This is a genomic window from Anaerostipes sp. Marseille-Q3525, from assembly GCF_018223505.1.
GTDB lineage: Bacteria > Bacillota > Clostridia > Lachnospirales > Lachnospiraceae > Anaerostipes > Anaerostipes amylophilus.
This window is the reverse complement of the sequence record NZ_JAGTTT010000018.1, coordinates 1-51849: the sequence shown is the minus strand read 5'-3', so window position 1 is coordinate 51849 and position 51849 is coordinate 1. Positions and strand designations below refer to the sequence as shown.

The 51849-nt window shown below is 37.8% G+C and carries 57 protein-coding genes and 3 pseudogenes; 47 read left to right on the top strand and 13 right to left on the bottom strand.

The genetic code is table 11. The features are described from left to right. Positions 1-154: 154 nt before the first annotated feature. The 21 genes and pseudogenes from ppdK to KE503_RS15070 all read left to right on the top strand — a co-directional run. Entirely contained in the window at positions 155-2779 is a 2625-nt protein-coding gene (ppdK, locus tag KE503_RS09580) for a pyruvate, phosphate dikinase (RefSeq protein ID WP_022375504.1), read from the top strand. A 448-nt stretch (positions 2780-3227) separates the two neighbouring features. After that, entirely contained in the window at positions 3228-3911 is a 684-nt protein-coding gene (locus KE503_RS09575) for a YjjG family noncanonical pyrimidine nucleotidase (protein ID WP_212385087.1), read from the top strand. Positions 3912-3947: 36 nt separating this feature from the next. Next, positions 3948-4295, top strand: a complete 348-nt coding sequence (locus KE503_RS09570; protein WP_212385086.1) for a molecular chaperone Hsp90 — start codon at positions 3948-3950, stop codon at positions 4293-4295. Positions 4296-4307: 12 nt separating this feature from the next. Next, complete coding sequence (locus KE503_RS09565) at positions 4308-5705, top strand: phospholipase D-like domain-containing protein (RefSeq protein WP_022375501.1); 1398 nt, start codon at positions 4308-4310, stop codon at positions 5703-5705. A gap of 62 nt (positions 5706-5767) precedes the next feature. After that, positions 5768-6544, top strand: coding sequence for a Cof-type HAD-IIB family hydrolase (locus KE503_RS09560; protein ID WP_022375500.1), 777 nt, complete (start codon positions 5768-5770; stop codon positions 6542-6544). 169 nt (positions 6545-6713) lie between these two features. After that, on the top strand, positions 6714-7013 hold the full coding sequence (locus tag KE503_RS09555; RefSeq protein WP_330621971.1) for a pyridoxamine 5'-phosphate oxidase family protein: 300 nt from the start codon (positions 6714-6716) through the stop codon (positions 7011-7013). Further along, the gene (locus KE503_RS14985) at positions 6976-7056 is read left to right on the top strand and encodes a 4Fe-4S binding protein (protein ID WP_334300457.1); all 81 of its coding nucleotides are present in this window, start codon (positions 6976-6978) and stop codon (positions 7054-7056) included. The genes KE503_RS09555 and KE503_RS14985 overlap by 38 nt, the downstream gene beginning before the upstream one ends. A gap of 2 nt (positions 7057-7058) precedes the next feature. Continuing rightward, positions 7059-7835 carry a glycine betaine ABC transporter substrate-binding protein gene (locus KE503_RS09550; RefSeq protein ID WP_212385085.1) on the top strand — a complete coding sequence of 259 codons (777 nt, stop codon included), beginning with the start codon at positions 7059-7061 and terminating at the stop codon, positions 7833-7835. Further along, positions 7832-8032: an ATP-binding cassette domain-containing protein gene (locus KE503_RS15080; protein ID WP_330621970.1), complete on the top strand. Its 201-nt coding sequence runs from the start codon at positions 7832-7834 to the stop codon at positions 8030-8032. The genes KE503_RS09550 and KE503_RS15080 overlap by 4 nt, the downstream gene beginning before the upstream one ends. A 328-nt stretch (positions 8033-8360) precedes the next feature. After that, positions 8361-8903 (top strand): hypothetical protein, encoded by a 543-nt coding sequence (locus tag KE503_RS09540; protein ID WP_249183024.1) that lies wholly within the window; start codon positions 8361-8363, stop codon positions 8901-8903. A 28-nt stretch (positions 8904-8931) separates the two neighbouring features. After that, positions 8932-9810, top strand: coding sequence for a LysR family transcriptional regulator (locus KE503_RS09535; protein ID WP_055196661.1), 879 nt, complete (start codon positions 8932-8934; stop codon positions 9808-9810). Positions 9811-9940: 130 nt separating this feature from the next. Continuing rightward, on the top strand, positions 9941-10411 hold the full coding sequence (locus KE503_RS09530) for a flavodoxin (RefSeq protein WP_212385084.1): 471 nt from the start codon (positions 9941-9943) through the stop codon (positions 10409-10411). 14 nt (positions 10412-10425) lie between these two features. Continuing rightward, positions 10426-11193, top strand: a complete 768-nt coding sequence (locus KE503_RS09525; protein ID WP_212385083.1) for a carboxymuconolactone decarboxylase family protein — start codon at positions 10426-10428, stop codon at positions 11191-11193. Positions 11194-11413: 220 nt separating this feature from the next. Beyond that, a complete protein-coding gene (locus KE503_RS09520) occupies positions 11414-12367 on the top strand; it encodes an L-lactate dehydrogenase (RefSeq protein WP_172674544.1) in 954 nt (317 codons plus the stop codon). 124 nt (positions 12368-12491) lie between these two features. Then, positions 12492-13745, top strand: coding sequence for an ATP-binding protein (locus tag KE503_RS09515; protein WP_212385082.1), 1254 nt, complete (start codon positions 12492-12494; stop codon positions 13743-13745). Positions 13746-13804: 59 nt separating this feature from the next. Then, the gene (locus tag KE503_RS09510) at positions 13805-14314 is read left to right on the top strand and encodes a pyruvate kinase alpha/beta domain-containing protein (RefSeq protein WP_022374375.1); all 510 of its coding nucleotides are present in this window, start codon (positions 13805-13807) and stop codon (positions 14312-14314) included. A gap of 29 nt (positions 14315-14343) precedes the next feature. After that, the gene (locus KE503_RS09505; protein ID WP_022374374.1) at positions 14344-14613 is read left to right on the top strand and encodes a hypothetical protein; all 270 of its coding nucleotides are present in this window, start codon (positions 14344-14346) and stop codon (positions 14611-14613) included. 27 nt (positions 14614-14640) lie between these two features. Next, positions 14641-15981, top strand: coding sequence for an MATE family efflux transporter (locus KE503_RS09500; RefSeq protein ID WP_212385081.1), 1341 nt, complete (start codon positions 14641-14643; stop codon positions 15979-15981). Then, positions 15941-16510 carry a fibronectin type III domain-containing protein gene (locus KE503_RS15075; protein ID WP_330621968.1) on the top strand — a complete coding sequence of 190 codons (570 nt, stop codon included), beginning with the start codon at positions 15941-15943 and terminating at the stop codon, positions 16508-16510. The genes KE503_RS09500 and KE503_RS15075 overlap by 41 nt, the downstream gene beginning before the upstream one ends. A gap of 31 nt (positions 16511-16541) precedes the next feature. Further along, positions 16542-17162, top strand: a complete 621-nt coding sequence (locus KE503_RS09490; protein WP_022374371.1) for a 5' nucleotidase, NT5C type — start codon at positions 16542-16544, stop codon at positions 17160-17162. Positions 17163-17186: 24 nt separating this feature from the next. Beyond that, positions 17187-17243, top strand: a pseudogene (locus KE503_RS15070) (DUF6219 family protein); the annotation flags it as partial. A 143-nt stretch (positions 17244-17386) separates the two neighbouring features. Here the strand turns inward: KE503_RS15070 and KE503_RS09485 are convergent. Together KE503_RS09485 and KE503_RS09480 are read right to left on the bottom strand one after the other, a co-directional pair. Continuing rightward, complete coding sequence (locus KE503_RS09485; protein ID WP_081019945.1) at positions 17387-17554, bottom strand: helix-turn-helix domain-containing protein; 168 nt, start codon at positions 17552-17554, stop codon at positions 17387-17389. Positions 17555-17627: 73 nt separating this feature from the next. Next, positions 17628-18386 carry a hypothetical protein gene (locus KE503_RS09480; RefSeq protein WP_212385080.1) on the bottom strand — a complete coding sequence of 253 codons (759 nt, stop codon included), beginning with the start codon at positions 18384-18386 and terminating at the stop codon, positions 17628-17630. A 570-nt stretch (positions 18387-18956) separates the two neighbouring features. Between KE503_RS09480 and KE503_RS14555 the strand changes: the two are divergent. From KE503_RS14555 to KE503_RS09425, 11 genes and pseudogenes are all read left to right on the top strand, one after another. Then, positions 18957-19250 (top strand): annotated as a pseudogene (locus tag KE503_RS14555) (transposase); the annotation flags it as partial. Between the two features lie 314 nt (positions 19251-19564). Then, positions 19565-20014, top strand: a complete 450-nt coding sequence (locus KE503_RS09470) for a PBECR4 domain-containing protein (protein WP_212385079.1) — start codon at positions 19565-19567, stop codon at positions 20012-20014. A gap of 120 nt (positions 20015-20134) precedes the next feature. Continuing rightward, positions 20135-20494 (top strand): ArsR/SmtB family transcription factor, encoded by a 360-nt coding sequence (locus KE503_RS09465; protein WP_015512809.1) that lies wholly within the window; start codon positions 20135-20137, stop codon positions 20492-20494. A 59-nt stretch (positions 20495-20553) separates the two neighbouring features. After that, on the top strand, positions 20554-22677 hold the full coding sequence (locus KE503_RS09460; protein ID WP_212385078.1) for a heavy metal translocating P-type ATPase: 2124 nt from the start codon (positions 20554-20556) through the stop codon (positions 22675-22677). A gap of 16 nt (positions 22678-22693) precedes the next feature. Further along, positions 22694-23212 (top strand): DUF6921 family protein, encoded by a 519-nt coding sequence (locus tag KE503_RS09455; RefSeq protein WP_117768359.1) that lies wholly within the window; start codon positions 22694-22696, stop codon positions 23210-23212. A 10-nt stretch (positions 23213-23222) separates the two neighbouring features. Continuing rightward, positions 23223-23762, top strand: a complete 540-nt coding sequence (locus KE503_RS09450) for a pilus assembly protein PilX (RefSeq protein WP_212385077.1) — start codon at positions 23223-23225, stop codon at positions 23760-23762. Further along, the gene (locus KE503_RS09445) at positions 23759-25303 is read left to right on the top strand and encodes an FAD-binding protein (RefSeq protein WP_055196671.1); all 1545 of its coding nucleotides are present in this window, start codon (positions 23759-23761) and stop codon (positions 25301-25303) included. Before KE503_RS09450 ends, KE503_RS09445 begins: the two co-directional genes overlap by 4 nt. Beyond that, positions 25300-26010 carry a succinate dehydrogenase/fumarate reductase iron-sulfur subunit gene (locus KE503_RS09440; protein WP_009203877.1) on the top strand — a complete coding sequence of 237 codons (711 nt, stop codon included), beginning with the start codon at positions 25300-25302 and terminating at the stop codon, positions 26008-26010. Before KE503_RS09445 ends, KE503_RS09440 begins: the two co-directional genes overlap by 4 nt. Positions 26011-26134: 124 nt before the next feature. Continuing rightward, a complete protein-coding gene (locus KE503_RS09435) occupies positions 26135-26434 on the top strand; it encodes an ArsR/SmtB family transcription factor (RefSeq protein ID WP_055196672.1) in 300 nt (99 codons plus the stop codon). A gap of 19 nt (positions 26435-26453) precedes the next feature. After that, entirely contained in the window at positions 26454-26867 is a 414-nt protein-coding gene (locus KE503_RS09430) for an arsenate reductase ArsC (protein ID WP_005330974.1), read from the top strand. Positions 26868-27174: 307 nt separating this feature from the next. Continuing rightward, on the top strand, positions 27175-27411 hold the full coding sequence (locus KE503_RS09425) for a DUF6061 family protein (protein ID WP_012744332.1): 237 nt from the start codon (positions 27175-27177) through the stop codon (positions 27409-27411). 118 nt (positions 27412-27529) lie between these two features. Here KE503_RS09425 and KE503_RS09420 read toward each other — a convergent pair whose 3' ends face one another. From KE503_RS09420 to KE503_RS09395, 6 genes are all read right to left on the bottom strand, one after another. Next, positions 27530-28165, bottom strand: a complete 636-nt coding sequence (locus tag KE503_RS09420) for an HAD family hydrolase (protein WP_016304801.1) — start codon at positions 28163-28165, stop codon at positions 27530-27532. Beyond that, positions 28155-28757: a sugar O-acetyltransferase gene (locus tag KE503_RS09415; RefSeq protein ID WP_055196674.1), complete on the bottom strand. Its 603-nt coding sequence runs from the start codon at positions 28755-28757 to the stop codon at positions 28155-28157. The genes KE503_RS09420 and KE503_RS09415 overlap by 11 nt, the downstream gene beginning before the upstream one ends. A 12-nt stretch (positions 28758-28769) precedes the next feature. After that, entirely contained in the window at positions 28770-29369 is a 600-nt protein-coding gene (locus KE503_RS09410) for an HDOD domain-containing protein (RefSeq protein WP_019162948.1), read from the bottom strand. 76 nt (positions 29370-29445) lie between these two features. Beyond that, the gene (locus KE503_RS09405; RefSeq protein WP_016304805.1) at positions 29446-29685 is read right to left on the bottom strand and encodes a hypothetical protein; all 240 of its coding nucleotides are present in this window, start codon (positions 29683-29685) and stop codon (positions 29446-29448) included. 87 nt (positions 29686-29772) lie between these two features. After that, positions 29773-30684 carry an AraC family transcriptional regulator gene (locus tag KE503_RS09400; protein ID WP_016304806.1) on the bottom strand — a complete coding sequence of 304 codons (912 nt, stop codon included), beginning with the start codon at positions 30682-30684 and terminating at the stop codon, positions 29773-29775. A gap of 223 nt (positions 30685-30907) precedes the next feature. Further along, positions 30908-31618, bottom strand: coding sequence for a DUF6040 family protein (locus KE503_RS09395; protein ID WP_249183023.1), 711 nt, complete (start codon positions 31616-31618; stop codon positions 30908-30910). 130 nt (positions 31619-31748) lie between these two features. On the opposite strand from KE503_RS09395, the gene tnpA reads away from it, so the two are divergent. The 3 genes and pseudogenes from tnpA to KE503_RS09380 all read left to right on the top strand — a co-directional run bounded on the left by tnpA (position 31749) and on the right by KE503_RS09380 (position 34048). Next, complete coding sequence (gene tnpA / locus KE503_RS09390) at positions 31749-32156, top strand: IS200/IS605 family transposase (protein ID WP_055196676.1); 408 nt, start codon at positions 31749-31751, stop codon at positions 32154-32156. Beyond that, positions 32153-33259 (top strand): annotated as a pseudogene (locus KE503_RS09385) (RNA-guided endonuclease TnpB family protein). Before tnpA ends, KE503_RS09385 begins: the two are co-directional and overlap by 4 nt. Positions 33260-33586: 327 nt before the next feature. Further along, positions 33587-34048 (top strand): low molecular weight protein-tyrosine-phosphatase, encoded by a 462-nt coding sequence (locus tag KE503_RS09380; protein ID WP_212385076.1) that lies wholly within the window; start codon positions 33587-33589, stop codon positions 34046-34048. A gap of 70 nt (positions 34049-34118) precedes the next feature. On the opposite strand, the gene KE503_RS09375 is transcribed toward KE503_RS09380, so the two are convergent. Next, positions 34119-34904 (bottom strand): DeoR/GlpR family DNA-binding transcription regulator, encoded by a 786-nt coding sequence (locus KE503_RS09375; protein WP_173782860.1) that lies wholly within the window; start codon positions 34902-34904, stop codon positions 34119-34121. Between the two features lie 288 nt (positions 34905-35192). Between KE503_RS09375 and KE503_RS09370 the strand changes: the two genes are divergently transcribed. The 8 genes from KE503_RS09370 to KE503_RS09335 all read left to right on the top strand — a co-directional run bounded on the left by KE503_RS09370 (position 35193) and on the right by KE503_RS09335 (position 43395). Next, the gene (locus KE503_RS09370; protein ID WP_212385075.1) at positions 35193-35867 is read left to right on the top strand and encodes a hypothetical protein; all 675 of its coding nucleotides are present in this window, start codon (positions 35193-35195) and stop codon (positions 35865-35867) included. A gap of 42 nt (positions 35868-35909) precedes the next feature. Next, the gene (locus KE503_RS09365) at positions 35910-36827 is read left to right on the top strand and encodes a dihydrodipicolinate synthase family protein (protein WP_212385074.1); all 918 of its coding nucleotides are present in this window, start codon (positions 35910-35912) and stop codon (positions 36825-36827) included. 57 nt (positions 36828-36884) lie between these two features. Then, the gene (locus KE503_RS09360; protein ID WP_212385072.1) at positions 36885-37970 is read left to right on the top strand and encodes an NAD(P)/FAD-dependent oxidoreductase; all 1086 of its coding nucleotides are present in this window, start codon (positions 36885-36887) and stop codon (positions 37968-37970) included. 20 nt (positions 37971-37990) lie between these two features. Continuing rightward, entirely contained in the window at positions 37991-38308 is a 318-nt protein-coding gene (locus KE503_RS09355) for a (2Fe-2S)-binding protein (RefSeq protein WP_173782864.1), read from the top strand. Beyond that, positions 38309-39439, top strand: a complete 1131-nt coding sequence (locus KE503_RS09350; RefSeq protein ID WP_212385071.1) for an NAD(P)/FAD-dependent oxidoreductase — start codon at positions 38309-38311, stop codon at positions 39437-39439. It abuts the gene before it with no gap. Beyond that, positions 39429-40280 (top strand): (2Fe-2S)-binding protein, encoded by an 852-nt coding sequence (locus tag KE503_RS09345; protein WP_212385069.1) that lies wholly within the window; start codon positions 39429-39431, stop codon positions 40278-40280. The genes KE503_RS09350 and KE503_RS09345 overlap by 11 nt, the downstream gene beginning before the upstream one ends. A gap of 117 nt (positions 40281-40397) precedes the next feature. Continuing rightward, positions 40398-41909 carry an alanine/glycine:cation symporter family protein gene (locus tag KE503_RS09340; protein ID WP_212385068.1) on the top strand — a complete coding sequence of 504 codons (1512 nt, stop codon included), beginning with the start codon at positions 40398-40400 and terminating at the stop codon, positions 41907-41909. Beyond that, positions 41887-43395: a xylulokinase gene (locus KE503_RS09335; protein ID WP_212385066.1), complete on the top strand. Its 1509-nt coding sequence runs from the start codon at positions 41887-41889 to the stop codon at positions 43393-43395. The genes KE503_RS09340 and KE503_RS09335 overlap by 23 nt, the downstream gene beginning before the upstream one ends. Positions 43396-43465: 70 nt before the next feature. On the opposite strand, the gene KE503_RS09330 is transcribed toward KE503_RS09335, so the two are convergent. The 3 genes from KE503_RS09330 to KE503_RS09320 all read right to left on the bottom strand — a co-directional run bounded on the left by KE503_RS09330 (position 43466) and on the right by KE503_RS09320 (position 46681). Then, complete coding sequence (locus KE503_RS09330; RefSeq protein WP_212385089.1) at positions 43466-44218, bottom strand: TIGR03915 family putative DNA repair protein; 753 nt, start codon at positions 44216-44218, stop codon at positions 43466-43468. Between the two features lie 32 nt (positions 44219-44250). Beyond that, positions 44251-45738, bottom strand: a complete 1488-nt coding sequence (locus KE503_RS09325; RefSeq protein ID WP_212385065.1) for a putative DNA modification/repair radical SAM protein — start codon at positions 45736-45738, stop codon at positions 44251-44253. Positions 45739-45835: 97 nt separating this feature from the next. Further along, positions 45836-46681: an AraC family transcriptional regulator gene (locus tag KE503_RS09320; protein ID WP_212385064.1), complete on the bottom strand. Its 846-nt coding sequence runs from the start codon at positions 46679-46681 to the stop codon at positions 45836-45838. 172 nt (positions 46682-46853) lie between these two features. Here KE503_RS09320 and KE503_RS09315 point away from each other — a divergent pair, with 172 nt between their 5' ends. Genes KE503_RS09315 through KE503_RS09300 form a run of 4 tightly spaced genes read left to right on the top strand, consistent with a single transcriptional unit; the run spans position 46854 to position 50637 of the window. Next, positions 46854-47540, top strand: a complete 687-nt coding sequence (locus KE503_RS09315) for an MFS transporter (protein WP_212385063.1) — start codon at positions 46854-46856, stop codon at positions 47538-47540. Between the two features lie 26 nt (positions 47541-47566). Continuing rightward, positions 47567-49795: an alpha-galactosidase gene (locus tag KE503_RS09310; RefSeq protein ID WP_212385062.1), complete on the top strand. Its 2229-nt coding sequence runs from the start codon at positions 47567-47569 to the stop codon at positions 49793-49795. Between the two features lie 14 nt (positions 49796-49809). Continuing rightward, positions 49810-50424, top strand: a complete 615-nt coding sequence (locus tag KE503_RS09305; RefSeq protein ID WP_249183022.1) for a YczE/YyaS/YitT family protein — start codon at positions 49810-49812, stop codon at positions 50422-50424. A 39-nt stretch (positions 50425-50463) separates the two neighbouring features. Continuing rightward, on the top strand, positions 50464-50637 hold the full coding sequence (locus tag KE503_RS09300; RefSeq protein WP_330621964.1) for a PTS glucose transporter subunit IIA: 174 nt from the start codon (positions 50464-50466) through the stop codon (positions 50635-50637). Between the two features lie 159 nt (positions 50638-50796). Here KE503_RS09300 and KE503_RS09295 read toward each other — a convergent pair whose 3' ends face one another. Further along, the gene (locus KE503_RS09295) at positions 50797-51807 is read right to left on the bottom strand and encodes a LacI family DNA-binding transcriptional regulator (protein ID WP_249183021.1); all 1011 of its coding nucleotides are present in this window, start codon (positions 51805-51807) and stop codon (positions 50797-50799) included. Positions 51808-51849: the final 42 nt, after the last annotated feature.

The following is a 51849-nucleotide window of genomic DNA, read 5'->3' as shown; positions in this document are numbered from 1 at the left end:
TCATGTAAATGTGCAGTTTTTATAATGAAAAAACGAGAAAAATGAAAAAAATTATGTAAAATACACAAAAAAGTTTTGCAAAATCTGAAATATGTGGTACAATAAGTTCAATGACATATGAATGTGACATAACTTAATTTTAGGAGGTATTGACATGGCAACAAAATGGGTCTACAAATTTAGTGAAGGAAATGCCGAAATGCGTAACCTTCTTGGAGGAAAAGGTGCAAACTTAGCAGAGATGACAGGACTTAATCTACCAATTCCTCAGGGATTCACAGTTACAACAGAAGCGTGCACAAACTATTATGACTGCGGTGGAAAGATCAGTGATGAAGTAGCATCACAGGTGATCGAAGCAATGAAAGACTTAGAAGAGATTCAGGGAAAGAAGTTCGGAGACCTTGAAGATCCTCTATTAGTATCAGTAAGATCCGGAGCAAGAGTATCCATGCCGGGTATGATGGATACAATTCTTAACTTAGGACTGAATGATGAAGCTGTCGAAGGATTTGCCAAGAAGACAGGAAATCCTCGTTTTGCATATGATTCTTATCGTCGTTTTATCCAGATGTTCTCAGACGTTGTAAAAGAAGTGGATAAAGCAAAATTCGAAGATGTCTTAGATGACATCAAAGCAGAAAAAGGTGTGAAGTTTGATACAGACTTAGATGCTGATGATCTGAAGGAAGTGATCAAGAGATACAAAGGTATCTATCGTAAAGCACTGAATGAAGAATTCCCTCAGGATCCAAAAGACCAGTTATTTGAAGCGATCAAAGCGGTATTCCGCTCTTGGGACAACCCACGTGCCATTTACTATCGCCGAATGAACGACATTCCAGGAGACTGGGGAACAGCCGTTAACGTTCAGACAATGGTATTCGGTAATATGGGAGATACATCAGGAACAGGTGTAGCATTTACAAGAAACCCATCTACAGGTGAGAAACAGATCTATGGTGAATACCTGATCAATGCACAGGGTGAAGACGTAGTAGCTGGTGTTCGTACACCACAGCCAATCACAAAACTGGCAGAAGACTTACCAGAATGCTATGAACAGTTTATGAGCATTGCTCATACATTGGAAGAACATTATCGTGATATGCAGGATATGGAATTTACGATCCAGGAAGGAAAACTGTACTTCTTACAGACAAGAAATGGTAAGAGAACAGCGCCAGCCGCACTTCGTATCGCCTGCGAATTAGTAGATGAAGGAAAGATCACAAAAGAAGAAGCAGTTTCAAGAATCGATGCGAAAGCATTAGATCAGTTATTGCATCCAAACTTTGATGAAGCAGCACTGAAGGCAGCTCTTCCAATCGGAGAAGCACTTCCAGCATCTCCTGGAGCAGCAGCTGGTAAAGTATATTTTGATGCTGAGATGGCAAAACTGCATCATGAAGCAGGATTAAAAGTTATCTTAGTTCGTTTAGAGACATCACCAGAAGATATCGAAGGAATGCATGCAGCAGAAGGTATCTTAACAGCTCGTGGTGGTATGACATCTCATGCAGCCGTTGTAGCACGTGGTATGGGAACAGCGTGTGTTGCAGGATGTGGAGATATCAAATTTGCTGAAGATGGTAAATCTTTCACATTAGGTGGAAAGACAGTTAAAGAAGGAGATTACATTTCCTTAGACGGATCTACAGGTAAGATTTATCTTGGAGAGATCCGTACAGTACCTGCAAGTATCAGTGGTAACTTCGATCGTATCATGACATGGGCCGATGAGATCCGTACATTACAGGTAAGAACAAATGCAGATACACCTGCCGATGCATTGAATGCAGTCAAATTCGGAGCACAGGGTATTGGACTTTGCCGTACAGAGCATATGTTCTTTGATGCAGAGAGAATTCCAAAGATTCGTCGTATGATCCTCTCTACAACAAAAGAAGCAAGAGAAATCGCATTAAATCAGTTAATTCCTTATCAGAAGAAAGACTTTAAAGACTTATACGAGGTTATGGAAGGAAGACCGGTCACAATCCGTTTCTTAGATCCACCTCTTCATGAGTTCCTTCCAAACACAATGGAAGAGATTACAGCTCTTGCCAAAGATATGGGAGTTACAGTAGAAGAGATCAATATGAGACGTGCTGCTCTTCATGAATTCAACCCTATGATGGGACATCGTGGATGCCGTCTGGCAGTTACTTATCCAGAGATTGCCAAGATGCAGACAAGAGCTGTAATGGAAGCAGCGATCGAAGTAAAACAGGAAAAGGGATATGACATCGTTCCTGAGATCATGATTCCATTAGTAGGAGAGAAGAAAGAGTTAGCATTTGTAAAACAGGTTGTTGTACAGACAGCTGAGAAAGTAAAAGCTTACTATGAATCTGATATTCAGTACAAAGTAGGTACTATGATCGAGATTCCTCGTGCAGCATTATTAGCAGATGAGATTGCAGAAGAAGCAGAATTCTTCTCCTTCGGAACAAATGATTTAACTCAGATGACATTTGGATTCTCTCGTGATGATGCAGGTAAGTTCTTAGATTCTTACTATGATAATAAGATTTACGAATCTGATCCATTCGCTAAATTAGACCAGAAAGGTGTTGGACAGCTGATCGAGATGGCAGCGAAGAAAGGTAAAGCAACTCGTCCAGATATCCACTTAGGAATCTGTGGAGAACATGGTGGAGATCCATCATCTGTAGAATTCTGCTACAGAGCTGGACTAGATTATGTATCTTGCTCACCATTCCGTGTACCAATTGCACGTTTAGCAGCAGCTCAGGCAGTTTTAAAAGATAAATAAAATCCATTGTAATTCATATTACAGGGCGAACACTTCTATCCACTTTTAGGGCAAAAAAACTATCCAGTTGATGCTCAACAGAATAGAAAGTTTTCAGCCAGTAAGTAATATCAAACTCACGTAAAAATATCATAAATTTTACGTGAACTGTCCAAGCATAAATTAAGACTCTTGGAACTTTGGAGAAACGACCATAAGAGATGTAAAAGTCTCTTTAGGGAATACCTCTAAAGTTTCAGGAGTCTTTTTTGTTACATCAAATTATCAGAGGAGAGTATCAGAGGGATACTGATGTAATTCATCAGAGGAGTAGGTTGTCAGAGATGTAACTTATCAGAGGTAAGAATATAGAGAATTATCTCCAAATATCTGCCGAGTGATCATTTATAGGAGAATTGGTCAAAAAATGATATAATCTCAGTATAAACGAAAAACAGGAGATAACGTTATGATCGATACATTACTATTTGATTTAGATAACACATTACTGGACTTTGACAAAGCAGAAGCCCATGCACTTACGAAAGCATTAGATGATGCAAGAATTTCAGTGACAGATGAGATGCTTAGACGTTATAATAAGATCAATCTTACTCAATGGAAATTGTTAGAACAAGGGAAAATGACGAGGGACGAAGTAAAAATTCGCAGATTTAAGCTCTTATTTCAAGAATTTCATATCAAAGTATCACCAGAAAAAGTTGCAAGTAACTATCAGATATATCTAGGACAAGGGCATTACTTTATCGAAGGAGCCCAAGAGGTCTTAGAACAATTATCAAAGAAATACAGAATATATGTGGTAACAAATGGAACGTTATCTGTACAGATCGGAAGATTAAAAAGTTCAGGAATCAAAAAATATCTGCAAGGTGTTTTTATCTCAGAAGGAATTGGCTATAATAAACCAAGTGTTGAATATTTTGAAAAATGTTTTGCACAGATTCCACATTTAAAAAAAGAAAATACAGTGATCATTGGAGACAGCTTAAGTTCTGATATTCAAGGAGGTAAAAATGCAGGAATCAAGACAATCTGGTTTCATAGACCACAGGATCAGACAGATGATCCTAAACCAAGACCAGACTATGAAATCCAAAGTTTAAAATCTTTACTGGATATGTTAGAATAAAAATACAGAAATACAACAAAAAAGGAGTTATGTAAAATGGAAAAACAGATATTAAATGAAGTTATTGAAGAAACAAAGAAATTAATTGCAGCACCATCTTGCAGCCAGGAAGCAAAAGATGCAGCTAACGCATGGCTTGATGCTGTTGGGACAGATAACGAAGAAGCAGAGACAAAGAAATATATCGCAGAGTTAGAAGAAGATATCATGCCAATCGACGGATTGATCGGATTTGCAGGATCTGAAGCGGGAGCAGCTGTATTCGGAGCAGAGAAAGCAAAAGAAGTAGAAGCACATGCAAAAGAAGTCAAAGCAGCTGGAGGAAAATATTGTGATTGTCCTGCATGCGCTGCATGTGAAGTGATCTTATCCAAGCTAAAATAGGATTTTATAGCAATGAAGAAATTGAAAATTGCAGGAATTGTTCTGATTTTGTTTATTTTGTATGTGATCATTGGAATGCTTGTGCCATTTGTACATATGAAATCGGTAAGCCAAACTAACAAATCCAAGATTCACACCGAATCATTTTATTCAAGAGCAGATAAGAACGGATCAGACCGAGCAAAGATCGTAAGTGATAATCAGGAAGCACTGGATCTGCGTCTTGATATGATACGAAAAGCAAAGAAAGAGATTATTTTATCAACCTTTGATATTCGAGAAGGAAACAGCAGTGACGATATCTTTTCAGAATTACTCAAAGCTTCCAGGCGAGGTGTTAAAGTAAAGATTCTGGTTGATGGACTTTATGGAATGATTCATATGTCTGGAAAGGATATTTTTGCAGCAGTTGGCAGCGAGCCGAATGTAGAAATCCGCTTTTACAACACACCAAATCTTTTAAAACCATGGACGATCAATGGATGCCTGCATGATAAATATATTGTGGCAGATCACAAATATTTATTGATGGGCGGCAGAAATATGTTTGATTATTTTCTTGGAACACACAAAGGTAAAAGCAAGGGTGTGGACCGAGAAATTTTGATCGTAAATCAAGGATCAAAAGACCAGGGGGCGGTTGGACAGATTAGAAGATATTTTCAAAAAGTCTGGAATTTAGAAGTCTGTAAAACAAAATTTAACACATGTTCAAAGAATAAAAAAGAGAAGGCAGTCAAACGACTCTTATCACATGCAGAGAAAGTAAAGATTCCAGAGTATGATTACCAAAAGATCACAGTTCCAACAAAGAAGACGACACTCGTGACCAATCCGACAACGATCTATGGAAAAGAGCCAGTGGTATTTGAAACGCTGAAGCAGTTGATGTTACAGGCAAAGAATCAAGTTATCATTCACACGCCGTATGCTGTATTTTCCAAAGAAATGTACGAAGGAATCACGCAGGTAAAACAGCAGGTGCCAGATACGACTATGATCTTAAATTCGATCGCATCTGGAGACAATATCTGTGCATCTGCAGATTATCGGAAGAATCGTTCAAAGATCTTAGACACAGGAATTTCATTATATGAATATATGGGCAAACATTCTACTCATGGGAAATCACTGGTGATCGATGATGATATTGCGGTGGTAGGATCTTATAATTTTGACTGCAGAAGTACTTATGTTGACACAGAAACCATGTTAGTTGTACAAGGAAAAGAAATCACAAAACAACTGGAAGAGGATTTTGATGGATTAAAGAATGAATCTTTGAAAGTAAACAAAGATGGAAGTTATCAAAGTGGTAAAAATGTAACAGAAAGTACAATGGATGGCAAAAAGCAGTGTATGATCAGAATTTTATCTTATATCATACAGGCATTTCGATATTTAGCTTAAATTGTGCAGAAATGGAACAATTTAGCTGTATCATAAGAAAACATAAAAGGAAAAAGAAAGACATGAAAGATATTAAAATCATATTTTTTGACATTGATGGCACATTGATCGCTATGGATAAAGATACGATTTCAGACAAAACATTAGAGGCATTAAAACGACTACAGGCAAATGGAATCAAACTTTGTCTGGCAACCGGAAGGGGACCAATGCTTGTTCCACACTTTGATGGAGTTGAATTTGATGCATTTCTTACATACAATGGTTCGTATTGCTATGATCATGAAGGAACTCTCTATCGCAATTGCATTCCATCAAAAGATATTGAAACGATCGTAAATAATGCAGTCAAAATAGGAAGACCAGTTGCACTAGCAACGAAAGACCGTATGGCTGCCAATGGAAAAGATCAGGATCTGATTGATTATTATGCATTTGGGAATGCAGAAGTTGAGGTAGCTAAAGATTTTGAAGAAGTAAAAAAAGAAACAGTCTATCAAGTACTAATGGGTGCAAGGAAAGAAGAATATCAAGATATTCTAAAAGGTGTCCAAGCAGCAGAGATCACAGCATGGTGGAATCGAGCCGTTGATATTATACCGATCAATGCAGGAAAAGGGATTGGGATTGAGAAGGTATTAAAATATTATGGCATAGAAAAGTCCCAGTCTATGGCGTTCGGAGATGGAAATAACGATATTGAAATGTTAAAAGCCGTTGGCAATGGAATTGCGATGGGAAATGCATCTGATGATCTGAAAGCAGTAGCAGATGAAATTTGTGGAGATGTTTCAGAGGATGGGATTTACCAGTATTGTTTGGAAAATGAATTGATCTAAAAAAAACAGCAGATTTAAAACTGATCGAAGTTTGAATCTGCTGTTTTTATTTCATAGGAAATTTTGATGTAACTATTGACATTACATTAAAATGTTGATATATTCTTGAATGTAATGATGATGATTACAACAAAAGGAGATAACTATGAATGCATAGAAATGTCTAGAAATATTAAGAAAGATCAAAGATGTATCGTTTGCTACAGTTGATGAGAAAGGGTTTCCACAGGTTCGGATTATCGATGTCATGATCGTAGAAGACGAAAAATTATATTTTTGTACTGCCAGAGGGAAAGATTTTTATAAACAATTGCTCAATGATCATCATGTAGCGATCAGTGCGATGAATGAGAAATATCAGATGGTAAGACTTAGTGGAATCGCAGAAAAGCTAGAAGATCTGCCCACAGCAGTGCATCAGAGGATACGAGATCAACCAGACACATTGTCTTCATTGCGGATTATGTAAGGAAGAATGTCCGGCAGGAGCGATCAAAAAGAGAGGAGAATGATCATGTTACAAAATATGTGGACGACATTTATCACAGAAAAATCTTTGTTTATCAAGTTATTTGTAGAACATATTGAGATTTCACTGATTGCGATCTTGATCGCGATCGTCCTTGGAGGAGTCGTTGGAATCTTGATCAGTGAATTTGAGAGATCTGCGAAATTAACTTTAGGAGTGATCAATTTTCTTTATACGATTCCATCCATTTCCATGCTTGGTTTTTTGATTCCATTTTCAGGAGTTGGAAATGCAACAGCAGTGATTGCGTTGTTAGCACTTGTGATGGATCTGATCCTGGGATTTGTTGAAAAGCGTATGGAATATGGTGTAAAAAAAGATGGTCTGTATACCGAAGATATGTTTTCCAAAATGCAAGATCAGTATAAGAAGTCACTGAAATTGCAATGGATCGGTATGTATGGATTTAACAATACATATGGTTTAAACTTTAAGAAAACCATGGATATGGATATCGGATTAAAATATAAAGCGATCAATCAGAAGAAGATCGATGTAATGGTGATATTCACAACGGATGGACAGCTGACAGCGTCTGATGTTACAGTCTTAAAAGACGATAAACAATTCTATCCATCCTATCTTTGTGGAAATGTCATTCGAAATGAAGTGTTAAAGAAACACCCAGAATTAAAGAAGGTATTTAAAAAATTAGAGGGAACGATCACAGATCAAGACATGGCACGCATGAATTATGAAGTCGACAGTAAAGATAAGAAACCAAAAGAAGTAGCACGCACATTTTTGAGTTTGTTACAATGATCGGATCTTCCGGATGCGGAAAGACAACAACATTGAAAATGGTCAATGGATTGATCACGCCAGATCAGGGAGATATTCTGGTCCATGGAGAGAATATCAAGACAAAAGAAGCCGTATCAAAATGGATGGATATCGTGGGATTAGATGAAGATATGAAAGAACGTTATCCATCTGAACTATCCGGAGGACAGCAGTAAAGAGTCGGAATAGCAAGAGCTTTAGCAGCCTCTCCAGACATTCTTTTAATGGATGAACCATTTGGAGCTGTCGATGAGATCACAAGGCAGCAACAGATTTTGTGAAACGACTGGTAGATAAAGAACGAAGGATCTGTCATCTTCCAGAAGAAAAATTAAAGGATTGTGAGTATAGTGAAGCAGCGCTATGTGAGATATGATCCTTTTCCTTGACTTGTTTTCTTTCCTGTCATACACTAAAAATAAGAAAAATTTGAATAAAAATGGAGAAAGCAAATGAAAATCAAACGAATCAAAGAAGATTTCAGTGTGTGTAAAGGATATGAAATTGGATAAACAGATAACGATGCCAAAAGTAATGAAAATGATAACAGCTATAGGTATTTTAGTTACATTAGTTACAATGATCATTTATCAAAATAACAACAGTAGCATTTTCCTTACGCTGGCGATCACATTTGGAACGATCACATATCATTTTGGGATGCGTCTGCTGATCGGATGGCTTGTTATGATCCTTATGAAAAATAAAGCCGATTACACCAAGCAATGGTATCAATTGCATTCATGGGAAAAGGCATTCTATAAAAAGATTAAAATAAAAAGATGGAAAAATAAAATGCCAACGTATCGTCCACAAGATTTCTCACCTAAAGAACATAGCTGGCATGAGATTGCCCAGACAATGTGTCAGTCAGAAGTCGGGCATGAGTTGATCATAGGATTTAGCTTTCTGCCGATCATTGCCTCAAAATGGTTTGGAGCATTTGGGGTATTTGTGATCACATCCGTTATTTCTGCTGGATTTGATCTGATCTTTGTGATGATGCAGAGATATAACAGGGACAGGATTCAAAGATTGATAAGATAAAAAGGACAGTATCAAAGGATAAACAGCAATGGATTTAAGAGTACTACATTATTTTTTAACCGTAGCGAGAGAACAAAGCTTTACCAAAGCTTCCAAACAATTACATATCACACAGCCAACACTTTCCAGACAATTAGCAGCACTAGAAGAAGAATTAGGAGCGAAATTATTAGATCGTGGAGGGCACAAGATCACATTGACCGAAGAAGGATTATTGCTAAAACGTCGTGCTCTGGAGATCATTGACCTTGAAAATAAGATCATCGAGGAATTTAAAGGAAATGAAGAGGTGATCGAAGGTACGATTACGATCGGTTGTGGTGAATTCAACGCAGTCGATCATATCGCAAAGATCTGCAAGATATTTCAGGAAAAATATCCAAGAATCCAGATCGCACTCCACACGGCAACTGCAGATGTTGTGCAGGAAATGATGAATAAAGGACTTGTCGATATTGGAGCTTTTATGGAACCTGTCAGCACAGAGGACCTTGATTATATCAGGATCAGAGAAAGTGACCACTGGGTTATCAGTATGAAACCAGATGATCCGCTTGCGAAAAAAGAATATATTACAAAAGATGATCTTTTGAAACTGCCATTGATCGTTCCAGAACGATTAGGAGTACAAAGTGAGCTCGCGAACTGGTTAGGAGCAGATTTTAACAAGATAAAGATCGTATTTACAAGCAATTTTAGCACAAATGCAGGGATCATGGCATTAAATGGCCTTGGATATCCAGTATCAATTGAAGCTGCGATTCAGTACTGGAGAGAAGATCTCCTGATCCAGAAAAGACTATATCCAGAGATCACGGCAAACACTGTGATCGCATGGAGAAGGAACATTCCTCATTCTTATGCTGTTCATAAATTCATTGAAGAGATAAATGCCTTTAAGGCATAATAAAAGATACAATATGAGTATTAGACATAATTAAGAAGAAAAGCTTATAATCAATGTGTAAGATATCAAAAACATATCTTACACATTTTTTGTATAGAGCAAACAAAATTCAAAGAAGGAGTTGATACTTTTGAGTAAGAAATTAGTCGCATATTTTAGTGCAAGCAAAGTCACAGAGAAAGTAGCCAATAAGATCGCAGAGGCAGCAGGAGCTGACATCTACGAGATCAAACCTGAAATTCCATATACAACCGCAGATTTAAACTGGATGGATAAAAAATCACGAAGCAGTGTAGAAATGAGTGATAAGACAATTCGTCCAGCCATCGCAGATAAAGATGCAAACGTAGAAGCTTATGATGAGATCATTTTAGGATTTCCAATCTGGTGGTATGTAGCACCAACGATCATCAATACATTTCTAGAAAGCTATGACTTTAGCGGAAAGAAGATCGTTTTATTTGCAACATCCGGAGGAAGTGGATTTGGAAATACAGTCAGTGAGTTACAGCCATCTGTACCGGGTGCAGATATTGTAGAAGGAAAACTTCTAAACAGAGCAGACAAACAAACCATTGAAAAATTTGTAGAGACATTATAGGAGGAAAATGAAAAATGACAAAGATCGTACAGACAGCAGGAAGAAATGTACTTGGAGAATTTGCTCCACAGTTTGCACATTTTAATGATGATGTATTATTTGGAGAAAACTGGAACAATGAAGATATTGATGTAAAAACAAGAAGTATCATTACAGTAGTAGCATTAATGTCACAGGGGATCACAGATTCTTCTTTAAAATTCCATCTTCAAAATGCAAAAGACCATGGAGTTACACAAAAAGAGATTGTAGCGATCATCACTCACGTAGGATTTTATGCAGGATGGCCAAAAGCATGGGCAGTCTTTAATCTTGCAAAAGAAGTATGGGAAGTCAATGAAGGAGATCTTCCATATGAAGATGAAGCAATGAGAGCACATGCCAAATCCATGGTATTCCCAATCGGAGAACCAAATGACGGATTTGCGCAGTATTTTGTAGGAAATAGTTATTTAGCACCGGTTTCTACAGAACAGGTTGGAATATTCAACGTAACATTCGAGCCATCATGCAGAAATAACTGGCATATCCATCATGCAAAAAATGGTGGTGGACAGATCATCATTTGTGTTGCGGGACGTGGATACTATCAGGAAGAGGGAAAAGAAGCCATCGAGATGAAACCAGGTGACTGCATCAACATCCCACCAGAAGTAAAACATTGGCATGGAGCAGCCAAAGATTCATGGTTCTCACATTTAGCAGTGGAAGTACCAGGAGAAGAAACATCGAATGAATGGTGCGAAGCGGTATCCGATGAAGAATATGGAAAATTAAAATAAGAAATGATTTCTGGCAAAATATAAATACACACAAAAAAATCAATCGTAAATATTTGCGGTTGATTTTTTGTGCGTTTTAAGTTAATATGGAAATATGATAATAGGAATTATTATTGAAAATAAAATGTAAAAATGTTGTCATAACAACATAAAACAGGAAAAGATTTTGATAGAATCATAAATGCAAACAAAAGAAGCAATGCAAAAGGAGGACAAAATTATGAGTAAAGGAATAAATAGCAGAAAAGTAGCAGTGATCGGAACAGGATTTGTAGGTTCATCTTCTGCATTTGCACTAATGGAAAGCGGATTATTTACAGAAATGGTGCTGATCGATGCGGATAAGAATCGTGCAGAAGGAGAGGCTTTAGATATTTCCCATGGTCTTCCATTCGCAAGGCCGATGAAGATCGCAGCAGGAGATTATGATGATATCGTTGATGCAGCGATCATCGTTGTAACAGCAGGTGCGGGACAGAAACCAGGAGAGACAAGACTTGATCTTGTAAAGAAAAATGTGGCAATCTTTAAATCCATTATCCCAGAGATTGCAAAGAGGAACTGTAAAGGAATTCTTTTGATCGTAGCGAACCCAGTCGATATTCTGACACAGGTAGCAGTCAAATTATCAGGATTTCCAGAAAACAGAGTCTTTGGTTCAGGTACAACTTTAGATTCAGCCAGATTAAAATATCTGCTCGGAGAACATTTACAGGTGGATGCAAGATCTGTACATGCATGGATCATCGGAGAACACGGAGATTCAGAAATCGTAGCATGGTCAAGTGCCAATGTATCGGGAGTTCCAATTTCGGAATTTTGTGAGATGCGAGGATACACAAAACATGACGAACATATGGAAGAGATCGCACAGGGAGTGAAAAACAGTGCGTATAAGATCATTGAAAAGAAAAAAGCAACCTATTATGGAGTTGCGATGGCGGTAAGAAGAATCTGCGAAGCCATCATTCGTGATGAAAAATCTGTATTACCAGTATCTTCTATCCAGCATGATACATACGGAATTGAAGGCGTTACATTAAGTATGCCAGCAATCGTAGGCAAAGATGGAATTGAGAAGCAGGTAAAAATCAAGCTGAATGAAAAAGAACAGGAAGCATTGAAGAAATCAGCAGGGGCTTTGAAAAAAGTATTAGCAGATCTGGATATATAATGTAAAATGAAAAATTAAAATATAGGTAAAAACAATCAGAAAATCAATCGTAAAAATTTACGATTGATTTTCTGCGTATATTTGCATATAATATAAGCAATAAAAATGAAAGGAAACAGCTGATATGCGTGAAACAAGGACATTAGAGTTTAAAGAATCCATTACCAATACATTTTTAAAAACAGTCAGTGCTTTTTCTAATTATGATGGTGGCAGTATTCTTTTTGGAATTGATGACGATGGAAATGTGAAAGGAATACCAGATCCAGTACAAGCTTGTTTAGATATTGAAAATAAAATTAATGATAGTATTTCACCACAGCCTAATTATATCCTTGAATTACAAAATAATGATCAGACGATAAAACTTACAGTAAGACCAGGGGAACAAAAGCCTTATTTATATAAATCAAAAGCGTATAAACGAAATGATTCAGCAACGATAGAGGTAGATACACTGGAGTTTTCACGACTTGTTTTAGATGGAAAAAATATTAGATTTGAAGAATTGCCATGTAAGAAACAGAATTTATCATTCGATGTCTTGCAACATAAATTAAAAGAAAGTGTTCAAATTGAATCGTTTAATAAAGATACATTAAAAACATTGAATTTATATAATGATCAGAATGGATATAATAATGCAGCAGGCATTCTGGCAGATCAAAATGACTTTCCTGGAATTGACATTGTAAAGTTTGGTGAAAATATCAGCATTATCAAAAAGAGAGCAACATTTGACAATATATCTATATTGGAAGTGTATGATAAGTCAATTGATATATTTAGAGATTATTATCAATATGAAGTAATCGAAAGTGCTGATAGGAAGAAAGTAGAAAAGGTACCAGAAGCAGCATTCAGAGAAGCAATTGCTAATGCATTGATTCACAGAGTCTGGGATGTAGAATCACAGATTAGGGTTTTGATGTTCGATGATAAGATAGAAATAGTATCTCCAGGAGGTCTGCCAGCTGGAATTACAGAAGATGAATATTTGGATGGTAAAATTTCGGTATTAAGAAATAGAAATCTTGCAAATGTATTTTACAGATTAGGGTTTGTAGAGATATTTGGAACAGGGATTAAAAGAATTAAGCAACTTTATGAAGAAGGATTACAAAAACCAGATTTTGATGTAACAGAGAATACAATTAAGATTATTTTACCAATATTTGAAAAGAATGCGAATCTGACAGAGGACGAGCGAAGGATATATAAAGTACTAAGTAAAACGATGTTAAAATCAATCAGTGAGATTGCACCATATGTACCTTTTGGAAAAACAAAGACAACGCAGTTATTAAAAGAGATGAGGAAAAAAGGCGTTGTAGTTATTGCTGGAAGGGGAAGAGGTACGAAGTACAGGATTAAATAATTGATATGATTATAAATTCTCTTTGAACATAAAAATTAAAGAAGGAAAGGAAGATTTATATGACAACACAAGAAACAATCAAAAAAGCAGTTGATTATGCAAAAGAAAATAATATCAAAAATATTGTAGTTGCAACAACGACAGGTGGTAACCTTACATATCTGGAAGATGAAAAAGATTTACATATCGTCGGAGTTACAAACGTTTATGATCAGGGACGAAATCAGATGCTAGAAGAAACAAGAAAGCATTTTGAAGAAGCAGGAATGGACATTGTCACAGCAGGACACGCCCTAAGCGGTGCAGAAAGATGCTTTTCTACATATTTTGGAGGATATGGACCAATAGAAATTGTGGCTAACACACTTCGTATGTTCTCACAAGGTGTAAAAGTATGTGTGGAAGTAAGTACTATGGCACTCGATGCAGGTAAGATTCCATATCAGGAGAAGATCGTAGCGATTGCAGGAAGCGGAAGAGGAGCTGATACGGTGGTATTGCTGACACCATCTTATACTAGATCTATTTTGGATACGAAAGTACATAAGATTATTGAAATGCCAGAATAGGATATAGACAGGGAAAAGGATGTAGATTTATGAATCGAAAGAAGATTGCATTTATTTTATTTATTGTCATGATATTTTCAGAGCTGTTTGCAGGAATTGTATTTTTATTGCCAATCAGCGGCTTTTTTATGTATCCATTTGTATCAGGATTTGCAGTGATCATGGGAATACTTAGCGCGGTGCTTGCAAAGAATTTGATTGTAGTAAGAGTGCTTGCGATTGTGGCGGTTGTGTTTTGTCTGTTTACGATTGGTGCGGATCTGATGATGGTGTTGGAATTTATGGGTGTGATAGGTTAGAAAAACAAAATGAAAGAGGAAAATTAATTGGAAGGAAATTTAACAAAAGGACCAATTTTAAAAACACTAACGAAACTAGCAATTCCGATCATGGCATCATCGTTTCTAGGAACATTATACAATATTACAGATATGGCATGGATTGGCATTCTTGGATCAAAAGCAGTTGCTGGAGTCGGAGTTGGAGGAATGTTTACGTGGCTTTCGCAAGGCTTAGCAGCGATGTCAAGAATGGGCGGACAGGTACAAGTAGCGCAATGTATTGGACGTGGAGACAGGGAAAAAGCTCATAAGTATGCACAGGCAGCAGTTCAGCTGGCAACACTTATGGGACTTTTATTTGCAGCCGTAATGCTACTGTTTTTACATCCGCTGGTAGGATTTTTTCAACTACAAGACCCAGAAGCATTGCAGGCAGCACTGTCTTACACAAAAATAGCCTGTGGTTTGATCGTATTTTCATTTTTGACACTAACATTAACAGGAATCTACACAGCACAAGGAGATTCCAAGACTCCGTTTGTGGCGAATTTCATAGGACTTGTAACAAATATGATCCTAGATCCATTGCTGATTTTAGGCTTAGGACCAGTAAACAAATTCGGAGTAAATGGAGCAGCAATCGCGACGGTGAGTGCACAGGCAATCGTTATGTCAATTTTAATCCTAGGCGTTGTGATAAGGAAAAAGGAGAATGTATTAAAAGGGATCAATCTATTTGCCAAAATTCCATTCAAATATCTAAAAGGAATCTGCAAGATCGGTATTCCAACAGCGATTCAGGGAATGGTTTATTGTGGAATATCCATGGTATTAACTCGCATGGTTTCAGGATTTGGAGCAGAAGCAGTGGCAGTCCAGAGAGTCGGAGGACAGATTGAATCTGTTTCATGGAATACAGCCGATGGATTTGGAACAGCTCTAAATGCATTTATCGGACAAAACTATGGAGCTGGAAAGATGGATCGTGTCAAAAAAGGATATAAAGCTTCATTGTGCAGCATTGGAATTTGGGGAATATTTATTACGATGATGTTTGTTTTTCAGCCAAAAGCAATTGCACATATTTTCTTCCATGAACCAAAGGCAATTATGATCGCGATCGGATATTTGGTGATCATTGGATTAAGTGAAGCGTTTATGAGTGTGGAACTGATGACAGTAGGTGCGTTGTCTGGATTAGGAAAAACGCATTTATGCAGTGTGATCAGCATTTTATTTACTGGCGCAAGGATTCCGTTGGCAATTGTTTTAAGTGGGACATTGCTTGGTTTGGATGGTATTTGGTGGGCACTTTCTGTGACATCGATTGTGAAAGGAATCATTTTTGTGTGTACATTTTATAGGATTACAAGAGAAAACAGATAAATATACAGGCGGCATTTACCATAAGACACAGATTGACTTAACATATAATTCAAATCATATGGAAGGAAGCCGTCTGACACATGATCAGACACGATATATTTTCAAAACAAATATGATAGGAGTAGAAAATGAAGTTCTTAATGTAGATGATGTGATTGAAACAGCCAACCATTTTTGCTGTATTGATATGATTATAGATCACGCGAAAATGGCATTGACAGAGAAATTTATTATCAACCCGAAAGGTACATCTATCAGTAAACTAAGTAAGGCAAAGAAATCATTTACTGTAAAATGGAAGAAACAAAATACACAAACAACAGGTTATCGTCAGATATACTCAATGAACAGCAAATTTAAAACAGGAAATAAGTATGTTATGATAACAAGTAATAAAACAACCAGCAAGTCGATCAAAAAATTGAAAGCAAAGAAAAAGTATTATATAAGAATCTGTACTTATAAAACAGTAGGTGGTACAAAATATTATTCAGGATGGTCATCCGTTAAGTCGGTAACCACCAAATAAGCATACGAATTAGTTCAAGGAAGGTTTACTTATGAAAATATATATAGATTTTGATGATGTTATCTGCGAAACAGCAAAATACTTTACAAAGATTGCAAAAGAATTATTTGATATTGATGTTCCATATCGAGAAGTTCAGTTTTTTAATCTTCAGAAATCGTTTGATTTAAGTGAAGAACAGTATGATGAATTGATGAAAGCAGGGCATATTCCGGAAAATTTACTGGATTATGAAGAGACACCAGGAGCTTCCAAAGTGATCAACAAGTGGGTTGATGAAGGACATGAGGTTTCTGTTGTCACAGGAAGACCATTTGATTCTTATGAACCATCCAGAAGATGGTTGGATGAACATCATTTAGACAGAATCCCGATTTATTTTGTCGATAAATATGGACGAGAAACGTTCAAACAGGATCATACCTATAATCTGACATTGGATGAACTTTATCAGATGCACTTTGATTTTGCGATTGAAGACTCACCAGCTGCATTTGAGCATGTCCAGCATTTTAAAAATTGCAGAGTAGCTGTTTATGACCGACCATGGAATCAGAAGGCAAAATTTCCAGATGAAAGATTTGTGAGATGCATGAATTGGAAAGAAATTGATGATATATTTGAGAAAATTGTAAACAAAGAAACTATATAATAAAAAAATCTAAGGAGGTATCATATGAAATTACATAAATATTTTGCATTTGGTTCCCTGATCTGCATGATCATGGCTATGCTTTACGACGTTTTTCTGTATCAGAAGGTACGTGGTGGAGCCATGCAAGATGTCCTGAGCGAGAGACACCTAAAAATTTCAACATTCCGGAGACGGAAACCCGGCGTTCAGCCTTTTGGGCAGCTTCCGTATTCTCAGACACTTCAAGATAAATGGCTTCCGTCATTTTCCCGGAAGTCTTTCAGCCATTTTGTTAATGTGCTGTATCCGATGCCAAGATTTTCTGCACATCCACGTACTCCGAGATCTTTGTGATCTTGATAGTACTGGACTGCATCAAGTTTAAATTGTTTGTCATGTTGCTTTGCCATATGAGATCCTCCTTCAGCATGCCTCTATTGTATCATGCCTATGTGTATTTGGAATTTCTCATTTTGGCTTGTACTATTTATATTCTAGCATAAAAGATTCATACAATGGACTCTTAACAGTTCCGCCAAAGAAGAAACCTCTGTAACCTGCAGTTGGCCTTTTATAATATTTGGGTTTCGCTGTTATATGATAGTTTATATAAATTGCTGCGGCATTTTTTAAAGAAACCTTTCCACCATTTTTTATCTTTTTGGGTTTATTATTTTTATAACAGATTTCAATACTGTCCACCTTATAATTCTTGACAGTTTTAACAGTAATCTTTACTTTTGATTTTGGAGCAGTTCCTTTATCCTCTACCATCCAATGGCCTTTTGCAAGAGCAGCATAATTTTTAGAGCCGATCTTTATACTTGTAAATACTCGAGAGTGCTTTTTGAATGTTACGGCACAAGACAGGTTATAGCTCTTTCTATTCTGTTTTACTGTAAAACGGAGTTTTGTTTTTTCGCCATCTTTTACACAATGTATGGGACCTGGTGCCGTTTCTACAAAAATAGCGTTAAGACCAGCTGCTTTTGATGCGGTATAATATTTGTTAGATGATTTTACGTTTGTGATTACAGCGGACCTGGATAAATTCTTTATATAAATGTATCCATCTCCTTCTGTGGGCAGTTCATTTCCACTAATATAAGCACGATAAAACTCCAGAGTCTGTTTCTTCTGGCACTGAGGTGCCTTTGCTGCTGCGCTTACTGCTGTAGGTACTGCCAGGATTACGAAAAGGCATGCCAATAAGCTGACTAAAATGTTTCTTGTCTTTTTCACTTTGATTTTCCTCCTAATTATTTTGCTTTTTCATTTTGTGCTGCTGTTAATTTCTCTTTTTCCTTCCACTCCTTTCCCATTATAACGTGCCTAAAAGTTCTGCTTCAGCTATATTGTCAGACTTTCCCTTTGAGCCGTTATATTTTTACATCATTATAATAATCTTATTATAAGCAGTCAATATTTTCCAAGATCATAATTCACGAAAATCTTTTTCGTGGTTACCGTTCACAGTAACACGCTTCGCGGAATGTTACAGTGAACAATAACTTTTCGTGTTAATTGCAATTCAAACTTCCACTCAAGGAGCGTGTTCGAAAAAGGCTTTCCTATAACTAATCGGCAACTTTCTCCCTTTTATTGCCTCTTTTGATTATTAATAGTATGATTAGAGTGTCAAAAGGTACGCCCAATGAACCTTGAAAATTTCATATAAACCAACAAATCATCATCTATAGATGGTATAATAATCTCAGTTTATTTGAGAGGTGATTCCATGTCTTTTGCAAAAAATGAATGTCAGCAGTTAACTTTGGAGGATAGTATGTTTTACCTTACCGCCCCAATACTCCTGTAAATGTGATCGTTGGCGGTATGGTGCTTGAAGAGCTTATGGGGCTGATGGATGAGGAATTCATGGATTCCCTTCTTTTTGATATCCGTTTCCAGTATGCCCTCCATACTACCAGTTTTAAAGAGCAGCCTGTCAGTGACCGTACATTTAGCCGTTTCCGCAGAAGGTGTCTTACTTACGAAACAGAGACTGGCATTGACCTGATCCATGATACGGAAAAAGAACTCTCTGGGAAAATGGCAGCCCTAAACTTCAAGAAGCTGTTTGGATATCTGAACAGTGTGGGTTAGTGCGCCTTAATTCCCCAGATCAGTTAACAGAGCAGAAACAAGAACAGAAACGTTTTCGATGTAAGAGCATCGTTAAAAGTTGGGCTGCAGATGGAGCAGGGTAAACTTCCATCTCATTAGATGTCTTAACTGGGCATCGAGCCTGACAGCTTGGATAAAGCTGTAGTCCACGTGGAGGACTTAATGATTTTCAAGTCGTTATGGGTATCTTAACTGGGTACCGAGGCTGACAACCAGCAGAAAACTCTTTTACAAAAGTAATTCTCACAAGAGTGTGGTTTAATGCCACACTCTCCTTTGCATGTGAGGTATAAGTGGCAACAAAGGTAGATAAGAAAAACGCAATACGACAAGGTATTACAGAGGCGGAAATCGTATACTGCCAAAATTTGGCAGGTAAAACATTTCTGTATGTTTGTGGAGATGAATATTTTGAAGTTTCTTTTTCAATAGATCACTTTCTACATTTAACAGGAGTGGAGACAAGACTTTCGGCCAAGGATTTTTATAAGAATGCAAAAAAATCTATTCTTACAAATAATCAGTTCTATTTTGACGCAAGACATGTATATGCAAATGCCAAAAGGAAACTTCCGTGTTTAAAACGCTTGCTGGAATTAACGAATGAAATGGTATGTGTTCTAAAAAATATGGAAACCATGACAATTACATATAAACTCAGCGTTACAAATTTGGAATTTACAGGAAGTGTGACAAGAAAGCCCAAACGGTATACTGGGAAAAAAAGATTAAGAAAAGAATAAAGAGCTGGTTTTAATTGTAAAATTTATGGGGAACTAACATCAGCTTATTGACATAAATTTAAAAATAAGTATAATAATAGTTGAGTAGTTGTTCAACTATTGTTATTTGGAGGTGAATATATGTCAAAAACGTCTTATATTTGTAATTGCGATGTAATTCATGAGGATATTGTGAATGATGTGAAATCCAAGATGCAGCCAAAAGATGATTATATCCAGTTGGCTTCTTTGTTTAAGCTATTTGGAGATGGAACTAGAGTACAAATCTTACACGCTCTAGAACAGAGTGAGATGTGTGTATGTGATCTTGCAGTGCTACTGGGGGTAACAAAATCTGCAATTTCGCATCAGTTAAAGGCATTACGCCTTGCGAATCTGGTAAAATTCCGTAAAGAAGCACAGATAGTTTACTACTCGCTGGCAGATGATCATGTGAAAGAGATTATTGACAAGGGATTTGAGCATCTTTGGCAGAAATAATATTTTTTAACATTATAGTTGAGTAATTGAACAACTAAACAAATTGTAAGGAGATTATCATGAAACGCATATTTCTATTAAAAGGGTTGGACTGTCCAAATTGTTCCGCAAAAATTGAAAAAGAAGTCGGAGAGTTGGATGGAGTGCAATCCTCAGTGGTAAATCTAATGAAGCAGACGCTTACAATCAATGTTACTCAGACAGCCGCAGATACGATAGCCAGTCAGATTGAAACGATTGTTCATAGCCATGAGCCAGATGTGGAAGTTTCTGAAAATGTACAGGAATCTTATATACCGGAAAAAAAGCAGGAGGCCAATGAATCCTATAACAATGAGGATAAGAAGTTGACAGTTCGTTTAGCGATTGGTGCAGCAATCTATGCCATTGGTATGGCATTGACTGTTTTTGCGAAAGTGCCACTGCCTATCGAGTTAGCTTTTCTCATTGTTTCTTATGTTATTCTTGGTGGAGATGTTGTATGGCAGGCTGTGAGGAACATTTCAAAGGGGCGTGTATTTGATGAACATTTTTTGATGAGTGTTTCTACGATTGGGGCTTTTGTCATTGGTGAATATCCAGAAGCAGTTGCTGTTATGTTATTCTATCAGGTAGGTGAATTTTTTCAGTCATTGGCTGTTAAGCGTTCCAGAAAATCTATATCAGACTTAATGGATATACGTCCAGATTCTGCTACAGTAAGAAGAAATGGGGAATTGATTACCATATCTCCAGAAAATGTCTCCATTGGTGAGATTATTATTGTAAAGCCTGGTGAAAAAATTCCATTAGACGGTGTGGTATTGGATGGAGATTCTATGCTGGATACAAGGGCCTTAACAGGAGAATCAGTTCCGAGAAGTGTTCATAAAGGAGACGAAGCACTTTCCGGTTGTATGAATCAGACGGGTGTCTTAATGATTAAGACAACAAAAGCATTTGGTGAATCTACGGCTTCAAAGATTATTGATCTTGTGGAAAATGCGTCAAGCCGAAAAGCACCAACAGAAAATTTTATTACTACATTTGCACGTTATTATACACCTGTGGTTGTAATCTTAGCAGCTTTTCTGGCGATTCTGCCACCGATCATTCTTGGCGGAGGCTGGACAGAGTGGATTCGCAGAGGATTTGTTTTCCTTGTGGTATCTTGTCCATGTGCATTGGTTATTTCAATCCCGCTGACTTTCTTCGGCGGCATTGGTGCAGCATCTAAACGAGGTGTTCTTGTAAAAGGAAGCAATTATTTAGAGGCACTTAATAATGTCAGCGTTATTGTGTTCGATAAAACCGGAACACTTACAAAAGGTGTTTTCAATGTGACGGATATTTTGCCTGCAAATGGATTTTCAAAAGAACAGGTTCTGGAGTATGCGGCAGAGGCAGAGAGTTTTTCTAACCATCCTATTGCAAAATCCATTCTTGCTGCTTATGGAAAAGGAATTGATCAGTCAGTGATTTCTGATTATAAGGAAATTTCAGGATATGGAATCAGTGTAATGGCAGAGGAAAAGAAAGTTTTTGCTGGCAATACGAAACTTATGGATACAGAATGTATAGAGTACACAACCTGTGAAAAAGCAGGTACAAAAGTTTATTTGGCTGTAGATGGTCAATATGCAGGATGTATTTTGATAACAGATGAAGTGAAGCCGGACAGTAAAAAAGCAATTTCTGACCTGAAACATATCGGCGTGGAAAAAACAGTCATGCTTACCGGTGATGATGAAAAAATAGGGAAGTCTGTTGCAGAAGAATTGCAGTTGGATGAATATTATGCACAGCTGCTTCCTGACCAAAAAGTGGAAAAGGTTGAGCTTTTAGATAGTAAAAAGAGACCGGGAAGCAAATTGGCTTTTGTTGGTGATGGTATCAATGACGCTCCTGTCCTTGCCCGTGCAGATGTTGGTATTGCAATGGGTGGGCTTGGTTCGGATGCGGCCATTGAAGCAGCAGATGTAGTTCTGATGACAGATGAACCGTCTAAGCTGGTGGACGCGATTGAAGTAGCAAAAGCGACAAAACAGATTGTCATGCAGAATATAGTGATTGCTCTTGGGATTAAGAGTGTGTTCCTGATTCTTGGCGCTCTTGGTATTGCGGGAATGTGGGAAGCTGTATTTGGTGATGTAGGCGTTACCATAATTGCTGTTTTGAACGCAATGAGAATTTTGAAAAAATAGGAAATGAGGTAGGAATGTGAAACGAAAACTGATTCTGTTAGTTGTTACGATTGTTTTTCTTGTAGGTTTTGGTGTCATTTTACATTCACCGCCTTCTATAATTGATGCAGTCACAGGAGCAACACCGAAGTCAAAAAAGGCGGCTCAAGCCTCCGCACAGTTGGAAGGCTCTTATGTTCTCGGTATTAATATGATGTCAGATGGTCTCGACAACGAGAACGCCCGGAATAAATTAAAAGAATTGGCACTGGACGATTCGGAAACAAATGAAACAGATCTCATGAAAACGGACATTAGTTTTCGGTTATATGTATCTGAGACGGATTATCCGCTTGTCAGTTATGCTAAGAAACTCTGTGACAGGTTGAAACAGGCCGGTTTTTCCGTAGATCTGAAAGAGTACAGTAACACAATGATGCTATCAAGAGTGATAAGTGGAAAGTATGATGTATTCCTGGCATCGGATGATTTTATTGACGTTACAACGCTAACACAGATGGATTATATGATCATGGACAGCGAAGAAATGAGGTGAGCGGGAATTTATGAGAAAATGGAATACGATTTTGTCTGTTTTAATGCTTCTCATTTTTATGATTCATGGAATCATGGGCAGCTTTATGCTGAACGGAGTTGGAAGTAGTGCAGGGAAACTTCTTGCATGGATTGGTGTTGGTATTCTTGTTGTGCATACGGTGATTGGTGTCATCCTGACAGTTCAGAGTTTACAGACAGCGAAGCAATCAGGAAAAATGTATCTGAAACAAAACGTCATATTTTGGGCGAGACGAGCCAGTGGGCTGGCAATACTGATCCTGCTGTTCTTCCATATTGGCTTGTTTGGAAAGGTGCAGAATGGGACATATATTTTGTTCCCTTTTACAACTGTAAAGATGGTAACTCAGCTTTTGTTCGTAGCGGCAATCTTTGTTCATATTTTTATCAATATACGCCCATTGCTCGTATCACTGGGAATCATTAGTTATAAAGAACGAAGGAGCGATATTTATTTGATCCTTTCGGTGCTTCTTCTTTTTATAGCGGGAGCGGTTATTTTATATTATATTGGGTGGCAATATCTATGAGTAAGACAATTATTATTATAGGTGCTGGACTGGCAGGACTTTCAGCGGCTTTGCAGGCAGCGGAAAATGGATGCAATGTAAAACTGGTTTCCTCCCTTCCGTCAGAGCGGGCACAGTCTGTTATGGCGGAGGGCGGTATCAACGCAGCTTTGAATACAAAAGATGAAAACGACAGTCCCGAAGAACATTTTACAGATACAATAAAGGCAGCATGTGGTCTGGCAGATCCAAATGCAGTTTGGGGAATGACACAGGCAGCACCGGAGCTGGTGCACTGGCTGCTAAAACTTGGAGTTAAATTTAACATGAGTGGCTATGATGATGTGGATCTGCGGAATTTTGGCGGGCAGAAAAAGAAACGGACTGCTTTTGCACAGAGCGATACCGGGAAGCAGATCATGACAGCTATGATAGACGCTGTTCGCAGGAAAGAAGCATCTGGTATGGTAGAACGGTTCAGCCATCATTCTTTCCTAACACTTCGTCTGTGTGGCAATATTTGTTGTGGCTGCGTAATCAGGGATGAATATAGTCAGGAGACTGCGGAATTACCGGGGGATGCGGTTATTGTTGCCACCGGTGGTATGCACGGATTGTTTGGAAATACAACGGGTTCGCTGAGCAATACAGGAGAAGTCACCGCAGAATTGTTCCGGCTTGGTGTTCCTCTGGCAAATGGCGAGATGATCCAGTATCATCCGACAACTGTGAAATGTGGTGGAAAACGCATGCTCATCAGCGAGGCGGCCAGAGGGGAAGGTGGCAGGTTGTTTGCCATGAAAGATGGAAAACAATGGTATTTCATGGAGGAAAAATACCCGGAGCTTGGAAATCTGATGCCACGAGATATTACCGCCAGAGAGATATGGAAGGTCAGCCATGAATCAGAGGTATTTCTTGACATGACGGAAATATCGGAGGAGATTATTTCAAATAAGCTATCTGGTCTGGCAGACGATTGTATGACCTATCTGCATAAAGATATACGAAAGGAACCGGTGTCTGTTTTACCGGGAATTCACTATTTTATGGGAGGCATTCTGGTGGATGAGCAGCACAGAACGCCGATTCAGAATCTTTGCGCTGCCGGAGAATGCTGTGCCCAATATCATGGTGCCAACCGTCTTGGTGGAAATTCTCTGTTAGGAGCGTTATACGGAGGACGTGTTGCGGCAAAATCAGCATGCGAACAGGCAGATGTAGTAGATCTATCTTGTGCGACACAGATAGATTTTCCACCAGCGTCTCAAATTTCAGAAATAAAGCAATTAAACAAAGTGATGCAGGAGACTATGGGCGTTGTCAGAAATGAGAATACGTTGTTAAATGGGATTCAAACGGTACAAGCGCTGACAGGAAATCTTCCATTGCTTGGCATGGCAGTTCTAAAGAGTGCTCTTGCAAGAAAAGAAAGCCGTGGTGCACACTGGCGGGAGGATTATCCGAAGAGCAATGACGATGATTACCTTAAAACAACGGTAGCCAGATTTGATGGAAAGCAGATACAGATTTCCTTTGTACCTGTTCCAGAAAGGCGGTGATTCACTTGGTATATAAAATAAGAATCAGGCGGCAGGAGAGTCAGAAATCAGACAGTTATTGGCAGGAATTTGAGTTTGACGGAAGCAAAAACAGCTCTGTTGCCAATGTTCTAAAGGAATTGAACAGTAGAACCCCTTTGAAAGATAATTCAGGGAATATAGTTACTCCCATTAGCTGGGAATGTAGTTGTATGGTGCGAAAATGTGGGGCTTGCGCCATGCTGATTAACGAACGTCCGAGGCTGGCATGCTCTACATTTCTACATACGTTAAAAGGTTCTACAATCACCTTGGAACCTTTAAGCAAATTTCCGCTTGTAAGAGATTTGATCGTTGACCGGTCAATTCTGTTTGAAAATTTGAAAAAACTGAACCTTTGGCTTGAAAGTGAAGCTTATATGAATCCGTGGACACATGAACCGAGATACCAGTCGGCACGCTGTCTGATGTGTGGCTGCTGCCTTGAAGTGTGTCCTAACTTCTCTGCAAATGGGACTTTCGCAGGCGCTGTTGCTGCAGTCAACGCATTTCGGATTCTGAATGAAGAACAGGAAAGCACTCATTTGAATGAGATTTCTGCTGAATATAAGAAGAAATATTTTGAGGGATGCGGGAAGTCGTTATCTTGTCATGATATTTGTCCGATTGGTCTGCCTGTGGAAGAACTGCTTGTAAGGTCGAATGCAGCGGCTGTTTGGGGCAAATAAAATGGAGGATAAAAGCTATAATGAATGTATGAAGAGAATCAAAAACTTGATTCTCTTCATACATTGACAAATATCTATGTTATATTATATTGAACATAGACAATGATCAATGTGAGGTGTCAATATGAATGCAATGGATGTGGCTTTGATATGCAAGGCTTTGGGCGATGCGAACCGGCTGGAAATTGTACAGATGCTGTCGGATGGAGAAAAGTGCGGGTGTAAACTTTTGGAAAGATTTGAAATTACCCAGCCAACTTTATCCCATCATATGAAGATACTGGTAGGATGCGGCCTTGTGAATGATCGTAAGGAAGGAAAATGGCAGCACTATTCTTTGAATTGTGAGACATTGATGAATTACAAACACTTTATAGAATCCCTTACTTGCCTTGGATGCGGTGACGGGGATTGTTGTAAATAATTTAAGGAGAAGTTCAAGTATGAATAAGAAAAAAGTTGCTTTTATATGCGTTCATAATTCATGCAGAAGCCAGATTGCAGAAGCTTTGGGAAAACATCTGGCTTCGGATGTATTTGAAAGTTATTCGGCAGGGACAGAAACGAAACTACAGATTAATCAGGATGCAGTCCGGATTATGAAAGAATTGTATGGAATTGATATGGAAGCAGAAGGACAATATAGTAAGCTGATTGATGAGATACCAGTACCGGATATTGCAATTTCAATGGGTTGTAATGTGGGATGTCCGTTTATCGAAAGACCGTTTGATGATAATTGGGGACTTGAAGATCCAACCGGAAAGAGTGACGAAGAGTTTAAGAAGGTTATTGATGAGATAAGGATGCAAATTTTTATATTGAAACAACGATTGGATGAATTTGAAGAAAACTAAAGAAGTTGAGAAATTGCAGTTGATATTCCACTTATTTTAGGAAATTTAATAACTATTATATTTGATTATCAAATTCTTCGCAAACCCTTGAAAACACTAAGTTTGTAGCAAGTGTACTTTCCCTTACTCTTTCCCTTGTGTTACATTCTCCCATTAGCTTTCATGAACCTTAATATGGGAAAAATTAAGGGAAAGAAAATTTCATAACACAGTATAACATATAACAATAACAACATGGTGAACTGATTGAAATGTTTTCGATATTTAACTCTATAACTGATTATTAAAAAAATGGAGATAAGATACGATGAGAACAATATTTGCAGAATACAATCCACACAGAAACAGCATTGATGTTTATACCAATGCCGGTTATATGCTCCGCATTGACTGTTGGGAAGCTGAGAAGAACTTAAAAACCACTCCTGGATCAGACTGCGCATTAAATACACTTGCTATTGATGAGCCACTTGAATATGCACGATTATATCTTGATGGTAATATGCAAATGTGGGTAGATGCAGAAGATTCTTTGGAATTGTAAACCACAAGTAGCCTGTATGCTTTATTTTACATACAGGCTACTTAATCAAAATCACCATAATTGATCAAGCAAGTTTTTTTAATATACCTCGGAGTCATTTTCGTTCGATCTTTCATCGCTAATAAAATTTCTCTGAAGTGATAGCAGATAACAGATTGGCAGGTTTTTCTAAAAAATAATCTGCTTTTATGTGCTTATTATGACTGCCCCATACTGCTAAAGCAAAATCAATTCCCGCATTTTCCGCACATTTACTGTCATATTTGCTATCTCCGATATAAAGTACTTTCCTATGGTCTGTTTTTGATAATTCCACATATTTCAAAATCGGTGCGGCATTGGGTTTATGTTCCTGTGTATCGTCTGCACATATGATTGTTTTGAAATAATGACTGATACCAAACGGACAAAAATCATGTGTAAATTCTTCCCTTGTCTTTGATGTGACAATCCCCATTTCATAATCCAGACTTAGAAGATTTTTCAATAATTCAACGATTCCGTCAAATACTTTAATGTTATTTGTATAGTTACGCATATTTTTATCCCATAATTCTATCGCATAGGAAGTGTCTTTTATCGCAAGTTTTTTCAAAGCGTCTGTTCCTGTAATCCCTAACGCAAATCTTAGTTCAGAACATGGTATCTCTCTCCCGGACAATCCCTTTATAGTTTCCTGTAAAGAATGTAATACAGCATATTCCGTATCAATCAGAGTGCCGTCAATGTCAAAAACGATATGCTTATACTTCATGCTGCCACCTTTCCCTGTCTGTATCAAAATAACGTATCACCCTGCATGGATTTCCTACTGCAACACAATTAGGCGGGATAGGGCGGGTAACTACACTTCCAGCCCCTATCACGCTGTTTTTTCCTATAGTGACTCCGGGCAGAAGAATACAGCCGCCGCCAATCCAGATATTACTTTCTATTTCTATCGGACGTGCATAGGTTCTAAAAAATGTTGTCTGACGTTCCCTCCAATCCGGCACAAACCTTTTCTGTGGTAAGACAGGGTGTGAAGATGTATAAATCTGCACATTTGACGCAATCAATACCCTGTCGCCAATTCGGATAGTTTTGTTATCCACAAAGGTACAATTCATATTGACGATCACATCATTTCCCCAAAAAATATTTTTTCCATAGTCGCAATGAAAAGGCGTGTCGATTGCCACATTTTCCCCTATTCCGCCCAACAGCTCCCGAAGAATGGAAGTGCGTTTTTCTGTATCTCCATAATCAGAAAAATAATATTTCCGTGTTAATTCCCTTGTGCGGGCAATCTGCTTTAACGTATCGCTGTCCGCTGTTTCCAAAAAATCACTGGATTCGTAATACACAATATCCCCTCCTTAACGAAAACTGTTTTCCATAACGCCCGGAAGCAGGGCATAGATAGAACAGCCAATCTGATCCTCAAACCGTTCTTTAATCTCTAAAATCTTTTTCCATCTGTCTATTGTCGCTGGGTGAACGCCGTATCGCATTGTCACGTCTACAAATCTCTTTTCCAAAAGACAGAACCCCGAAGGCATAGCCAATGCGTCACATAACTGTACAAGACGGTCATAATCATCATATACCGCATTTGCAACAAATTCTTTCATAAACAGGTAATCCTCATCACTGACATCAAACTCTCCGATAGATGTGGCAATATCCTGTATCATAAATGCGTGGGATATACATATTTGTGCGGCTTTTCCCCACCCACGCTCCATACAGTAACGATAGCCGTCTATCAGATGCCTTTCCGAACTCACTCCGGCATAACGTCCAATATCGTGTAACAGCCCGAAAATATACGCCTGTTCAGAAGATAAATCTTTACAGTGTGACGCAATGTTTTTACAGGCTTCGGCTACATACCGGGAATGTTCTGCCCATGCTCCCGGATTGGATTCTGCCGCTTCCCTTAATGCCAGTTCTGCGGTCTGAATGTTCAACTCCATTTTTAACTCCTTTCAAAAGGGCGGGGCTGGAAGATAAACTGTCCAGCCCCTTTATGATGAAATATTTACAGATAAATCAGCAATCCCCGGCATAGTACGAAACAATGTTCATATAGTCCGTTGGATTCGGAACTTCTAAAACAAGCCGCAAACAGTTTTTGTTTTGGGAGTATTGCCGCCACAAACTGCCCTGTATCTTTTCTTCCCCATTGATGTTTTGTTTTTTACCATCCGGGCAGAGCATATTTACTTTGCCGGAACAGCTATTGACCGTATCTAAAAAATTTTTCATGTTCAGAATGTTCAGTTTTACCACTTTGCACTCACCTCCTGTAAATGACGGATTTACTTTACAGGTATCATTATAATGCAAAAGGAATAGAAAAATATTTCTTTTCTGCCCTTATCTATCACTATTCTGCCATTTTCTCCGATATTCTGTGGGTGAACAATGTGTGTATTCTCGAAAAACCTTTCCAAAATAACTGCTACTCCCCAAACCGCACTCATGGCTGATAACGGTAACTGCTTCCTGCCCCTTTGCTAGCATCTGACAGGCAGCTTGCAGACGGTAAGCCTTTATATACTCTACGGGTGTCATGTGCAGACAGTCATGGAACACTCTATAACACTCCCTTTCGCTTAGGTATGCTGCTGCCGCAAGTTCCGGGATAGAGATTTTCTCTCTGTAATGTTCGTGAATATATATCATCATCAGCTTTATTTTATCGTTGCTTTTATTATGTTCCCCCTTTTTTTCACGCATAGGACGGGATAGTTCAAAAAGCATGAGCCATATTTCTGTTAGGGTTTCCCGCAGTTTTATTTCATATCCAAATTCATCACTGGATAAACGAAATGAAGCGGCAAGCAGTTTCAAAATCCTTTCTTCTTCTGCATTGCCTGGAAAAAGCGGAATTACCTCAATCTGTGGGGCTGTTATGATAGGCGCAATATATTTTTGTTCAATCCTGCTTCCCTGTTCCCCGGCAAGTAGGGAAACATCGAAAATATGAAGTAGCTGTATATTCTTTTCTTTCTGCGATATTGCTTTTGTCATATGGAGTACATTGGAATTTACTATGCCGCCGCTTCCAGCCGGAAACAACAGTTTTCCTCCCGGCGTATCATATTCAATGCTACCACTTTCCATATAAAAAAGTTCCACTGTCTTGTGCCAGTGCCACGGTACATAATGTCCGATATACTTGTCAAGTTCTGCCCTTGAAGCGATATAGGGAAAATCTTTTTCAAAACCGGGAAGCAGTTCTTCCTTGCTTCCAGTATAAAATTCAATGCTATGGATATTTTTCATGTCTGTTCACCTGCACATCTGCGATTTTGTATCTGCTTTATGGATTAAATATACTAGAATAGCTCGGTAATTGTCAATCAATCAAAACAGATTCATTTGGAAGATTATAAAAAATAGTGTTAAAAATCAAAGAACAGTTTTCACAGACTCTAAAAATCTGGATAACTAAAAATAAGTATATTTGTTTTGTGAAAAACAGGCAGTTTTACCTGCCCATTTTACTTTAAAAATATCCTCGTTTTTCTCGCCAGTTTTTCACATAACATCGGATTCCGATATAAACCGCATGTACCAGAAGTAGCAACATAATGAGGTTTATCGGAATAATTGATTTTATCCATTTTCCGAAATAGATTATGATAGCTGTACTCATTATCACCACCATGATGCTGATAATATCCCAGCAATATTTCCGGTAGATTTTCCCCACCTGATAGCCAGTCCCGATTATCAGCAATCCCGTTATGATAAATAAAATTCCCATAACAATACTTACAATCAGCCAGTACACAATCCCTGAAATGATACTATTTGAGATTCCACTGCTTAACTGTCCGAAAGAATCTGCACCTGCAACAAATTTTTGAAACAGGCTTAAGATTCCTTTAGCAAACATACTGAAAAAGCTAATACAGTCACTAAAGAAAACTGGAGAAAGGATAGCAGTGAATAGTGTAATGGCTATACTGTACCATGCCAGCAGAAACAGGATACTTTCATAACCAGCCGTCATATTTTTATATTTTTTCTCTAACTGAATTTTACGGTTATCGCATTTTTCTTTTGCTTTTTGGTAAGCAGTGCGGTCACAGTTATCGCATTTCTCATAGGGCACTTTTTTCTCAACAGCTACCTCTGCTGTTCCTCGATCTGGTTTATCATTGATTCCATCATGGGAATGACTTCCCGGCTTTCTTCTAATGTCATTTAACAAAAGTTAGCAAGAATTCTCCTTCCTCTACAGGTGGGAGATGAATTGCAGAAAAAGAAAAACAGAACACTTGTTCTATGATACGAAGTGTGGTATACTATAATCAGTCGAAAGAATAGAAAGGACTGATTATATGGATAAAATGGATCATAATGCACACTCAGTATATTTGATGTATTATCATCTGATCATGGTTGTAAAATACCGAAGAAACGTAATAGATGATCCGATTTCGGAACGTGCAAAAGAGATCTGGGAACGTATTGCACCTGATTATGGAATCACACTGGAAGAATGGAATCATGATGTTGATCATGTGCATGTTATGTTTCGGGCACAGCCAAAATCAGAACTCAGCAAATTTATCAATGCGTATAAAAGTGCAAGCAGCCGGTTGTTAAAAAAGGAATATCCACAGATCAGGGAAAGACTTTGGAAGGAAGCATTCTGGAGCCAGAGTTTCTGCCTGTTGACAGCGGGTGGGGCACCGATTGATGTTATCCGTAATTATATCGAGACGCAGGGAGAGAAAAAAAGATGAATATAGCTTACCGTTTTCGGATATATCCAAACAGAGAACAGGAAGTTCTGCTCGCAAAAACATTTGGCTGCTGTCGTTTTTTATATAATCAGATGTTGAATGATAAAATACGGGAATATGAAGCATCGAAAAAAATGCTGCGAAATACACCGGCGATGTATAAAAAAGCATATCCATTTTTGAAAGAAGTGGATTCCCTGGCACTTGCAAATGTGCAGATGCATCTGGAAAAGGCATATAAGAGTTTTTTCAGGGATCCGAAGATTGGCTTTCCAAAATTCAAATCAAAGCACAGAAGCAGAAAGAGCTATACGACAAATGTGGTCAATGGAAATATTCAGGAAGAAGATCATCGGATAAAACTTCCAAAATTGAAATGGATCCGTATGAAAAAACATCGGGACATTCCGGCAGAATATTGCCTGAAATCCGTAACAATAAGTATGGAACCGTCCGGAAAGTATTATGCAAGCCTTTTATATGAAAAAACTGACTGTGAAAACCAAGCAGAAGAATTTGATTATGAAAATGCAAAGATACTTGGGATTGACTATGCAATGCATGGGATGGCTGTGTTTTCTGAAGATATACAGAAGGAAAATGAAGGATACTTCAGAAAAAGTGAGGAGCGGCTGGCAAGGGAACAGAGAAAGTTATCCCATTGCGTGAAAGGAAGCAATAATTATTACCGATAGAAAAAACGTGTTGCATTATGTCATGAAAAAGTCCGAAGCCAGAGGAAAGATTTCTTACATAAGCTGAGTCATGAAATAGCAGAGGCATATGATGTTGTTGCAGTAGAAGATATTGATATGAAAGCAATGAGCCAGTGTATGCATTTTGGAAAAAGTGTCATGGATAACGGTTACGGAAAGTTTCGGGAATTGCTGGAATATAAACTGACATGGAGAGGAAAGAAATTGGTACGTGTAGATCGTTTTTTTCCTTCCAGTAAAAAATGCTGTAAATGTGGCAATGTAAAGAAAGAACTGAAACTTTCGGACAGAGTATATCTTTGCACATGTGGAAATCGGATAGACCGGGATCTGAATGCGGCAATCAATATACGTGAAGAAGCACGTCGTATGTTGTTAGCAGGATAAATGGGAAGTGTCTGTATCCAGACAATGAAAATATCCCATAACTGGGTAAAAATGAATCGCGGGGCACGCGAGGATAGCTTGTAGATACTTGGCTCAGTAGAGCCATTGAGCAAGAAGCCCCCACTTCAAAATCTGTGATTTAAGTGGTGGGAGCATGTCACTTGAAAATAGCAAGGTGTAAAATAGAAAAACATACACCTTATTTTACACCTTTTGCTGACGATATTATGCAAAAATAAACCAGGTTATGCCAGAAAGCAAAAATTTACAAAGGCTTAAAAAGCCCGAAAAACCAAGAAAAACTAAGAAATGCGAGGTTATGTAACAATGATTAAAGTACTTTTCATCTGCCACGGCAATATCTGCCGAAGCACAATGGCCCAATTTGTTTTCCAAGATATGGTAAATGATCAAGGTCTAAAAGACAAATTTCACATCGACTCTGCTGCAACGAGCAGAGAAGAGATCGGTAATCCGCCACATCATGGAACAGTCAATAAACTAAGACAGGAAGGAATCCCAGTCCTAAAACACCGAGCCATCCAGATGACAAAACAAGATTACGAAGAATATGATTATATCATTGGCATGGATGCATGGAATCTAAGAAATATGAATCGTATCACAGGCGGTGACCCAGATGAAAAGATCCGTCTGTTATTAGACTATTCCAAACATCCAAGAGACATCGCAGATCCATGGTATACAGGGAATTTTGACGATACATACAGAGATGTAGTCGAGGGATGTGAAGCATTTTTAGAATACCTAAAACAAGAAGAATTATAAAGGAAAAACGCTAGAACTGATATTTCTCAGAACTAGCGTTTTTCCTTTGAAAAGATTAAAGGATAAAAATCTATGCTAAAAGTACGTCAATATGTGCGTCTTTTAAAGCCTTAATATTTTCTTCACTGACATCTTTATTCGTAATGATATGATGAATATCTTCAAGTTTCATTACCTTATCAATATAAGGACGGACATGAAATTTGCTGGAATCAACTAAAACGTAACGATCTGCACCACATTTCGATACACAGATTTCGGTACGTGGATCAAAATCAATCGAAGAAGTTCCAACATTCACATCAATTGAATCAGCACTGCAATAAGATTTATCAACAGTCAATTGCCGGAAAAACTGTTCTGCAGATACTCCTCGACAGGAACTGTTGCGTTTCATGATCCAGCCACCTGCGATATATACAGTGATACCAGGGTCTTGATACAATTCATTTGCAACAGGAAAAGAATCAGTTACAACGGTAAGATCTTCTTTTCCGTGGAGAAGTGTTGCCAGAAGGTAAGTTGTGGTACCACTTCCAATGGTGATATAATCCCCGTTTTTGATCGTGGATGCTGCGAGCAAAGCAATCTTTAATTTATCTTCATAATGCTCAATCTGTGAAAAATCTCTGGAAACTTTCGGAGTTTCTGGACGGTCAATAGGAATTGCACCACCATGTGTTCTTTGCAATAAGCCTTTGTCTTGCATTCCTTGCAAGAGAAGGCGGGCAGTTGAAGGTGCAATCGATAGAATATCGCAGACTTCTGTGACACGAACTTTTCCTTGCTTTTTTAAAATATCTAATATGATCTCTTCTCTTTCTTCTGGAAAAGAATCAGTTGTTTGTTTTGCCATAAGCGTTCTTCCTTTTCGTAAACTAATTTCATAATGTAAAATCATCGAAATGCTTCTTTATCATCATTATAGCAGTAAAACGATGAAAAAGCAATACGATAAAAAGAATGAAACGATGATAAACAATTAAAATATAGTAAAAATGCACAAAAAAAGATAAAAACGATTGTGTAAATTGACAAAAATGATAATAAACGATGAAAAACGATTGCGAAACGATGATTGTGGAGATATAATGAACTCACAAACAAAGACAACAACAAATAACAAAGTTTAGGAGGAACGTACATGAAACCAGAAATCATCATTATGTTAACCAATAATGATATTACCGTAAAAAATGCAGAGGAAGTATTTGAATCTTGCAAGGATCTCCCAGCAAAGAAATGGGGATTTAAAGATGTAGGTCTTCCAAAAGATGAAATGATCAAACTTGCAGCAAAGATGAAAGAAGCTGGAAAGGAGACATACATCGAAGTTGTTACGTACACAGAAGAAGGATGCTTAGAAGGAGCTAAACTTGCATATGAATGTGGTTTTGATTATTTGACAGGAGCACTTCCATTTGACTCCGTTTTTGAATATGCCAAAGAGCACAATTTAAAATATTCTCCATTCTGTGGAAAAGTCGGAGGAAGTCCTGTGGAATTAACAGGAAGTATTGATGAGATTGTTTCTTCAGCAAAAGAGTGTATCGAAAAAGGAGCAGATGGAGTAGATCTTACAGCATATCGTTATGCAGATGGTAATCCAATCGAGTTAACAAAAGCAATCGTAGATGCTATTGGTGCAGATAAGGTTTGTATTGCAGGAAGCGTTGGGAATGAAGAACGTATGAACCAGATGAAAGACGCTGGAGTTGCTGAATATACAATGGGAAGTGCACTATTTAATGCAAACTTTGTAGAGGGAGGAACATTTCGAGAGAATCTTGAATATGTCCTTAACTACTTAAGTAAATAAGAAACGTAATAAAAAATTTTTAAAAGAAAAGGAGAATGAAACATGTTAGAAAAATTCGCACACGTATTTCCAGCTATGGTAACACCAATGAAAGAAGACGGAAGCTTTAATTATGAAGTTGCCAAGAAACATGCAGACTGGATGATGGACAACGGAATCGGAGGAATCGGAGTTTTAATGGCAGCAGGAGAATATCAGAGTATGTCATTAGAAGAACATATGGAATATGTTAATGAGATGGTTCCATATGTAAAGAAACGAGGAGCATCTGTAATCGTTGGATGTTCAAGAGAAAGAGTAGAAGATGCTTGTGCATTAATGAATAATGCATATAAAGCAGGAGCGGATGCAGCAATGGTTCTTCCATCTTTCTATTACAATCAGTCACAGGAAGAGATCATCGATCATTATACATATTTAAATGATAATTCAGATCTTGATATCATGGTTTACAATAATCCAAATGTAACATCAGGAATCACAAGAGAAACAATGAAAGAATTATATAAACTGCCACATGTAAAGATTGTAAAAGATGCATCTATGGTCATTGATGTTATGACAGATTTCATCTTTGAAGCAGAGCAGGCAGAAGAAGAGAAAAATGTATTGTGTGGATGTGATTACTTACTGTACCAGGCATATGCAACAGGAGCAATTGGATGGATTAGTATGACAGCAAACATTCTTCCAAAATTATCTGCTGACTTCCACAATGCAATGATCGTGGAAAAAGATTATCAGAAAGGTTTGGAAATCTACAAAAAACTGTATCCAGTTGTAAATATGACAGAAAGATATCCAGCACCAACACAGGCTGTAAAACATATCTTATCTGAAGTTATCGGGTTCGATGAAGGAATCTGCCGCCGTCCAAGAAGAGAGATCAGTGATGAAGACAAGAAACTGGTAGTTGAATGGAGTCAGATCAAAGAACTCGCAAAAACAAATAAAATGTAAAAAAGGTCAGTAAAAAAAGATTACGAATAGATTATACGATATACAAGGAGGGTTCTTGTGAGAAAGACAGATTATTTGATTATAGGTGCCGGAATTGTTGGATGTAGTGCTGCATATCTGCTGACGAAAGATGGAAAAAAAGTAACGATCGTGGATAAAAGTTATCCATGTAACGAAGCTTCTGGAGTTAATGCTGGAGGAATGGAACTCCTCCAGCAGCCTCCAAAATCTCTGCCAATGCATGTACTGGCAGCACAGTTATGGGATATGTTCCAAAATGAAGATGGAATTGATTGTGGATATCATCGAACAGGCGGACTTTATTGTGTATTAAGAGAAGAAGATTTAAAAATGTTAGATGAACAGGAAGAACGTTTTAACAAACTAGGACTTCCGATCGAACGATTAAATAAAGAACAGGTCAAAGAGAAGATACCATATATCTGTGATAATGTGATCGCAGCAAACTTTAGTCCAATGTCAGGATATTCCAATCCATTGAAGGCTGGAGTTGCAATTCTTATGAAAGCGAAAGAGCTTGGATGTGAATTTTATGACCATCAGTTTATCAAAGAAATTCATACATCTAAAGAGAATGGATATCTGGCATATGCAGAAGATGGACAGGTATATCAGGCGAAGAAGATTTTGATCACAGGAGGAATTCGGTCTCCATGGCTGTTGGATCAGATGGGTGTTCATATTGAATTAGAAGAAAAACATAACATGATCACCGTGACAGAGAAAGCACCTCATTTTATAGATTATACGATCACAACACCAACGATGACGATGAAGCAGACAGCAGAAGGTTCTGTTTTGATCGGTGGTGGACGTGAAGGATATGGAGATTTGAACAAAGATGATAAGAAAAAAGATGTTTCCATTAATGGTCTGTGTTTTAATGTAAGAGAAGCGCAAAATATCATTCCTTCCGTGAAGAAGTTAAATATTCTGCGCAGCTGGTCAGGATTTGAAGGATTTACGCCAGAAAGACTTCCTTATATCGGGGAAGTAGAAAAATATCCAGGTGTATACTATGCAGTCACAGGTTTCTGTGGATACTGCATTGGACCAGGAGCTGCTGCAGAAGCGATCAAATGTATGAATGGTGAAGAATATTTTAATGTAAAAGAAGTGTAGATCGGTAAGGAGGGAACGATATGTCCAGAATAGAAAACCATATTATTTTGGGAGATCTTGAAGAAAAGAAGATGGTTACGATCATTGTCGATGGAAAAGAAATCCCTGCAGTGGAAGGAGAACCAATCCTTTCAGCACTCCTTGCGGAGGGTATTAAAGTATCAAATATCAGCCAGAAACATCATGAACCACGAGGATATTTTTGTGGAATTGGGCGTTGCACAAACTGTGTTATGACAGTCAATGGTGATCCAAACGTACGTACATGTGTAACACCAGTGGAAGCTGGTATGGTAGTAGAAACTCAGGATGGTCTTGGAAAATGGGAGGAAGCGTAGATGAAGAAAGATATTGAAATTCTCGTGATCGGCGCAGGTCCTGCAGGGCTTTCCGCAGCAATTGAAGCTGCAAAATGTGGTGCCGAAGTACTAGTGGTTGATGAAAATAATAAGCCTGGCGGACAGTTATTTAAACAGATTCATAAATTCTTTGGTTCAAGAAGACATAAAGCAGGAACCAGAGGTGTCGATATTGGAACACAGCTGTTAGAAGAAGTGGAGAAACTTGGAGTGACAGTTATGTTAAATACGGTTGCCTATGGATTTTATCCAAATGGAGAAGGGGTTGCTCTTGCTGTAAACGGAGAAGAAGGAATGATCGTTCATCCAAAGAAAGTCATTATGGCGACAGGAGCAAGTGAAAACCCATTGGCATTTCCAGGATGGACATTACCAGGAGTTGTAGGAGCTGGTGCCATCCAGACGATGATCAATGTACATCGAGTATCTGTGGGACAAAGAGTTTTAATGATCGGATCAGGAAATGTAGGACTGATCGTAACATATCAGTTATTACAGGCAGGAATCGATGTAGCAGGAATTGTCGAAGCTGCACCACAGCTTGGTGGTTATGGTGTCCATGCAGGAAAAGTAAGAAGAGCAGGAGTTCCTTTATATGTAGGACATACAGTTTTGGAAGCAGTACCAAATGAAGATATGTCAGGAGTTAAAGGAGCGATCGTTGCGGAAGTTGATAATAAATTTCAGCCAATTCCAGGAACAGAACAATTCATTGAATGTGACGTGATCGGAATTGCAGTCGGATTGACACCAGATATTGGATTACCATCCATGGCAGATGTCACATTTGTGAATGCTGGAAGATTAGGTGCACAGGTTCCAATGCATGATCGAAATATGGAAACAACAAAAGAGGGAATCTATGTTGCAGGAGACTCTTCTGGAGTGGAAGAAGCATCCTCAGCGATCGAAGAAGGAAAACTTGCAGGAATCGCAGCAGCCGAAGCACTTGGAAAGCTCAGCAAAGAAGAAGCAGCGAAAGCCAAAGAAAATGTATGGAATTCATTAGATCAGCTTAGAACAGGACCTTTTGGACAGGGCCGTCATGATGCGAAGGAACAGATCATAGAGCAGATGGAAGAATGGAAGGTGAAGAACAGTGCTTGCTAAAGATGGATTTTTAGATTTAGAAGAAGTTATGGACATTCCTGGATTTCCTGGAATTGAAGTATTAAATAACAAAAAATGTGTAGTTATCGAGTGTAAACAGAATATTCCATGTAATCCATGTGAAAGTGCCTGTCCACATCATGCGATTTCCATTGGAAATCCGATTACAAATCTTCCAGTTGTGGATCCGGAAAAATGTATTGGATGTGGATTGTGTGTGGCACAGTGTCCGGGACAGGCATGTTTTCTTGTGGATATGTCACATGAAGAATATGATACAGTAACACTTCCATATGAATATTATCCGCTTCCAGAGAAAGATCAGGAAGTTTATGGACTTTCAAGAGATGGAAAATATGTGATCAAAGCAGTTATTGTAAGAGTTGTTTTGACAAAGAAAAATGACAGAACTGCGGTAATTGAAGTAAAAGTTCCAAAAGGATATGGAATGAAAGTCCGTAATATTTCTGTAGATGGAAAGAGAATTGCGGATGAAGAAGAAAATAAAGCAGTGGATCAGGCAGCAATTGATGCTATTGACAACGATGAGATGTATGTGTGCCGTTGCGAGGAAATTACAAAAGCGGAAGTAATTGAAGCAGTTAGAAATGGTGCAACCAGTGTTAATGAAGTGAAACGACTGTTAAGAACTGGTATGGGAATGTGTCAGGGACGCAACTGTGCAAAAACCATTGAACGTATCATTGCAGCAGAATTGAAAGTAGCACCAAGTGAAGTTCCACAGGCAACAAAACGAGGACCGGTAAGACCGATCAAACTGACAGGATATACATCTCTTGATATCGAGGCACAAGAAGAGATGTTTGAACATGACTGGTAATTGACTAGATAATATAAACAGGAAGATCAAGTGGAAGCATTAGCTTCCACTTGGTATAATAGAGCTAAGGAGTGATTATGTTTATGTCTACATAGAATAAGGCAAGGAAGGAGCATAATGGGCGAGTTTTTTATCAAGCTGGATACGATTGTTTGGTCAAATCCAATCATATTTTTAATTTTAGGTTCGGCAGTATTTTTTACGATCATTTTAAAAGGAGTTCAGGTTCGAAATATCAAGCATCAGATTCAGTTATTATTCGGAGCAAATGATTCAGATGCAGGAATTTCACCATTTGCAACATTTTGTACGGTTATCGGATATCGTGTTGGTACGGCAAATGTTGCCGGAGTTGCGGTAGCGATCTTAAGCGGTGGACCGGGAGCAGTTTTCTGGATGTTGGTAACATCCATTCTTGATACGGCAATTTCTTATGCAGAATGTTCTCTTGGTCAGTGTTATAAGATCAAACAGGATGGAGAATATCGAGGTGGAGCATATTATTATATAGAAAGAGGATTAGGGATCAAACCGCTTGCGGTCGTATATGCATTGTTAACATTTATCTGTGTCCCAATTCTTACAGTAGCACCTCATGCATTTTCAATTACAAGTGGCTTTAAAAATAGTATCGGAGTATCACAGTATATTACAGGAGCGATCATTGCAGTTTTATTATTCTTTGTAATTTCTGGAGGAATTAAGCGTATTGCAAAGACCGCAGAATTGATCGTACCATTTATGACGATTGGATTTATCTTAATGACCGTCATTGTAATGATCCTAAGGATCAAGGAAATACCAGAAGCTTTTAGCTTGATCATAAGATGTGCTTTTGGACAACATGCAATGTTTGGAGGATTATTAGGTAGTGCTGTTTTATGGGGAGTAAAACGATCTGTAAATTCCTCAGGAGCAGGTATGGGAGAAGCCGTTCCAGCAGCATCTGCAACTGAGTGTTCTCATCCGGGTGTACAGGGCTTGATCAATTCATTATCTGTATATATTGATCTTTTTGTATGTATTTGTACAGCATTAATGATCATCTTAACGGATTGTTTTAATGTTCTGGATCAGACAGGAGCAAATCTTTATATAGGGAAAGGTTCAGCAAATGTGGCAAGTGGATCAGCTGAAGTTGGAATTGCCTGGACACAGGAAGCATTAAATTCTATTTTTCCTGGAAATTTTGGAGGTATCTTATTAGCTTTCTTCTTATTTTTCTTTGCATTTACAACATTACTAAATTATTACTATCAAGGAGAAACAGCAATTGCTTATATGTTATATAAACAATCTCCAAAAACAAGGAAAATAGCAATCTGGGGATTAAGAATTGCAATGCCATTGATTTTTTATTACTTTGCGATTCAATCTGCAGCAACCAGTTTTGCATCGGGAGAAGTAGGTGTTGGATTGATGGTATGGTTTAATGTGATCGTATTATTGATCATGTCACCAACGATCAAGAAGATTTTCGACGATTATATGGCACAAAGAAAAGCAGGAATTGAAAAACCTGTCTTTAATCCTCAGAAATTAGGTATTAAAAATGCAGATCTCTGGATGGAGATCAACGCGGACAAGATTGCTAAGGAGGGAGACAATGAAGTACATACTGGGAATTGACATCGGAACAACAGCGATTAAAGCAGCAGTCATCGGAGAAGATGGTGAGATTTATGGCACAAAAACAAGCGAATATCCATTGACAACACTTCCAAGTGGCGAAGTGGAAGCAGATCTTTCTCTATATGAAGAGGCATTCAAACAATCCATCAAAGAATCTGTTAAAAATGCAAGAGTACCAGTAAAAGATATCAAATGTGTTGGGTTTTCATCAACTGCGGAAACCTGCGTGTTTTTGGATGAAAATAATAAGCCTCTATGTAAAGTAATTGCATGGATGGATACAAGAGCAACGAAGGAAGCAAAAGAATTAACAGAGCAGTTTGAGAAACAAGATATCATAAAGAAAGTTGGATTTGATGGAATATATGCAATCCATCCGGTAAGTAAGATTCTTGCAGTGAAACATAAAACACCAGAAATCTTTGAAAAGACAAGAATGTTTGCACAGATTAAGGATTACTTTATCTTTAAACTGACAGGAATATACTATACAGATCATTCAACAGCAAGTGATCATGGATTTTTTGATATTACAAATCGCTGTTACTGGAAAGAAATGCTTGCATATACAGGAATCAAAGAAGAATATCTTCCAAAGTTAGAAGAACCAGGAACAGAACTGGGAACGATCAGCGAGAGCGCAGCAAAAGAATTTGGATTAGATCCAGAGACAAAGATCAATGTGGGAGCATTTGATCAAGGATGTGGTGCGATCGGTGCAGGTAATATAAAATCAGGAATTGCATCAGAAAGTACAGGGTCAGCACTTGTAACTGTGGCAACGATCGATCAGTTAAATCCAGAGTCAAAAGGAGATGTTCCGACATTGTGTAGTGCGATCGCCGGGAAATACATGTATCAGCCATATTGCACAGGTTCGATCATCATGAAATGGTATCGAGATACATTTTGTGATGAAGAAAAAAGAATAGAGCAGGAAACAGGACTGAATGCATATACCCAGATGGATGAAATGGTAAAAGCAACACCACCAGGAGCAGATGGACTGATCATGCTTCCATATTTTCAAGGATCAGGAATTCCTGAATTAAATGAAAATGCGAAAGGTGTCTACTATGGAATCCATGCGGGACATAATAGAGGTCATTTTATAAGGGCAATCATGGAAGGACTTGCCATTGCGTTAAAAAGGATGTTAGAATGTGAGAAAAAATTAGGAGCAACCATGACAGAGATCCGTTCTCTTGGAGGTGGATCAAAGTCAAAAGCATGGTGTCAGATTAAAGCAGACATTCTGGGAATTCCAGTGAAAGTCATAGACAACAGCGAAAGTACTGCATGTATGGGATGTGCGATCTTAGCAGGAGTGGCAAATGGAATCTGGGATTCTGTAGAAGAAGCAGCTGATCAATTTGTAAAGGTAAAAGAAATATATGAACCAAACAAAGAAAATGAACAAATATACCAACAAGTTTACGAAAAATATGTAGAGATTACCAAGGTATTAAATCCAACTTTTTAACAATAACACTCATATAAAAATAATGATATTATAGTATGAATTACTCCAATTAACAAAACACAAATAAATCCTAAGATTTGAATTCTGTCATATGTTTCCGATACCACAAAGGCATCAGATTCCTCTGACACGGATGATTTTCTCGTTCTTTAATCCCAATTGTATTGAAAAAGTCTTTCCATAGATCAATAAACGGATCGTCTGTCTGAATGGACAGCCGGTCCATTTCTTCTTTTGAAAGTGTTGTTAAATAATAATCTTGATCTGCAGGATGAACGACAGCAATGAGGCGTTTGTCATCAATGATCATCCAGTTTTCAGAAGGCAGACGATCAGAAAAATGCGGAGCAACTAAAGTCAATACATTACTCTTTGGTTCAATATGACTTACCAACACATCCCCAGGCATATTCGCAAATCGGATAAATTCCACATGAAAATGAGCTTCATTTCCAACTTTACGTTTCAATTCAAACATCCGCATAACCACAGGTTCCTGAAGAAAATCCACAACATGAGCACCATAATGGAATCCAGCAACAATAAAACGATAAATGGTATCCAACTTATCTTCAACATCAGACATCGCAGCTTCATAGATCATAATATAAGCCTGATAAGAAATCTTACTCTTAATAGAACGAACGACACTGGCAGTTTTCTCAGGATCGGCATCCACATGCCGATAATCACAGAATAATTCCAGATTCCCAATCGGTTCTGTCTTCAATTTAATATTGGAATGCCCAAGTCTTGATGCCCAGGCCTCATAAATACAGGTCATCATCGCATCAAAATTATCTTCACAGGTAAAAACAGTCATCATATCCTCCAGAATACAAAAAATAACGAAAATTACATCTGTCCAAACAAAGTTTTCGAAGAATCTTCTACAGTAACTTCCGATTGAAAATTAAAATCATCAAATAAAGAAAGCTGTCGATAGGTCTGTGGATGATCGATCTCCCAGTTTTGCTTTCCATCCTCACCGATCAGCTGCCTGGTAATAAAATCTTCCTCGATCGGTATCCGATACATCATTTTCCCACTACAAGTAATAAAGTATTTCGCACGTTTTAGAACAACTCCCATCTTCTTTAAATGTTCAAAATTAAGAGTTCCATGTTTGCGTGCCTTCACAATACGAAACGCAGACTTTGTCCCGATTCCTGGAACACGAAGTAATACATCATAAGAAGCCCGGTTGATCTCAACCGGATAAATATCCAGATGACGAAGTGCCCAGTCACACTTTGGGTCAAGCATCGTATTAAAATTCGGCCGGTCTACAGAAAGTAATTCATCTGCCTTAAATCCATAAAACCGTAGCAGCCAGTCTGCCTGATACAGACGGTGTTCCCGAAGAAGCGGCGGTGCAGTTCCAAGAGCTGGCAGATTAGAATCCTCGTTCAAAGGAACATAAGCAGAATAAAATACACGTTTCAAGTCATACTGCTGATATAATTTCTGCGTTGTTGATAAAAGCTGCAGATCACTCTCCCCAGTTGCACCAATGATCATCTGTGTACTCTGACCAGCTGGGACAAAAGGTGCAGGTTTGCCATTGGAGCGTAAAGCATTCTTAAGAGAAGGATCAGCAAGAGCAAGTGGAGAACGCCCTGATTGAATCCTTTGATAAGGATTCTCCTGAAAGATCGTATGCTTCAAATACTTATTACTTCGAGAACGTTCCATAGAGGCATCTTTCCCGATCATCAATCGATGATCGACAATCCCATTCTGAATCTGGCGGATCGGAGCAACAAGTTTCTTTGGATTCTTATGAGGAGCCAGTTTCTTAAGTCCATCAATTGTAGGAAGTTCCAGATTCACACTCATACGATCGACAAGATATCCCATATTCGTGATCAATTCATCCGAAGCCCCAGGAATCGCTTTCACATGGATATATCCATTAAAATGATACTTTGTACGAAGCAGATAAATCGCCTGATACATCAATTCCATTGTATAAGTCGGACTCTTCACGATCCCAGAGCTTAAAAACAATCCCTCAATATAATTTCTTCGATAAAATTCTACAACAAGTGTACAGATCTCTTCCGGAGTAAATGTTGTACGAACCCTGTCATTACTTACTCGGTTTAGACAATACTTACAATCATAAATACATTCATTGCTAAGTAAGATCTTAAGCAATGAAACACAGCGCCCATCCGAAGAAAAACTATGACAGATTCCTGCTGCCTCCGTATTTCCTAGCATTCCCTTTTTCCCGCGACGAGAAGAACCACTAGAAGTACAGGCAACATCGTATTTTGCTGCATCAGCTAAGATCTTCAATTTTTCATTTAAAGATAAATCTTTTGATGAGATTTCCATAATAGACGCCTCCTGTTCTCGAATGTATGTTCTGATATTAGATTAACATAAAAGTAGGAATTTAGCAAATTTAAAAAACGGGCGATTCGTTATGAAATTAATTACTAAGAACAGTTCCAGAAGCTCTCTTCTGTTTTCGATACTTCGAAGGAGACATAGATTTCCAACGCTTAAATGCTTTGGAAAATGTAGCAGAATCACCATAACCGCAGGAATTACTGATACTTTCAATAGAAAGAGTCGTTGTTGATAACAATTCAGAAGCTTTCGTCAATCGAAATGTAGCAAGATAGTCTTGAGGGCTTTGTTCTAAGTACTTATGAAATAATAAATAAAGATAACTACGGTCAATACAAAGATACTTTGCAATATCATAAATATGGATTCCGTCCCAGTAATTATTTTTAATATATTCAATTGCCTGATTGATATACATATATTCAGAATCAACTTGTTGATCAGATTCCAAAGGATTTAAGGCAAGAATAGAAAGAAATTCATATAATAATCCAGTTCTGCGAAGATCAGAGGAAAAATTAGATTTTGAATGGACTAACATATCGTTTACTAACCAATATAATTCCTTTTTTTTGTCACAATGAAAAATTGGATGCGCCGATGAAAGACCGATCTGCTTTAAAAATTCAGGAACCATTTTTCCATTAAATCCAATCCATAGATACTCCCAAGGCTCTTGTGCATCGGATTGATAAAAAGTAAGTTCATCTGGCTCGATCAAAAATCCTTGTCCGGTTTCTAAATGATAAGTTTTTTCGCGAATCTGAAAAATACCTTTTCCATTTAATACAAAATGAATTATATAATGTGGACGTACTACAGGTCCAAAACTGTGAAGAGGTTCGGTTGTAGAGTACCCACAAAATTGTAATAGAAGATCACGATTTTCGTTATTTAAAAATGTTAATACTTGTGCTTGTTCCATAAATTACCTCCATTTCTTTGACTACTATAAAATATTTATCAAAGCTATTCAACATTTTGACAAAAATATAAAACAAAACTTCATAACTATAATGTCATATTGATGCTATACTTTAAGTACGTCATGAGAGAAGGAAAAAATAAGGGCCCTGCAATCAAAAAGGAGAAAAACGATGAATTTAACAAAAAAAGAAAAATTTTCATTTGGCTTTGGAGCGCTTGGAAAGGACGCTATCTGTTGTTTTGTAGGTGATTTCTTAATGTTCTATTTTACAGATGTTTTGTTTTTGGCACCAGCTTTTGTAGGAACATTATTTTTTGTAGCAAGAATATGGGATGCGATCAATGATCCGATGATGGGATTGGTTGTTGATAACACTCATAATCGATTTGGCAAATTTAGAACGTGGTTATTGGTCGGAACACTTTTAAATGCAGTTGCAGGTTTTGTGGCACCAACAAATCCATTATTCGTAATCTTAGGAGCTGGAATCTTAAAACTTGGTTCAGGATTTGAACTTGGAGTTGTAACAGTTTGCATCGCAGATGTTATTGATTACAACGAATTATTATTTGGAACAAGAAATGAAAGTATTATTTGTTCTACACAGACATTTTTAATGAAAGCATCTCAGGCAGTATCTGGTCTGTTAACAGGTGTAGGACTTGCAATGGTAGGCTATAATGCATCATTACCACAGCAGTCAGCAGCAACATTAAATGGAATTAGAATCATCATGATCGTCATTCCGATGGTATTTGCAGTGATCAGTTATCTGATTTATGCAAAAGCATATAAATTAAAAGGTGATTATTTAAATAACATGGTCAAAGAATTAAATGTAGTTCATGAGGCCTAAAAATTAAAACGAGTAGGAGAACTTTTATGAGTATTTTTTATCACGAGACATCACAGGAATTTCATCTGAAAAATGAATCTGTCAGCTATATTATGAAAGTACTGAAAAATGGACAGATCGGACAGCTTTATTATGGAAGTGCGATTCCGGATAAAGAAGATTTTGGATATTATATAGAAACAATGCATCGACCAATGTCATCTTATTTGTTTGAGGGAAATCTTACATATTCCCTCGAACATTTAAAACAGGAATATCCATCATATGGAACAACAGATTACCGCGAACCTGCTTTTGAGATCTTGCAGGAAAATGGAAGTCGTATTTCGGATTTTGTATATGAAAGCCATAAGATTTATGATGGAAAACCAGAATTTCAAGGATTACCAGCTGTTTATGTAGAAGAAAAAGAAGAAGCACAGACATTAGAGATCATTTTAAGAGATTCGCTTACTGGGGCGAAAATGACATTATACTATACGATCATGAGAGATTTTCCAGTGATCACAAGAAGTATGCACATTGAAAATGATGGAGATCAGTCTTTTGATCTTACAAGAGCGATGAGTGCGTGCTTAGATCTTCCAGATAAAGACTACGAGTGGATACAATTATCAGGAGCCTGGGCAAGAGAACGAGAGATTAAGACAAGAAAATTAGAGCAGGGAATTCAATCTGTAGGAAGTCTTCGAGGAAATTCAAGTCATAACCATAATCCGTTTATTGCATTAAAAAGACCATCTGCGGATGAATTTCAGGGAGATGTCATTGGTATGAGTCTTGTATACAGTGGTAATTTCTTAATGCAGGCAGAAGTCGATACCTATGATGTGACAAGAATACTTATGGGAATTCATCCAATGGGATTTCAATGGCATTTAGAGCCAGGAGAATCTTTCCAGACACCAGAAGCAATCATCACATTTTCAGAAAATGGGTTAAATGGAATGAGTCAGACGTTCCATAAATTATTCCGTACAAGACTGGCCAGAGGATACTGGAGAGATAAGGAACGTCCGATTTTGATCAATAACTGGGAAGCAACTTATTTTGACTTTAATGAAGATACGATCGTAGAGATTGCAAAATCAGCAAAAAAAGCTGGAATTGAAATGTTTGTTTTAGATGATGGATGGTTTGGGACAAGAAATGATGATAAACAAGGACTGGGAGATTGGTTTGCTAATTTAAATAAATTAGAGCATGGTATTTCTGGATTATCCAAGCGAATTGAAGAAGAATGTGGCATGAAGTTTGGATTATGGTTTGAACCAGAAATGGTAAACGAAAACAGTGATCTATTTCGAAAACACCCAGATTATCGCATCGAAACTCCAGGAAGAAAATGTTCTCATGGAAGAAATGAATTTGTATTAGATTTTTCAAGAAAAGAAGTTGTTGATTGCATTTATGATCAGATGGAAAAATTATTAGCAGATGCAAAAGTATCTTATATAAAATGGGATATGAACCGAAGTATCACAGAATGTTTCAGCAAAGGATGGGCAGCAAATCAGCAAGGAGAGATTTTCCATCGCTATATTCTTGGTGTATATGATCTTTATGATCGTTTAACAAAACGTTTTCCAGAAATTTTGTTTGAATCTTGTGCAAGTGGAGGAGGACGTTTTGATCCAGGAATGCTTTACTATGCACCACAAACATGGACAAGTGATGATAGTGATGCGATTGAGCGTATTAAGATTCAATATGGAACAAGTATGGCATATCCATTAAGCAGTATGGGTGCTCATGTATCAGTAACACCAAATCATCAGTTGTTTAGAAATACACCATTATCTACAAGAGCGAATGTTGCATATTTTGGAGCGTTTGGCTACGAATTAAATATTGCAAAATTATCAGAAGAAGAACAAGAAGAAATTAAAAAGCAGGTAGAATTTGTAAAACAGTATCGAGGCTTGATTCAAAAGGGAACATTTTATCGCCTGTTAAGTCCGTTTGAAGGAAATATTGCGGCATGGATAGTCGTATCAGAAGACAAAAAAGATGCGATCGTGGGATATTATAAGATTTTAAATGATGTGAACTGCCCATATCGTCGATTACGCCTTCATGGATTGGATGAAAAAATGGAATATACGATAGAAGGTGTTGATGGAGTATATTCAGGACGTGAACTTATGAAAGCTGGAATGATCACCACAGATCCATCCGCTGGACAAGTTTTAGATGGCGGAGAGACATGTACAGATTTCTGGTCTAAGATTTATTTACTTCATGGTGAAAAATAATGAATACAAAGACTATGAAAATTATAATGATGCTTCTGAGAAATCTATTGATGGGGATTGCTGTGGCAATCCTTCGAATGTCAAGATTTGGAACAGATCCATTTACATGCATGAATCTTGGAGTAAGTGGATTTTTGAATATCAGTTTTGGAACATATCAGCTGCTTGTTAATATTATGCTTTTTATATTTGTTTTATGGAAAGGAAGAAGCTGCATAGGGGCTGGGACTATCGTGAATATGGCTGGAATCGGATATATCGCAGATTTTGGAGTGTTTGTTTTGACAAAATGTCTTGGGCAGCCAGAGATGCTATCCATGCAGATCAGAATTCTATTGATGATCTTTGCAGTCACTATGTGTTCCTTTGCAGCAGCGATGTACATGGAAGCAGATATGGGAATTGCACCATATGATGCATTTGGTGTGATCATTGAAAAAATAAGTAATAGAAAAATACCTTTTAAAGCAGCCAGAGTTTTGACAGATGTGATTTGTGTGGCAATTGGATTTTCATTTGGAAGTATCGTAGGAGTTGCAACAATTATTACAGCGTTTTGTATGGGACCATTAATTGAAGTGTTTCGAGTTCAATGCATGGAGAAATTGGTTATAAAATATGGCAATTAGTATGAAGTTAAATGAGGTAGAGAAATTACAGGACATGCAGTGGGATTTGTCTCTGAAGATGGAGTAGAAGTGCTGATTCATATCGGCTTGGACACAGTAAATTATGAGAAAGATTATTTCCATTTGGAGAAAAAAGTTGGAGACTATGTTCAGGCAGGAGATGTGATCGGACATTTTGATCTGAAAACAGAAATTATGGAAATTGTGTTTTAATAACATAAAGAATATAAAAAACAACGAAAACTACATATGAACACGAAAAGACAGCCAGATGGATGAAATCTGGCTGTCTTTTGAATTTGCAATCACCCCATATGTATTAGGCATCAAAATCTTAAGAAAGGATTTTGATGCCTTCTTTTTCTATCATGATCATTTACAAGGAGCAGCACAAGAGTTACGGACGACAAGATTACATGGAAGTGTCAGACGAATCGGAGTCTGCTGCTCCAGAGAATCTTCTTTTGTCCGAAGTAAAATATAATGAGCAGCATATTCTCCCATAAATTCAGCAGGTGTATGAATCGTTGTCAGCGGAGGGTTTGAAAAACTTGCAACGCTGATATCATCAAAACCAATGATGGATATATCATCTGGAATTTTATAACCATTCTCATATAAAGCACGCATTGCACCGATTGCAAGAGGATCACTGGCAGAGAAAATAGCGGTTGGAAGGTCGCCATCAGCAATCATTTGTTTTGTCATGCTATATCCGGATTCAGCAGAATAATCTCCCTCATAAATAAAAGATTCATGGTCAATGGAATGTTCCTGGCAGAAGTTGATGAAGGTATCTTTACGTTCTTCAAAATATACACTGTTATCAGCGAGAACTTCCTTCCCGCCAAGATAAGCAATCTTTCGATGGCCAAGATCATACAAATAATCTAGTGCTTCAGTAACTGCCTGTTGGAAATCAAGATTGATCGTATCACAATAAATCTTTGGTGTCTTCATATCAACAAAAATAGTGTTGGAATTAAGTTTTTGAAAAGACTTGATCTGAGATTTATTAAATTTACCAATACAAATCAGACCTTGAAGATCCTTGAGTGTGTCAGGATAATTGCAATCGCTCTGGAAAGCACGGACAACGTGGATATTATGATCGGCACAATATTTTTCAATACCGACACGGATTGCCTGATAATAAGGATCTTCCAGTTCCTGAAAGACAGAATACCATTGAAAGATACCGATAGAAATCGATTTTTCAACGGCATTTTTTAGATGCTTTGTATAATTTAATTCCTGGGCAACCTTTAAAACGCGCTGTTTTGTTTTGTCGGTTACACTCAGGGTATCGTCTTGGTTTAAAATTCTTGATACAGTTGCAGCAGAAACAGATGCTTTCTGTGCAATGTCTTTGATTGTTGCCATGGAGATAAAATCCTTTCTCATAAATATTAATCTATCTCATTA

What these genes read in the sequence shown, in the direction of transcription:
- ppdK (WP_022375504.1), top strand. Translation starts at nt 155, where the DNA reads ATGGCAACAAAATGGGTCTACAAATTTAGTGAAGGAAATGCCGAAATG.
- KE503_RS09575 (WP_212385087.1), top strand. Translation starts at nt 3,228, where the DNA reads ATGATCGATACATTACTATTTGATTTAGATAACACATTACTGGACTTT.
- KE503_RS09570 (WP_212385086.1), top strand. Translation starts at nt 3,948, where the DNA reads ATGGAAAAACAGATATTAAATGAAGTTATTGAAGAAACAAAGAAATTA.
- KE503_RS09565 (WP_022375501.1), top strand. Translation starts at nt 4,308, where the DNA reads ATGAAGAAATTGAAAATTGCAGGAATTGTTCTGATTTTGTTTATTTTG.
- KE503_RS09560 (WP_022375500.1), top strand. Translation starts at nt 5,768, where the DNA reads ATGAAAGATATTAAAATCATATTTTTTGACATTGATGGCACATTGATC.
- KE503_RS09550 (WP_212385085.1), top strand. Translation starts at nt 7,059, where the DNA reads ATGTTACAAAATATGTGGACGACATTTATCACAGAAAAATCTTTGTTT.
- KE503_RS15080 (WP_330621970.1), top strand. Translation starts at nt 7,832, where the DNA reads ATGATCGGATCTTCCGGATGCGGAAAGACAACAACATTGAAAATGGTC.
- KE503_RS09535 (WP_055196661.1), top strand. Translation starts at nt 8,932, where the DNA reads ATGGATTTAAGAGTACTACATTATTTTTTAACCGTAGCGAGAGAACAA.
- KE503_RS09525 (WP_212385083.1), top strand. Translation starts at nt 10,426, where the DNA reads ATGACAAAGATCGTACAGACAGCAGGAAGAAATGTACTTGGAGAATTT.
- KE503_RS09520 (WP_172674544.1), top strand. Translation starts at nt 11,414, where the DNA reads ATGAGTAAAGGAATAAATAGCAGAAAAGTAGCAGTGATCGGAACAGGA.
- KE503_RS09515 (WP_212385082.1), top strand. Translation starts at nt 12,492, where the DNA reads ATGCGTGAAACAAGGACATTAGAGTTTAAAGAATCCATTACCAATACA.
- KE503_RS09510 (WP_022374375.1), top strand. Translation starts at nt 13,805, where the DNA reads ATGACAACACAAGAAACAATCAAAAAAGCAGTTGATTATGCAAAAGAA.
- KE503_RS09505 (WP_022374374.1), top strand. Translation starts at nt 14,344, where the DNA reads ATGAATCGAAAGAAGATTGCATTTATTTTATTTATTGTCATGATATTT.
- KE503_RS09490 (WP_022374371.1), top strand. Translation starts at nt 16,542, where the DNA reads ATGAAAATATATATAGATTTTGATGATGTTATCTGCGAAACAGCAAAA.
- KE503_RS09485 (WP_081019945.1), bottom strand. Translation starts at nt 17,554, where the DNA reads ATGGCAAAGCAACATGACAAACAATTTAAACTTGATGCAGTCCAGTAC.
- KE503_RS09465 (WP_015512809.1), top strand. Translation starts at nt 20,135, where the DNA reads ATGTCAAAAACGTCTTATATTTGTAATTGCGATGTAATTCATGAGGAT.
- KE503_RS09460 (WP_212385078.1), top strand. Translation starts at nt 20,554, where the DNA reads ATGAAACGCATATTTCTATTAAAAGGGTTGGACTGTCCAAATTGTTCC.
- KE503_RS09450 (WP_212385077.1), top strand. Translation starts at nt 23,223, where the DNA reads ATGAGAAAATGGAATACGATTTTGTCTGTTTTAATGCTTCTCATTTTT.
- KE503_RS09445 (WP_055196671.1), top strand. Translation starts at nt 23,759, where the DNA reads ATGAGTAAGACAATTATTATTATAGGTGCTGGACTGGCAGGACTTTCA.
- KE503_RS09435 (WP_055196672.1), top strand. Translation starts at nt 26,135, where the DNA reads ATGAATGCAATGGATGTGGCTTTGATATGCAAGGCTTTGGGCGATGCG.
- KE503_RS09430 (WP_005330974.1), top strand. Translation starts at nt 26,454, where the DNA reads ATGAATAAGAAAAAAGTTGCTTTTATATGCGTTCATAATTCATGCAGA.
- KE503_RS09425 (WP_012744332.1), top strand. Translation starts at nt 27,175, where the DNA reads ATGAGAACAATATTTGCAGAATACAATCCACACAGAAACAGCATTGAT.
- KE503_RS09420 (WP_016304801.1), bottom strand. Translation starts at nt 28,165, where the DNA reads ATGAAGTATAAGCATATCGTTTTTGACATTGACGGCACTCTGATTGAT.
- KE503_RS09410 (WP_019162948.1), bottom strand. Translation starts at nt 29,369, where the DNA reads ATGGAGTTGAACATTCAGACCGCAGAACTGGCATTAAGGGAAGCGGCA.
- KE503_RS09400 (WP_016304806.1), bottom strand. Translation starts at nt 30,684, where the DNA reads ATGAAAAATATCCATAGCATTGAATTTTATACTGGAAGCAAGGAAGAA.
- tnpA (WP_055196676.1), top strand. Translation starts at nt 31,749, where the DNA reads ATGGATAAAATGGATCATAATGCACACTCAGTATATTTGATGTATTAT.
- KE503_RS09380 (WP_212385076.1), top strand. Translation starts at nt 33,587, where the DNA reads ATGATTAAAGTACTTTTCATCTGCCACGGCAATATCTGCCGAAGCACA.
- KE503_RS09375 (WP_173782860.1), bottom strand. Translation starts at nt 34,904, where the DNA reads ATGGCAAAACAAACAACTGATTCTTTTCCAGAAGAAAGAGAAGAGATC.
- KE503_RS09370 (WP_212385075.1), top strand. Translation starts at nt 35,193, where the DNA reads ATGAAACCAGAAATCATCATTATGTTAACCAATAATGATATTACCGTA.
- KE503_RS09365 (WP_212385074.1), top strand. Translation starts at nt 35,910, where the DNA reads ATGTTAGAAAAATTCGCACACGTATTTCCAGCTATGGTAACACCAATG.
- KE503_RS09355 (WP_173782864.1), top strand. Translation starts at nt 37,991, where the DNA reads ATGTCCAGAATAGAAAACCATATTATTTTGGGAGATCTTGAAGAAAAG.
- KE503_RS09350 (WP_212385071.1), top strand. Translation starts at nt 38,309, where the DNA reads ATGAAGAAAGATATTGAAATTCTCGTGATCGGCGCAGGTCCTGCAGGG.
- KE503_RS09340 (WP_212385068.1), top strand. Translation starts at nt 40,398, where the DNA reads ATGGGCGAGTTTTTTATCAAGCTGGATACGATTGTTTGGTCAAATCCA.
- KE503_RS09335 (WP_212385066.1), top strand. Translation starts at nt 41,887, where the DNA reads ATGAAGTACATACTGGGAATTGACATCGGAACAACAGCGATTAAAGCA.
- KE503_RS09330 (WP_212385089.1), bottom strand. Translation starts at nt 44,218, where the DNA reads ATGACTGTTTTTACCTGTGAAGATAATTTTGATGCGATGATGACCTGT.
- KE503_RS09325 (WP_212385065.1), bottom strand. Translation starts at nt 45,738, where the DNA reads ATGGAAATCTCATCAAAAGATTTATCTTTAAATGAAAAATTGAAGATC.
- KE503_RS09320 (WP_212385064.1), bottom strand. Translation starts at nt 46,681, where the DNA reads ATGGAACAAGCACAAGTATTAACATTTTTAAATAACGAAAATCGTGAT.
- KE503_RS09315 (WP_212385063.1), top strand. Translation starts at nt 46,854, where the DNA reads ATGAATTTAACAAAAAAAGAAAAATTTTCATTTGGCTTTGGAGCGCTT.
- KE503_RS09310 (WP_212385062.1), top strand. Translation starts at nt 47,567, where the DNA reads ATGAGTATTTTTTATCACGAGACATCACAGGAATTTCATCTGAAAAAT.
- KE503_RS09305 (WP_249183022.1), top strand. Translation starts at nt 49,810, where the DNA reads ATGAAAATTATAATGATGCTTCTGAGAAATCTATTGATGGGGATTGCT.
- KE503_RS09295 (WP_249183021.1), bottom strand. Translation starts at nt 51,807, where the DNA reads ATGGCAACAATCAAAGACATTGCACAGAAAGCATCTGTTTCTGCTGCA.